55 protein-coding genes and 2 pseudogenes (2 of these 57 only partly in view) are annotated in these 55,509 nt (G+C 64.1%); 30 read left to right on the top strand and 27 right to left on the bottom strand.

Annotation, left to right across the window (positions count from 1 at the left end):
* Positions 1–1,264: the 5' portion of an ABC transporter substrate-binding protein gene (locus AC1RR3_RS02435; protein ID WP_492818974.1), read on the bottom strand. It extends 80 nt beyond the left edge of the window; 1,264 of the gene's 1,344 nt are visible here — the first part of the coding sequence; it begins with the start codon at positions 1,262–1,264; its stop codon lies beyond the left edge, outside the window.
* A 99-nt stretch (positions 1,265–1,363) separates the two neighbouring features.
* A complete protein-coding gene (locus tag AC1RR3_RS02430) occupies positions 1,364–2,407 on the bottom strand; it encodes a C-terminal binding protein (protein ID WP_492818972.1) in 1,044 nt (347 codons plus the stop codon).
* A 255-nt stretch (positions 2,408–2,662) separates the two neighbouring features.
* On the opposite strand from AC1RR3_RS02430, the gene AC1RR3_RS02425 reads away from it, so the two are divergent.
* Positions 2,663–4,348 carry a methyl-accepting chemotaxis protein gene (locus AC1RR3_RS02425; RefSeq protein WP_492818970.1) on the top strand — a complete coding sequence of 562 codons (1,686 nt, stop codon included), beginning with the start codon at positions 2,663–2,665 and terminating at the stop codon, positions 4,346–4,348.
* A gap of 163 nt (positions 4,349–4,511) precedes the next feature.
* On the opposite strand, the gene AC1RR3_RS02420 is transcribed toward AC1RR3_RS02425, so the two are convergent.
* Positions 4,512–5,489 (bottom strand): Bug family tripartite tricarboxylate transporter substrate binding protein, encoded by a 978-nt coding sequence (locus AC1RR3_RS02420; RefSeq protein WP_492818968.1) that lies wholly within the window; start codon positions 5,487–5,489, stop codon positions 4,512–4,514.
* Between the two features lie 169 nt (positions 5,490–5,658).
* A complete protein-coding gene (locus AC1RR3_RS02415) occupies positions 5,659–6,594 on the bottom strand; it encodes a DMT family transporter (protein ID WP_492818966.1) in 936 nt (311 codons plus the stop codon).
* Between the two features lie 105 nt (positions 6,595–6,699).
* On the opposite strand from AC1RR3_RS02415, the gene AC1RR3_RS02410 reads away from it, so the two are divergent.
* Positions 6,700–7,089: a DUF1330 domain-containing protein gene (locus AC1RR3_RS02410; protein ID WP_492819780.1), complete on the top strand. Its 390-nt coding sequence runs from the start codon at positions 6,700–6,702 to the stop codon at positions 7,087–7,089.
* A 181-nt stretch (positions 7,090–7,270) separates the two neighbouring features.
* Here the strand turns inward: AC1RR3_RS02410 and AC1RR3_RS02405 are convergent, their stop codons facing one another.
* Together AC1RR3_RS02405 and mgtA are read right to left on the bottom strand one after the other, a co-directional pair.
* Positions 7,271–8,203 (bottom strand): DMT family transporter, encoded by a 933-nt coding sequence (locus tag AC1RR3_RS02405; RefSeq protein WP_492818964.1) that lies wholly within the window; start codon positions 8,201–8,203, stop codon positions 7,271–7,273.
* A gap of 156 nt (positions 8,204–8,359) precedes the next feature.
* The gene (gene mgtA / locus AC1RR3_RS02400) at positions 8,360–10,876 is read right to left on the bottom strand and encodes a magnesium-translocating P-type ATPase (RefSeq protein WP_492818962.1); all 2,517 of its coding nucleotides are present in this window, start codon (positions 10,874–10,876) and stop codon (positions 8,360–8,362) included.
* Between the two features lie 124 nt (positions 10,877–11,000).
* Here mgtA and AC1RR3_RS02395 point away from each other — a divergent pair, with 124 nt between their 5' ends.
* The 5 genes from AC1RR3_RS02395 to AC1RR3_RS02375 all read left to right on the top strand — a co-directional run bounded on the left by AC1RR3_RS02395 (position 11,001) and on the right by AC1RR3_RS02375 (position 17,312).
* Entirely contained in the window at positions 11,001–12,254 is a 1,254-nt protein-coding gene (locus AC1RR3_RS02395; protein WP_492818960.1) for an efflux RND transporter periplasmic adaptor subunit, read from the top strand.
* Positions 12,251–13,477 (top strand): ABC transporter permease, encoded by a 1,227-nt coding sequence (locus tag AC1RR3_RS02390; protein ID WP_492818958.1) that lies wholly within the window; start codon positions 12,251–12,253, stop codon positions 13,475–13,477. The genes AC1RR3_RS02395 and AC1RR3_RS02390 overlap by 4 nt, the downstream gene beginning before the upstream one ends.
* The gene (locus AC1RR3_RS02385) at positions 13,470–14,153 is read left to right on the top strand and encodes an ABC transporter ATP-binding protein (RefSeq protein WP_492818956.1); all 684 of its coding nucleotides are present in this window, start codon (positions 13,470–13,472) and stop codon (positions 14,151–14,153) included. The genes AC1RR3_RS02390 and AC1RR3_RS02385 overlap by 8 nt, the downstream gene beginning before the upstream one ends.
* Positions 14,154–14,350: 197 nt before the next feature.
* Positions 14,351–15,643, top strand: coding sequence for an adenylosuccinate synthase (locus AC1RR3_RS02380; RefSeq protein WP_492818954.1), 1,293 nt, complete (start codon positions 14,351–14,353; stop codon positions 15,641–15,643).
* 37 nt (positions 15,644–15,680) lie between these two features.
* A complete protein-coding gene (locus AC1RR3_RS02375; protein ID WP_492818952.1) occupies positions 15,681–17,312 on the top strand; it encodes a hypothetical protein in 1,632 nt (543 codons plus the stop codon).
* Positions 17,313–17,469: 157 nt separating this feature from the next.
* On the opposite strand, the gene AC1RR3_RS02370 is transcribed toward AC1RR3_RS02375, so the two are convergent.
* The gene (locus AC1RR3_RS02370; RefSeq protein WP_492818950.1) at positions 17,470–17,859 is read right to left on the bottom strand and encodes a hypothetical protein; all 390 of its coding nucleotides are present in this window, start codon (positions 17,857–17,859) and stop codon (positions 17,470–17,472) included.
* A 175-nt stretch (positions 17,860–18,034) separates the two neighbouring features.
* The gene (locus AC1RR3_RS02365; RefSeq protein WP_492818948.1) at positions 18,035–18,274 is read right to left on the bottom strand and encodes a hypothetical protein; all 240 of its coding nucleotides are present in this window, start codon (positions 18,272–18,274) and stop codon (positions 18,035–18,037) included.
* Positions 18,275–18,432: 158 nt separating this feature from the next.
* Here AC1RR3_RS02365 and AC1RR3_RS02360 point away from each other — a divergent pair, with 158 nt between their 5' ends.
* Both AC1RR3_RS02360 and AC1RR3_RS02355 read left to right on the top strand, forming a co-directional pair.
* Positions 18,433–18,858 (top strand): DUF5413 family protein, encoded by a 426-nt coding sequence (locus AC1RR3_RS02360; RefSeq protein ID WP_008131217.1) that lies wholly within the window; start codon positions 18,433–18,435, stop codon positions 18,856–18,858.
* Between the two features lie 61 nt (positions 18,859–18,919).
* A complete protein-coding gene (locus tag AC1RR3_RS02355) occupies positions 18,920–19,477 on the top strand; it encodes a DUF4112 domain-containing protein (RefSeq protein ID WP_492818945.1) in 558 nt (185 codons plus the stop codon).
* 248 nt (positions 19,478–19,725) lie between these two features.
* On the opposite strand, the gene AC1RR3_RS02350 is transcribed toward AC1RR3_RS02355, so the two are convergent.
* From AC1RR3_RS02350 to msrA, 4 genes are all read right to left on the bottom strand, one after another.
* Complete coding sequence (locus tag AC1RR3_RS02350) at positions 19,726–20,022, bottom strand: hypothetical protein (RefSeq protein WP_426423458.1); 297 nt, start codon at positions 20,020–20,022, stop codon at positions 19,726–19,728.
* 214 nt (positions 20,023–20,236) lie between these two features.
* On the bottom strand, positions 20,237–20,401 hold the full coding sequence (locus AC1RR3_RS02345; RefSeq protein ID WP_492818943.1) for a DUF3309 family protein: 165 nt from the start codon (positions 20,399–20,401) through the stop codon (positions 20,237–20,239).
* A gap of 121 nt (positions 20,402–20,522) precedes the next feature.
* Entirely contained in the window at positions 20,523–20,942 is a 420-nt protein-coding gene (msrB, locus tag AC1RR3_RS02340; RefSeq protein WP_492818941.1) for a peptide-methionine (R)-S-oxide reductase MsrB, read from the bottom strand.
* A 30-nt stretch (positions 20,943–20,972) separates the two neighbouring features.
* Positions 20,973–21,680 carry a peptide-methionine (S)-S-oxide reductase MsrA gene (gene msrA, locus AC1RR3_RS02335; protein ID WP_492818939.1) on the bottom strand — a complete coding sequence of 236 codons (708 nt, stop codon included), beginning with the start codon at positions 21,678–21,680 and terminating at the stop codon, positions 20,973–20,975.
* Positions 21,681–21,986: 306 nt separating this feature from the next.
* Between msrA and AC1RR3_RS02330 the strand changes: the two are divergent.
* Positions 21,987–23,662, top strand: a pseudogene (locus tag AC1RR3_RS02330) (tetratricopeptide repeat protein).
* Positions 23,663–23,948: 286 nt separating this feature from the next.
* Entirely contained in the window at positions 23,949–24,608 is a 660-nt protein-coding gene (locus AC1RR3_RS02325) for a hypothetical protein (protein WP_492818937.1), read from the top strand.
* 2 nt (positions 24,609–24,610) lie between these two features.
* On the opposite strand, the gene AC1RR3_RS02320 is transcribed toward AC1RR3_RS02325, so the two are convergent.
* Positions 24,611–25,441, bottom strand: a complete 831-nt coding sequence (locus AC1RR3_RS02320; RefSeq protein ID WP_492818935.1) for a hypothetical protein — start codon at positions 25,439–25,441, stop codon at positions 24,611–24,613.
* A 346-nt stretch (positions 25,442–25,787) separates the two neighbouring features.
* On the opposite strand from AC1RR3_RS02320, the gene AC1RR3_RS02315 reads away from it, so the two are divergent.
* Together AC1RR3_RS02315 and AC1RR3_RS02310 are read left to right on the top strand one after the other, a co-directional pair.
* Entirely contained in the window at positions 25,788–25,955 is a 168-nt protein-coding gene (locus tag AC1RR3_RS02315; RefSeq protein WP_492818933.1) for a hypothetical protein, read from the top strand.
* A gap of 108 nt (positions 25,956–26,063) precedes the next feature.
* Positions 26,064–26,684, top strand: a complete 621-nt coding sequence (locus tag AC1RR3_RS02310; RefSeq protein WP_492818931.1) for a hypothetical protein — start codon at positions 26,064–26,066, stop codon at positions 26,682–26,684.
* 21 nt (positions 26,685–26,705) lie between these two features.
* Here AC1RR3_RS02310 and AC1RR3_RS02305 read toward each other — a convergent pair whose 3' ends face one another.
* From AC1RR3_RS02305 to napE, 6 genes are all read right to left on the bottom strand, one after another.
* A complete protein-coding gene (locus AC1RR3_RS02305; protein ID WP_492818929.1) occupies positions 26,706–27,821 on the bottom strand; it encodes an ATP-dependent DNA helicase in 1,116 nt (371 codons plus the stop codon).
* 229 nt (positions 27,822–28,050) lie between these two features.
* Positions 28,051–28,689, bottom strand: coding sequence for a NapC/NirT family cytochrome c (locus AC1RR3_RS02300; protein ID WP_492818927.1), 639 nt, complete (start codon positions 28,687–28,689; stop codon positions 28,051–28,053).
* The gene (locus tag AC1RR3_RS02295; protein WP_492818925.1) at positions 28,686–29,156 is read right to left on the bottom strand and encodes a nitrate reductase cytochrome c-type subunit; all 471 of its coding nucleotides are present in this window, start codon (positions 29,154–29,156) and stop codon (positions 28,686–28,688) included. Before AC1RR3_RS02295 ends, AC1RR3_RS02300 begins: the two co-directional genes overlap by 4 nt.
* Positions 29,153–31,666: a nitrate reductase catalytic subunit NapA gene (napA, locus tag AC1RR3_RS02290; protein WP_492818923.1), complete on the bottom strand. Its 2,514-nt coding sequence runs from the start codon at positions 31,664–31,666 to the stop codon at positions 29,153–29,155. The genes AC1RR3_RS02295 and napA overlap by 4 nt, the downstream gene beginning before the upstream one ends.
* Before the next feature lie 16 nt (positions 31,667–31,682).
* Positions 31,683–31,997: a chaperone NapD gene (locus AC1RR3_RS02285; protein WP_492818921.1), complete on the bottom strand. Its 315-nt coding sequence runs from the start codon at positions 31,995–31,997 to the stop codon at positions 31,683–31,685.
* Between the two features lie 27 nt (positions 31,998–32,024).
* Entirely contained in the window at positions 32,025–32,210 is a 186-nt protein-coding gene (gene napE, locus AC1RR3_RS02280) for a periplasmic nitrate reductase, NapE protein (protein ID WP_492818919.1), read from the bottom strand.
* Positions 32,211–32,426: 216 nt separating this feature from the next.
* Here napE and AC1RR3_RS02275 point away from each other — a divergent pair, with 216 nt between their 5' ends.
* From AC1RR3_RS02275 to AC1RR3_RS02250, 6 genes and pseudogenes are all read left to right on the top strand, one after another.
* Positions 32,427–33,557 (top strand): AraC family transcriptional regulator, encoded by a 1,131-nt coding sequence (locus AC1RR3_RS02275; protein WP_492819778.1) that lies wholly within the window; start codon positions 32,427–32,429, stop codon positions 33,555–33,557.
* Positions 33,558–33,643: 86 nt separating this feature from the next.
* Complete coding sequence (locus tag AC1RR3_RS02270) at positions 33,644–34,891, top strand: acyltransferase family protein (RefSeq protein WP_492818917.1); 1,248 nt, start codon at positions 33,644–33,646, stop codon at positions 34,889–34,891.
* A gap of 113 nt (positions 34,892–35,004) precedes the next feature.
* Complete coding sequence (locus AC1RR3_RS02265; RefSeq protein ID WP_492818915.1) at positions 35,005–36,210, top strand: LLM class flavin-dependent oxidoreductase; 1,206 nt, start codon at positions 35,005–35,007, stop codon at positions 36,208–36,210.
* 231 nt (positions 36,211–36,441) lie between these two features.
* The gene (locus AC1RR3_RS02260) at positions 36,442–37,224 is read left to right on the top strand and encodes a helix-turn-helix transcriptional regulator (RefSeq protein WP_492818913.1); all 783 of its coding nucleotides are present in this window, start codon (positions 36,442–36,444) and stop codon (positions 37,222–37,224) included.
* Positions 37,225–37,420: 196 nt separating this feature from the next.
* On the top strand, positions 37,421–38,275 hold the full coding sequence (locus AC1RR3_RS02255; protein ID WP_492818911.1) for an outer membrane protein: 855 nt from the start codon (positions 37,421–37,423) through the stop codon (positions 38,273–38,275).
* Between the two features lie 58 nt (positions 38,276–38,333).
* Positions 38,334–38,651: pseudogene (locus tag AC1RR3_RS02250) on the top strand (helix-turn-helix domain-containing protein); the annotation flags it as partial.
* 306 nt (positions 38,652–38,957) lie between these two features.
* On the opposite strand, the gene AC1RR3_RS02245 reads toward AC1RR3_RS02250, so the two are convergent.
* Positions 38,958–39,098, bottom strand: coding sequence for a hypothetical protein (locus AC1RR3_RS02245; RefSeq protein ID WP_492818909.1), 141 nt, complete (start codon positions 39,096–39,098; stop codon positions 38,958–38,960).
* 1,176 nt (positions 39,099–40,274) lie between these two features.
* Here AC1RR3_RS02245 and AC1RR3_RS02240 point away from each other — a divergent pair.
* Positions 40,275–41,261, top strand: a complete 987-nt coding sequence (locus tag AC1RR3_RS02240) for an AraC family transcriptional regulator (protein WP_492818907.1) — start codon at positions 40,275–40,277, stop codon at positions 41,259–41,261.
* A gap of 134 nt (positions 41,262–41,395) precedes the next feature.
* On the opposite strand, the gene AC1RR3_RS02235 is transcribed toward AC1RR3_RS02240, so the two are convergent.
* Positions 41,396–41,902, bottom strand: coding sequence for a DUF1993 domain-containing protein (locus tag AC1RR3_RS02235; RefSeq protein WP_492818905.1), 507 nt, complete (start codon positions 41,900–41,902; stop codon positions 41,396–41,398).
* 132 nt (positions 41,903–42,034) lie between these two features.
* On the opposite strand from AC1RR3_RS02235, the gene AC1RR3_RS02230 reads away from it, so the two are divergent.
* Together AC1RR3_RS02230 and AC1RR3_RS02225 are read left to right on the top strand one after the other, a co-directional pair.
* On the top strand, positions 42,035–42,604 hold the full coding sequence (locus AC1RR3_RS02230) for a TetR/AcrR family transcriptional regulator (RefSeq protein ID WP_492819776.1): 570 nt from the start codon (positions 42,035–42,037) through the stop codon (positions 42,602–42,604).
* 173 nt (positions 42,605–42,777) lie between these two features.
* Positions 42,778–43,653 carry a L,D-transpeptidase gene (locus tag AC1RR3_RS02225; RefSeq protein WP_492818903.1) on the top strand — a complete coding sequence of 292 codons (876 nt, stop codon included), beginning with the start codon at positions 42,778–42,780 and terminating at the stop codon, positions 43,651–43,653.
* 10 nt (positions 43,654–43,663) lie between these two features.
* Here AC1RR3_RS02225 and AC1RR3_RS02220 read toward each other — a convergent pair whose 3' ends face one another.
* Positions 43,664–43,924, bottom strand: a complete 261-nt coding sequence (locus tag AC1RR3_RS02220; RefSeq protein WP_492818901.1) for a hypothetical protein — start codon at positions 43,922–43,924, stop codon at positions 43,664–43,666.
* Positions 43,925–44,205: 281 nt separating this feature from the next.
* On the opposite strand from AC1RR3_RS02220, the gene AC1RR3_RS02215 reads away from it, so the two are divergent.
* The 8 genes from AC1RR3_RS02215 to AC1RR3_RS02180 all read left to right on the top strand — a co-directional run bounded on the left by AC1RR3_RS02215 (position 44,206) and on the right by AC1RR3_RS02180 (position 51,035).
* Positions 44,206–45,375: a cytochrome P450 gene (locus tag AC1RR3_RS02215; protein ID WP_492818899.1), complete on the top strand. Its 1,170-nt coding sequence runs from the start codon at positions 44,206–44,208 to the stop codon at positions 45,373–45,375.
* Positions 45,376–45,437: 62 nt separating this feature from the next.
* Entirely contained in the window at positions 45,438–45,878 is a 441-nt protein-coding gene (locus tag AC1RR3_RS02210; protein WP_492818897.1) for a hypothetical protein, read from the top strand.
* 374 nt (positions 45,879–46,252) lie between these two features.
* Entirely contained in the window at positions 46,253–47,203 is a 951-nt protein-coding gene (locus AC1RR3_RS02205; RefSeq protein ID WP_492818895.1) for a sulfonate ABC transporter substrate-binding protein, read from the top strand.
* Between the two features lie 141 nt (positions 47,204–47,344).
* On the top strand, positions 47,345–48,502 hold the full coding sequence (gene ssuD / locus AC1RR3_RS02200) for an FMNH2-dependent alkanesulfonate monooxygenase (RefSeq protein WP_492818893.1): 1,158 nt from the start codon (positions 47,345–47,347) through the stop codon (positions 48,500–48,502).
* Positions 48,499–49,305, top strand: coding sequence for an aliphatic sulfonate ABC transporter permease SsuC (gene ssuC, locus AC1RR3_RS02195; protein ID WP_492818891.1), 807 nt, complete (start codon positions 48,499–48,501; stop codon positions 49,303–49,305). The genes ssuD and ssuC overlap by 4 nt, the downstream gene beginning before the upstream one ends.
* A 20-nt stretch (positions 49,306–49,325) precedes the next feature.
* Positions 49,326–50,165 (top strand): ATP-binding cassette domain-containing protein, encoded by an 840-nt coding sequence (locus AC1RR3_RS02190; protein WP_492818889.1) that lies wholly within the window; start codon positions 49,326–49,328, stop codon positions 50,163–50,165.
* Between the two features lie 31 nt (positions 50,166–50,196).
* Entirely contained in the window at positions 50,197–50,778 is a 582-nt protein-coding gene (locus AC1RR3_RS02185; RefSeq protein WP_492818887.1) for a flavin reductase family protein, read from the top strand.
* A 98-nt stretch (positions 50,779–50,876) separates the two neighbouring features.
* The gene (locus AC1RR3_RS02180) at positions 50,877–51,035 is read left to right on the top strand and encodes a hypothetical protein (RefSeq protein WP_492818885.1); all 159 of its coding nucleotides are present in this window, start codon (positions 50,877–50,879) and stop codon (positions 51,033–51,035) included.
* Positions 51,036–51,151: 116 nt separating this feature from the next.
* On the opposite strand, the gene AC1RR3_RS02175 is transcribed toward AC1RR3_RS02180, so the two are convergent.
* The 5 genes from AC1RR3_RS02175 to fliG all read right to left on the bottom strand — a co-directional run.
* A complete protein-coding gene (locus AC1RR3_RS02175; protein ID WP_492818883.1) occupies positions 51,152–52,300 on the bottom strand; it encodes a M20 family metallopeptidase in 1,149 nt (382 codons plus the stop codon).
* A 256-nt stretch (positions 52,301–52,556) separates the two neighbouring features.
* Positions 52,557–53,942, bottom strand: a complete 1,386-nt coding sequence (flbD, locus tag AC1RR3_RS02170; RefSeq protein ID WP_492818881.1) for a sigma-54-dependent transcriptional regulator FlbD — start codon at positions 53,940–53,942, stop codon at positions 52,557–52,559.
* 59 nt (positions 53,943–54,001) lie between these two features.
* Complete coding sequence (fliN, locus tag AC1RR3_RS02165) at positions 54,002–54,352, bottom strand: flagellar motor switch protein FliN (RefSeq protein ID WP_492818879.1); 351 nt, start codon at positions 54,350–54,352, stop codon at positions 54,002–54,004.
* Between the two features lie 3 nt (positions 54,353–54,355).
* Complete coding sequence (locus AC1RR3_RS02160) at positions 54,356–54,979, bottom strand: FliH/SctL family protein (RefSeq protein WP_492818877.1); 624 nt, start codon at positions 54,977–54,979, stop codon at positions 54,356–54,358.
* Positions 54,979–55,509: the end of a flagellar motor switch protein FliG gene (gene fliG, locus AC1RR3_RS02155; protein ID WP_492818875.1), read on the bottom strand. It continues 567 nt past the right edge of the window; only the last 531 of its 1,098 coding nucleotides appear in the window; its start codon lies off the right edge, out of view — the gene reads right to left on this strand; the stop codon is at positions 54,979–54,981. Before fliG ends, AC1RR3_RS02160 begins: the two co-directional genes overlap by 1 nt.

Genomic DNA, 55,509 nt, shown 5'->3' with positions numbered 1-55,509 from the left:
CGACGGATGCGAACATCTGGATCAGCACGTAGTCGGCGCTGACCGCGCCGGTCGCCGTCGAGATCGGGCCGGCATAGCCGTCATAATAGGTGCTGTTCATGGTGTTCTTGAACAGCTGCACCTTGGGATCCTGCGACCACACGGCGGCCTCGGCATAGGCGGCCAGCGGCTGGGCCCAATAGCCGGAATTGGCGTTGAGCCACGGCTCGTACTGGTCCTTTTCCAGCATGTATTGCAGGAAGGCCTTGGCGGCGTTGGGGTACTGGCTGTGCTTGAACAGCATGGCGTTCAGCGTCAGGCCCGCCATCGGAGAGGCCTTGGCGACGCCCTTCGGCAGCAATTGATGCTCGCTGTCGTCGGCGATCGCCTTGGTCGCGGGATCGTTCTTCAGCGAGAAATACAGCGAGACGCCGTTGGCGGTCAGCGCGATCTCCTGCGCGGCGTAGGCGCGGTTGTTGCTGACGTCGTTCCACGACGTCGTGCCGGCGATGAAGGTCGGGTAGAGCTGCTTGACCCAGTTCAGCGCGGCAATCGTCTCCTTGCTGTTGATGACGACGTCGCCCTCTTCGTTGAGGAGGGCCGCGTTGTGCGACCACAGCGCCCAGCTCGCAAAACCGTTGCCGTCGCCCTTGGCGTTGCCGAGCGCGAAGCCGGCCGGCTTGCCGGCCTTCTGCAGCTTCTGGCAGAGGTCGAGGATACCGGCATGGTCTTCCGGCACCTTGTCGAAGCCGACCGATTGCAGGATCGACTTGCGGTAGATCAGGGGACCCGCGGTAGCGCCGAACGGCAGTCCGATCCAGGCGTCGCTCTTGTTCTTCTTGCCGTAGCGCTGCGCCAGCGGCAGCCAGCCGCCGTAGCGCTTGCCGACATAATCGGCGACGTCGGTCAGCTCGACCAGCTTGTCGATATAGATGTGCGGCGCATCGGAGAAGCCGATGATGATGTCGGGACCGGCGCCGGAATTGGCTGTGACCGCGGTCTGCTGGTTGATGTCCTCCCAGCCGACGAAGTCGACCTTGACCTCGACCCCGGTGTCCTTGGTGAATTTGGCCGCGTTGGCGCGGAACACGTCCTCGTCGGCCTGGACGAAGCGCACCGGCCGCAGCATGCGCAAGGACGCGCCCTTCTCGATCGGCAGTTTCGGAGCGGGGACGTCGGCGGCCTTGATCGCGGATTGAGCGTGCGCTGCAACACCGGTGGCCGCGAGCGCCGTAGCGGACAGGCCCAGCACCAAGGCATCACGACGTGTAAGGTCGTTCCTCATCAGTTCCTCCCTATGATGTCTCCCTTCCCGGCGTTGATCGCCGGTGAAGGGCCGTTCCGGTCGTTTGCCGGTCTTTCGGTGCGCTTTGCGCCGGCCGCCTTAGCTGTTCGGTCCGCGATCCATGCTGACGGGCTGCCAGCGGCGGAGCGCAGTATTTTGCAGCACCGACGGATTGACGCAGCTTACCGGCCACATGCCCTGAAGCACCAGTGACAATTCGTAGCCCACGCGGCGCTTGCGCGCTTCGTCGAACCGTGCCGAGGCCGAGGCGACATGGGCGGTCAGGGTGACGTTCTCCATGCTGAGGATAGGGTTGTTGTGCGAGGGCGGCTCCTTCTCCAGCACGTCGAGCGCGGCGTGCGCGATCCAGCCCTCTTGCAGCGCCTTGACCAGGCTCTCCTCGTCCACGGTGGCGCCGCGGCCGGTGTTGATGAAGACCGATCCTTTCTTCATCTGCCGGAAGTGCTTCTCGGTCAGCATGTGATGCACCTCGGGCCGCGCCGGCGCGTGCATCGAGACGAAGTCGGATTGCGACAGCACCTCGTTCAGCGTCGCCGGAATGACGCCGTGGTCGTACATCAGCGTTTCCTGGATGAAGGGATCGTAGGCCATCATGCGCAGGCCGAAGGGTGCTGCGCGCTTCGCAACGGCACGCGCGACGCGGCCGAACGAGATGAAGCCGAGTGTCTGGCCCATCAGCCGGGGGATCTTGAGCAGCGCGGGCCGCCCCTCAGCCCAACGGCCGTCGCGCACCATCCTGTCCTGCTCGACCAGCCGGCGGAAGCCCGCGAGCAGCAGCATCATGGCGTGGTCGGCGACCTCCTCGATGAAGGTGTCGGGGATGTTGGTGACGGGAATGCCGCGGGCGGTCGCGGCCTTCACGTCGACGCTGTCGACGCCGACCGAGCCGAGCGTGATGACCTTGCAGCTCTCGAGTGCGTCGATGATGGTTTTGGTGATCGGGATGCCCTTGGCGTAGATGGCATCGGCGTTTTTCGCGGCGGCGATGAACTCGGCCTCGTTGGCGGGGGCCTCGACGATCTCGGCGTCGATCGGATCGAGCGCCTCGCGCTCGTAGGAATAATCGCTGCCCGCGACCGTGAAGCTCGCGCCCTTTGGCGTCACCACCCTGTATTTCGGCATTTCCTGCTCCCGATTTGGTTTGTCGGTTCTTGTTGCGGCCCGGCCTTTGTGGTGGGCCTTTGCGTCTTTTACGCGAAATCGGGGTGGTTGCGTACAATTGCCGGTTGTCCAACCCAATGATTATTTGCAGGTTTTCCCTGCATCGTCCGGGCTTCTACGGGGGCGCGTAAGTAACTTGCTAAGGGGTCACACACTAAAACTTGATTCAAATCAAAAGAGCCTGCGCCGAAGTCCGCGCCACCCGAGGAGCCCATCGTGACGTTGAGCAATCTGAAGATCGCCCCCAAGCTTGGCATCCTTGTCGGTGTTACCCTGTTCGGCCTGTGCATCTCCGGAGTTCTCGCCGGCTACCTGATGAAGCAGGAGATGGTGAATGCACGCATCGACCAGACCAAGTCGATCGTCGACCTCGGCCGCAACTATGCGGCGGCGCTGAAGAAGCGCGTCGATGCCGGCGAGATGACGAAGGACGCGGCGATGGCCGATCTTCGTCGCTACGGCAATGCGATGACCTATGACAACGGCTCGGGCTATCTGTTCGGCACGTCCTATGACGGCATCACCCAGCTCGCGCCAGATCCGAAGCAGATCGGCGCAAACCGCATGGATGTCGTGACCAACGGCCGCAAGCTGTCGGTCGAGCTGATGGACGGCGTCAAGGCCAACGGCTCGATCCTGCTCTATTATGATTATGTGAAGCCTGGTCAGGAGACCCCGATCAGCAAGATCGGCTACGCGGTCGCGGTGCCTGGTTTCGACATGTATCTCGGCACCGGCGCCTATCTCAGCGACATCGACGCCAAGATGGGTCCGGTCTACTGGCTGCTTGGCCTTGCCATGCTCGGCATCGTCATCGTCGCCGGCAGCGTCGCCTGGATGATCGGCCGCAGCATCAGCCGTCCGCTGGCGCTGCTCGGCGCTCGCATGAAGGATCTCGCCGACGGCAAGCTCGAGGGTGACATTCCCGGCGTCGGCCGCGGTGACGAGGTCGGCGCGATGGCTTCGACCGTCCAGATCTTCAAGGACAACGCGGTCCGCATCCGCGACCTCGAGAAAACCGAGACCGACGCCAAGGCACGCGCCGCGGCGGATCGTCGCAGCGCGATGGAAGAGATCGCGAACGACTTCGAACGCAGCGTCAACGGCATCGTCCGCTCGGTCTCCTCGGCCGCGGCCGGCATGCAGAGCACGGCGCAGTCGATGACCGCGACCGCCAGCGACGCCTCCTCGCGTGCCGCGACCGTCGGCGCGGCCTCGCAGAAGGCCTCCGGCAATGTCGGCACGGTTGCCGCCGCGGCCGAAGAGCTGTCGAGCTCGGTTGCGGAAATCTCACGCCAGGTGACGCGCTCGACCGAAGTCGCCAGCCGCGCCGTCAGCGATGCCGAGCGCACCAACGCCACGGTGCAGGAGCTCTCCACCGGCGCCGAGAAGATCGGCGAGGTGGTCAAGCTCATTCATTCGATCGCGGCGCAGACCAATTTGCTGGCGCTCAACGCCACCATCGAGGCGGCGCGCGCCGGCGAGTCCGGCCGTGGCTTCGCCGTCGTCGCCTCCGAAGTCAAGGCGCTCGCCAACCAGACCGCCAAGGCGACCGAGGAAATCTCCGCCCAGGTTGCGGCGATGCAGACCTCAACCAGCGATGCGGTCGCAGCGATCGGCGGCATCACCCAGACCATCGCCGAGATGAGCGAGATCACCGCGGGCATTTCCTCGTCGATCGAGCAGCAGGGCGAGGCGACCCGCGAGATCGCCCGCAACATCCAGTCGGTTGCGGCCGGATCGAACGAGATCAACGCCAATATCGGCAGCGTCACTTCGGCCGCGGAAGCGACCGGCACCGCGGCCGGCGATGTGCTCACCAACGCCCGCGAGCTGGACAGCCAGTCCGGCGCGCTGCGCAGCGCGGTCGACGGCTTCCTCGCCAAGGTGCGCGCGGCGTAAGACATGTCTCGTGCCCCGGACGCAGCGCAGCGCTTCCCTGGCGATGCGGAGCATCGTCCAGTAGCGGTGCGCTGCAGAGCCGGGGCCCACGCTTGCGGCAGTCTGGGTCCCGGCTCAGCGCAGCAGCGTTTCACGCTGCAGCGCGTCCGGGACACGAGATCGTTTACTGCTTTTCGATCCCTGCGTCCTTGATCAGACGCTCCCACAGCACCAGCTGTTCGTTCACGAACGTGCCGAGCTGCTCCGGCGTGCCGGAAAACGCATCCATTCCGAGGGTGGCAAGCTGCGCCTTGATCTCCGGCTTCTCGACGATCTTCCTGATCTCGGCATTCAGCCGCGTGACGATCTCCTTCGGCATGCCGGCCGGGCCGAAATAGCCTTGCCATGACGAGATGTCGAAGTCAGGCACGCCGGCCTCCTGCATCGAGGGCAGGTTCGGCACCAGCGGGGAACGGTCCTTGGTGGTGACGGCGAGCGCGCGCAGCGCGTTGCCCTGGACATGCGGCAGGCCGGTCAGGATGTCCACGAACATCATCGAGACGCGGCCGCCCATGACGTCGTTGAGCGCCGGCGGCGAGCTCTTGTAGGGCACGTGCAGCAGATCGAGCCCGGCATTGTGCGCGAAGGTCGCGCCCGACACGATCGCCGAGGACGAGCCCGAGGCGTAGCTGAGCTTGCTCGGATTGGCCTTGCCGTAGGCGACGAGCTCGCTGACGGTCTTGGCCGGCACGTCGGGGTGAATCACCAGCATGAAGGGCAGATCGCCGGTGCGTGCGATCGGGGTGAAATCCTTGACCGGATCGTAGGTCAGGCTCTTGAGCAGATAGGGATTGGCCGAATGTGTGGTGTTGGTCGTCACCAGCAGCGTGTAGCCGTCGGGTGCCGAGCGCGCGACATAGGTCGCGGCGATCATGCCGTTGGCGCCGGCCTTGTTCTCGATCACGATGCCGACGCCGAGCGCCTGCGCAAGATGCTGCGAGATCAGCCGCGTCGTGGTGTCGGTGCCGCTGCCGGCCGCAAACGGCAGCACAAGCGTGATGTTGCGGCTCGGCCAGGTGTCGGCCTGCGCGGCGGAGGCGGCGGCAAGGCAGAGCGCGGCCGCGCCGGCGGTGCGCAGGGCCCGGATCAGTGATGACAGCATGCGTGGACGTTCCCTCTTTTTCGTTGGCGGGGAACCTAGCTTCTCTGCGCTGGAATCGGAAGGTGTGAGTTTGTCTCGTGCCCCGGGCGCAGCGCAGCGCTTCTTCAGCAGCGCATCACTGCGTGCTGCGCTGTGCCCGGGACACGAGACCTGCGCCCGCCGCGCGGAATTACGTCGCCGCCGAGCCCTGGCGTGAGGCGATCACGACGCCGGCGAGCACCAGCGCGTAGCCGATCAGGTGAAACGGCTGCAGCTTTTCGCCGAGCAGCAGGATCGCCATCGCCGAGCCGAACACCGGCACCAGATGGAAGAACGGTGCGGCCCGGTTCGGCCCGATCAGCGCCACGCCGCGGTTGAAGAAGAGATAGGCGAGCGTCGAGGGGAAGATCAGGATGTAGCCGAGCGTTGCCAGCGTCACCGTATCGAATTGCAGGACTTTGCCGTTCCAGGCTTCCCAGAAGGCCGTGGGCAGCAGCATGATCGCGCCACAGCAGGTGGTGAAGGAGAGAAACGAGAGCTGATGAACCTTTGGCCGGCGCGGGATGAAGGCCGAGTAGATCCCGAACGCCACCAGCGAGGAGGCGAACATGAGGTCGCCCCTGTTGAAGCTGATGCTCGCCAGCGCCGCGAGATCGCCGCGCAGGATGATGATCAGTACGCCGAGCAGCGAGATCGCGATGCCGGCGAGCTGTCCGCGCGTCAGCCGCACGCCGAACAGCACCAGCGACCACAGCGCCACGAACAGCGGGCCGGCCGACTGGATCAGCAGCGCGTTCAGCGCCTCGGTGTATTGCAGCGCCCAGTAGGAGATCGCGTTGTTGAAGGCAAAGCCGACCAGCGACAGGAACAGCATCAAGGGCAGGCTCTGGCGCAGAGCCGGCCAGTCGCGCTTCAAATGTGGCCACGAGAACGGCAGCAGGATCAGGAACACGCCGAACCAGCGGATCGTGGTCACCGTCAGCGGCGGCACATGCGCGCCGACATGGCGCGCAAGCACGATATTGGCCGCCCAGAACAGCGAGCTCAGGCTGAGCAGCAGATAAGGCTGGTTGTTGAGCCAACTGGCCGGATTCGAGGGCCGTGGCGCGGGCGAAGCGATCGTCATTGGCGTCGGATACAACCTTGCGCCCGATTGCCGTCGGCACACAAGTCACGCGACCGCAATGCTACAATGCAGGCATGGGCAGAGGAGGCGCCATTGGCGGTCAATATGTTGAACATCGAGGGCCTGGAAGGGCTCGACCGGAATGCGCCCGTGGTGATGCTGAATCTGATGCGTTTCCACGCGCGCTCGCGCGACGGCGACGGGTCCGGCTGGGATGCTTATTTGCGTTACAGCGCCATCACGGTGCCGATGATCAAGGCGCGCGGCGGCACGCTGCTCTGGACCGGCGACGCCAAGGCGATCGCCCTCGGCCCGCACGCAGGCAATGACTGGGATTTTGTCGCGCTGGTCTATTATCCCACGGTGGCGGCTTTTCTCGACATGATGACGTCAGAGTCCTACGAGCGCGAAGCCGACCCGCACCGCGTCAATGGCTGTGCCGAGCATGTGATCATCGCGACCAGCGAGGCCTACAGCAAGTTCAAGACGGGCTGACGTTCAATCCGCCATCGCGTGAGCTCTTCCCCTCTCCCCTTGTGGGAGAGGGTGGCTCGCCGCGATAGCGGCGAGACGGGTGAGGGGTTCTCTCCGCGAGCACATCTCTCGCATTGCTATTCGTGGAGACAACCCCTCATCCGGCGCTTCGCGCCACCTTCTCCCACAAGGGGAGAAGGAATCATCCCGCCTGCTTCCGCGACGCTGCGAACACGCCCGCCAGCACCAGCGCAAAGCCGATGAAGTGGAAGGCTTGCGGGCGTTCACCCAGGAACACCAGCGCCATGATCGAGCCGAACACCGGCACCACGTGGAAGAACGGCGCGGTGCGGTTGGCGCCGATCAGGCGGACGCCGCGATTGAAGCAGAGATAGGCAAGCGTCGAGGGGAACACCGCGACATAGAACAGGGTGAGCAGGTTCGGCCCGTCGAGCTTCATCACCGGCCGCGCGTACAGTTCCCAGATCTCCAGCGGAATGAGACAGGCAGCGCCGGCGCCGAAGGTGAAGGCGAGGAACGACAGGCCGTGCATCGCCGGCCGCTTCAGGCTCAGCACCGAATAGAGCGCGAAGATCAGCAGCGCGACGATGAAGATGAGGTCGCCCTTGTTGAACTCGATGTTCGACAGCGTGGTGAAGTCGCCATGCAGCAGGATGGTCAGCACGCCGCACATCGACAGCAGCACGCCGAAGGCCTGCGCCGCGGTGAGCCTGATGCCGAGGATGACCAGCGACCACAGCGCCACCAGCAGCGGCGCGGCCGACTGGAGCAGCAGCGTGTTGAGCGCCTGGGTATGCTCCAGCGCCCAGTATTGCAGCGTGTTGAAGGCGCCGATGCCGGTGATCGAGAGCGTGATCATCAGGCCGAGCTTGCTGCGGATCGCGGGCCAGTCCTGCGCAAGATGTTTCCAGGCGAACGGCAGCACCAGCAGGAAGGCGAAGAACCAGCGCAGGAACGACAGCGTCACCGGCGGAATGTGGCCGGCGGCGAGCCGCCCGACGATGGCGTTGCCGGCCCAGCACAGCGCAGTGATGCTGAGCAGGAGATAAGGCTGATTGGCGATCCAGCTGTGGCCGGATGTCTCGGTGCTCGTGGTCTGGCCGGTGGCGGACATTGTGATTGTTATGGCCCCGCGTCATGCGCCGAGGCCCCGGCCCTGCGATATCAGGGCCGGCTGATAGCCCGGCGCAGCCCAGAGACACGGAAATGTGCCCGATATCAATGGGGCGAGGCGCATCGCCTCCATGCGCGGGCGATACGGCAGGAACCTTTAGTCCTTGCGTCCGCTGCGGATCGCAAGCGGCTTCAGCAGTTCGGCGCAGGCGAGATAGACGACGACGAGCAGCGCGATGCCGGCCATCATGATCGGTGGCGGTGTGACGAAGCCGAACCAGCCACCGACGGGCGTGAACGGCACCACCATCGCGACCAGCAAGGCGACCAGCGAGGAGGCGGACAGCAACGGATCCGGCCAGTTGCGCCACGGCCGCCCATTGGTTCGGATGATGAAGATGACCAGGATCTGGGTCGCCATGGATTCGATGAACCAGGCGGTCCGGAATTCCTCCGGTGAGGCCTTGAACAGATACAGCAGGGCGCCAAAGGTCAGGAAGTCGAACACCGACGACAGCGGCCCCATGATCGCAGCGAAGCGCGCCAGCCGCCTCATGCTCCACACCTGTGGCCGTGCGGTCGCGGCAGGCGAAACCTGGTCGAAAGGGATGCCCAGCTCGGAAAGGTCGTAGAGCAGATTGTTGAGCAGGATCTGCGTCGGCAGCATCGGCAGGAACGGCAGTGCGATGGAGGCGATCGCCATCGACAGCATGTTGCCGAAATTCGAGCTCGCGCCCATGCGGACATATTTGAGGATGTTCGCGAAGGTGCGCCGTCCTTCCTCGACGCCGTCGGCGACGACTTCGAGGTCGGAGGCGAGCAGGATGATGTCGGCGGCGGCCTGCGCCACGCCGCTCGCGCCTTCGACCGACAATCCGACATCGGCAACTTTCAAGGCCGGTGCGTCGTTGATGCCGTCGCCGAGGAAGCCGACCACCTCGCCGCCGGCCTGGAGCGCCTTCACGATGCGCGACTTCTGGTCCGGCGCGAGGCGGCCGAACGCATCAATGGAGCGCACCTGCACGGCGAGCGCCTCGTCGCTGAGCGCGGCAATGTCGGCGCCCGACAGCACGCGGTCGGCATTCAGTCCGACCAGGCCCGCGAGCCGCTTCACCACCACGGGATCGTCGCCTGACAGGATTTTCAGCGTGATGCCGCTCGAAGCGAGCCGGGCGATGGCGGCCGCGGCTGTCGGCTTCGGCGGGTCGGCGAAGGCGCAAAGACCCTCGAAGACGAGGTCGATCTCGTCCTCGGTTTCGACCTCGCGCGTTGCGCCGGTCCAGGGGCGTGAAGCGATGGCGATGCAGCGCAGCCCCTCTGCTGCGAGCTGATGCACGCGCGCCATTGCGGCGGCTCGGGCATCGTCGTCCATCGCGCCGCTGCGCTGCGTCGTGCACAATTCGAGCACCGTCTCCGGCGCGCCCTTGACGATCAGCAGTGCGCCTTCGGGACCGGTTGCGAGCACCGATCCCAGCCGGCGCGAAAAATCGAACGCCTGCCGGCCGGCAAGCGACCAGCCTTGTGCGGCGTCGGACTGGCCGGCAACCAGCGCGGCATCGAGCGAGCCGCGATCCCCGCCGAGTTCTGCGGCGATGGCACCGAGCCGCGCGGCGCGGGCGTCGTCCTTGCCCTCGGCGTCGAGACATCTGGCGAGCGTGATCTCGGCCGAGGTCAGCGTGCCCGTCTTGTCCGTGCACAGGATGGTCATGGCGCCGAGATCGTGGATCGCCGCGAGGCGCTTCACGATCACCTTGCGGCCGGCCATGCGCAGCGCGCCGCGCGACAGCGTCACGGTGGTGATCATCGGCAGCAGCTCCGGCGTCAGCCCGACCGCGAGCGCGACGGCAAACAACAGCGAGTCCATCACGGGACGGCCGAACACCACGCGGACGGTGAGCACGACCAGCACCAGCGCGAGCGTGGCGCGCGCGATCACGAGGCCGAATTCGCGCAGATCGCGCTCGAACGGCGAGGGCGTCTGGGCCTCGGCCAATGCGGACGCGGCCGCCCCGAACACCGTGTCGCGCCCGGTGTGCACGACGAGCGCGATCGCCTCCCCGGTCTGCGCCACCGCGCCGCGAAACAGCGCATTCGACGTGTCGTCGGGTTCGGCGCATGGTCCGGCGCGCTTCTGCACCGGATAGGGCTCGCCGGTGAGCGCTGCCTCGCCGGCGGTGAAGGCGGTGCACTGAAGGATCAGCGCATCCGCCGGGATGATGTCGCCGGCGCGGACGCGCAGGATATCGCCGGGGACGACCTGCTCGACGTCGATCTGGCCGAATGCTCCGTCGCGCTTGACCTCGGCCTTCAGCGCCACCGAGCGGCGGAGGATCTCCGCGGCGCGGATCGCGTGGCCCTCCTGAATCGTGTCGAGCCCGATCGAGAGCGTCAGGATCAGGACGATGATGAGACCGCCGATCTCGTCGCCGGTGAGCATCGAGACGATGCCGGCAACCAGCAGGATCAGCGACAGGGGTTCCAGCAGCCGGCGCAGGATCGCCCGCATCGCGCCCTCGACGCGGGGCGGCGCGTCGCTGTTCGGCCCGAAGTGGTCGAGGCGTGCGGCAGCCTCGGTCGCGGCCAGGCCCGTCGGCCCGCAGCCCAATTGCTTGCAAAGCAAGTCGGATGAAAGACGCCAGAACTGGTTGTCGGCGTGCGCTGGACTGTCCGGCAAGCGAGGCTCCCGTTTCAAGGCATCTTGCCGGGCCAAGTGCCTCTAAATTCGGCGTACCGTGTTGACCTGCCGCAATCCGGACTGCTGAGAGCGCGCTAGCTTCACCGGTATGGTCGAGCAAGCAATGGTCCTGCCACAGCACAAGAGCCGGTTCTCGTTGGCCGCGCTGTGGTCGGGATTTCTCAGTCACAAATGGTTCATTCTCACCGTCGTCGCTCTGCTCGGCCTTGGCGCCTGGCAAGGGGTGCGCACGATCCTCGGGCCCGCCGTCGTGGTCGATCAGGCCAAGAGCGGTCGCCTGATCGAGACGGTGGTGGCAAGCGGCCATGTCGAGACGCCGTTCCGGGTCGAGATCGGCAGCCAGCTCACCGGCACGGTGCAGGAGGTGCTGGTGCAGCAGGGCGAGAAGGTCACCAAGGGACAGCCTCTGATCTCGCTGGAGGCGCGCGAGCTGAAAGCGAGCGTGGTGCAGGCGCAAGGTGCGGTGGCCCAGGCCGAGGCACGCATCAGGCAGCTCCAGGAATTGACGCTGCCTTCGGCCAACGAGGCGTTGACCCAGGCCAAGGCGACCCAGCTCAACGCCCAGCAGACCTATGACCGCACGGCGCAGCTCGAGCACAACGGCTATGCGACGCGCGCCGCCCTCGATGATGCGCAGAAAACGCTCGACGTCGCCCGCGCCCAGATGCGCTCGGCGGAATTCCAGGTCTATACCGCAAGTCCCGGCGGCAGCGACTATGTGATGGCGCAGACCCTGCTCAACCAGGCGCGCGCCAATCTCGACACCGCCGAATCCCGCCTCGGCTACGCGACGATCGCGGCGCCCCGCGACGGCGTCCTGATCACGCGCAGCGTCGAGCGCGGCACCGTGGTGCAGCCGGGCAAGACGCTGCTGGTGCTGGCGCCGGCCGGCGACGTGCAACTCGTGCTGCAGATCGACGAGCGCAATCTCGGCAAGATCGCGCTCGGGCAGAAGGCGCTCGCCTCGGCGGACGCCTATCCGGACCGGCGCTTTGCCGCCGTGATCACCTACATCAACCCCGGCGTCGACATTTCCCGTGCCTCGGTCGAGGTCAAGCTGACGGTCGCCGATGCCCCGGACTATCTGCGCCAGGACATGACGGTCTCGGTGGATATCGAAGTCGCCGCAAAGAACGATGCACTGGTCCTGCCGCTGCGCTCGGTGCATGACGCCCTGTCGGGCGCTCCCTGGGTGCTCGGCATCAAGGACGGCCGCGCCAGCCAGCGGCCGGTGCGGATCGGCCTGCACGGCAACAGCCATGTCGAGGTCACCGACGGCCTGGTCGTCGGCGATGTCGCGATCCCGCAGAGTTCCGGCGTTCTGACCGGCCAGCGCGTGCGGCCCGTGCTGCAATGAACCACTGGCTGCCCTTTGAATGGACCATGGCCGTGCGCTTCCTGCGCGAAGGCCGGCTCCAGACCGCCTTCATCATCGGCGGCATTTCGATCGGCGTCGGCGTCATCGTCTTCATGTCGGCGATGCTGGCGGGGCTGCAGGCCAATTTCATCAAGCGCGTGTTGACCTCGCAGCCGCAGATCCAACTGCTCGCGCCCGATCAGGTCGCGCGCCCGCTGCGCAACGGCGCGGGCGAGATCGAGGACGCGGTGGTGCAGCGTCCGAGCCAGCGGGTGATCTCGATTGATCAATGGCCGAAGATCAGGAGCCAGATGCAGGCGATGTCCGAGGTCGTCGCGGTATCGCCGACGATTCTCGGCTCGGTGCTGGCGGTGCGCGGCGATGCCAGCCGCTCGGTGAATCTGTCGGGCGTCGAGCCGGACTCCTACTTCAAGATCGTCAAGGTGCCCGACTATATCGTCGCCGGCGAGCCTCGCCTGACCAGCGAGGACATCATCATCGGCATCGAGCTCGCGAAGGATCTGGGAGCCACCGTCGGCGACAAGCTCAACCTTCGCGCAGCGTCCGGCGCAACGCGCGTGCTCACGGTTGCCGGCCTCGTCGACCTCGGTAACAAGAGCGCCAACCAGCGCATCTGTTATGCCGCGCTGCGCACCGCTCAATCGCTGCTCGGCATGATCGGCGGCATCACCACCATCGACATGACCGTCTCCGACATCTATGCGGCCGAGGAGATCGCCCAGCGCATCCAGGCCGCCAACGTGGTCGAGGCCGACAGCTGGATCAAGACCAACGCGCAATTCTTCACTGCGGTGCAGGCCCAGCAGAACACCAACACCCTGATCCGGCTTTTCGTCGGTCTCTCCGTTGCGTTCGGCATCGCGGCCGTGCTGGTGGTCTCGGTGATCCAGCGCTCCAAGGACATCGGCATCCTGCGCGCGATGGGGACGTCACGCGGCCAGGTCCTGCGCGTGTTCCTGGTGCAGGGCGGGCTGCTCGGCTTCGTCGGCTCGCTGTTCGGCGCGGCCTTGGGCGCGTTCGCGCTGGTCTATTGGCACTCGCTCGCGCGCCAGGCCGACGGCACCGAATTGTTTCCGCTGATTCTGGAGCGAAGCCTGTTCATCTACACGGCGTTGCTCGCCACCGCCACCGGCCTGCTCGCCGCAATGGCGCCGGCGGTGCGGGCCGCCAAACTCGATCCGGTGGTGGCGATCCGTGGCTAGCGAAATCCTCCGCCTCGAAAACGTGTGCAAAGCCTATAATGTCGGCCTGCCGACTGAAACCGAGGTGCTGCACGGTATCGACCTCAAGCTCGACCGTGGCGAGTTCCTGGCACTGATCGGCCCGTCCGGTTCGGGCAAAAGCACGCTGCTCAACATCGTCGGCTTGCTCGACCGGCCAACCTCCGGCGGCCTGCTGATCAAGGGACAGGACACGGCTGCACTCGGCGACGCCGAGATCACCCATCTGCGCGGCCACACCATCGGCTTCGTGTTCCAGTACCATCTCCTGATCTCGGCCTTCACCGCGCGGGAGAACGTCATGATGCCGATGCTGGCCGATCGCGGCTTTCCATCCGCGGAGATCGAGGCGCGGGCGAACCGGCTGCTGGCGCAGGTCGGGCTGGAGAAATTCGCCGGCAACCTCGCCAACAACATGTCGGGCGGCCAGCAGCAGCGCGTGGCGGTGGCGCGCGCGCTCGCCATGAATCCCGACCTCGTGCTGGCGGACGAGCCGACCGGCAATCTCGACACCAAATCGGCCGACGCCGTGTTCGAGCTGATGCGGCAGGTCAACCGCGACAGCGGCACGAGCTTTTTGCTGGTGACCCATAATATGGATCTGGCGCGGCGCTGCGACCGCACCATCGAAGTCATTGACGGCCGCATCCGGTCCTGAGCCCGCAAAGCCTGTCCAACGGACGGATTTTTAGGGGATATCAAGGGCTTGGATAGCGCGTTGCCCCCGAAAAAAGCCCGGTTCTTGCTTGCCTAGAGGGACCGCTTCCGTTATCCGGTTGGCTGCCCCACGTGCGAGCGGTCCCGGCCGCGGATTGGGCGGGGCGCATCTAAAATCTTCGAAGGGAATCCCCGCGAATGGCCAATGTTGTCGTCGTCGGCGCCCAGTGGGGCGACGAAGGGAAGGGCAAGATCGTCGACTGGTTGTCGGAGCAGGCGGACATCGTCGCGCGCTTCCAAGGCGGCCACAACGCCGGCCATACGCTGGTCATCAATGGCGAGACCTACAAGCTGGCGCTGCTGCCCTCAGGCGTGCTGCGCCCGTCGAAACTGGCGGTGATCGGCAACGGCGTCGTGTTCGATCCGCAGGCCTTCCTCGACGAGGTCGCCAGGCTGCGCGGACAGGGCGTGGCGGTCAGCCCGGAGAACCTGCGCGTCGCGGAGAACGTCACGCTGATCCTGCCGCTGCATCGCGAGCTCGACGCGCTGCGCGAGTCCTCCAACTCGGCGACCGCGATCGGCACCACCCGTCGCGGCATCGGGCCGGCCTACGAGGACAAGGTCGGCCGCCGTGCCATCCGCCTGATGGACCTCGCCGACCTCGACACGCTGCCGCACAAGATCGACCGGCTGCTGGCTCACCACAACGCATTGCGCCGCGGCCTCAACCTGCCCGAGTTCGACGGCAAGGATATCCTGAAGGAACTGAGCGCGCTGGCGCCACAGCTGCTGCCCTATGCCGAGACGGTGTGGCGTTTGCTCGATAACGAGCGTCGTGCGGGCAAGCGGATCCTGTTCGAAGGCGCCCAGGGCGCGCTGCTCGACGTCGACCACGGCACATATCCCTACGTCACCTCGTCGAACACGGTGGCGGCGCAGGCCGCGACCGGAACGGGCATCGGTCCGGGCGGGGTCGGCTACGTGCTCGGTATCTGCAAGGCCTATACGACCCGGGTCGGCCAGGGGCCGTTTCCGACCGAGCTTCTGAACGAGATCGGCGAAGAGATCGGGCGTCGCGGTCGCGAGTTCGGGGTCAATACCGGACGCAAGCGCCGCTGCGGCTGGTTCGACGCCGTGCTGGTCCGTCAAACCGTGCGGACCTGTGGCATCAATGGCCTCGCGCTGACCAAGCTCGACATCCTCGACGGCTTCGATTCGATCGAGGTCTGCGTCGGCTACAAGCTCGACGGCAAGGAGATCGATTATTTCCCGGCCGGCGAGGGTGCCCAGGCCCGGGTCGAGCCGATCTGGGAGACCATCGAGGGCTGGAAGGAGCCGACCGCAAACGCGCGATCCTGGGCGCAGCTGCCGGCCCAGGCCATCAAATATGTCCGCCGGATCGAGGAATTGGTGGGGTGCCCGGTCGCGCTGCTTTCCACCAGCCCCGAACGCGAGGATACTATTCTGGTGCAAAATCCGTTTGAGGCTTAACGATATCTTACCGGGACGCGCGTATAATTGAGTAGAAATGGCTGATTACTATCCGCTGATCGCCCGCGCTATTGCCGCCCTGGACCCCAACGCTCCCGGCGAAAGCCGTCGCGCGCTCTATGAGCGGGCGCGCACGGCGCTGATCGCGCAGCTCCGCAGCGTGCAGCCGCCGCTCTCCGAATCCGAGATCACCCGCGAACGGCTGTCGCTGGAAGAGGCCGTCCGCAAGGTCGAATCGGAGGCCGCCCAGCGCGCCCGCGACGCCTCGCGCCCGGGTGGCGCTCCCCGCAGCAGTGGCAGCGGCGATGCGTTCCGCCGGGCCAGCACCCGCGCCGCCGAAGGCAACCCGGCTGCGGCCCCTCCGGCTGGTCCGCCCCGTACCCGTCCGGCGCCGACACCGCCGCGCGCCGACCGCCCGTCCTTCAACGTCGATGACCAGGGCGATGCCCAGCGTCCGCCGCGGGCGCTGCGTTTCGACGCGCCGCGCCAGCCCGGTCCGTCCGCGCCGCCGATGCCGGAGCCGCCGGCTCCTCCACCGGCCGGACGCGATCGCCAAGGTGATCGTCAAGGCGGGCGCCGTCCGCCCGACATCGGACCGCCGCCGGCGCTGCCGCCGGCCCCGGGTGTGCGCGGCTTCCGCGACATCACGGCCGATGCCAATGATCTCGGCGGCGCCGCCGCGCAAGCCAACCGTGCCGCGCGCCGCACCTATGCCAACGTGCCCTCGCCCTCGCCGGAATTCGACCGGCTCGAGCCGAGCCTGGAAAACCGTGTCGGCGAGGGCGATGCGCCCTATTCCTATGACGAGTCGATCGAGGAGGCCGAGCGCTACACGCCGCAGGCGCCATCGCCGCGTCCGCGCATCGCGCCCGAGCGCGAGGCCAAGAAGCGCGCCCGCACCGGCTCCATCTTCCCGTTCAAGAGCGCGATCGCCATCGGCATCGTGCTGATCCTGGTCGGTGCCGGCATCCTCTGGGGCAAGCAGCTGGTCCAGACCGCGAGCAGCCTGTTCAAGTCGTCGCCGACCCAGGTGGCGGAGGCGCCGAAGGATCCGTCGCAGCCGCAGAGCAAGCCGAAGATTCCCGATCGCGTCGGCCAGCCCTCGGCGAGCGACCAGCCGGTCGCGCCGGTGGCGCAGAAGGTCGTGCTCTATGACGAGGATCCGTCCGATCCGAAGGGCAAGCAATATGTCGGCTCGGTGGTGTGGCGGCTCGAGCCGATCAAGGCGTCGGGCAACCAGAAGGCCGACGTTGCCGTGCGCGCCGACATCGAGATCCCCGATCGCAAGTTCAAGATGACGATGTCGTTCCGCCGCAATACGGACTCCTCGCTGCCGGCGAGCCACACGGCCGAATTGACCTTCGTCCTGCCGCCGGATTTTTCGGGCGGCGGCGTCTCCAACGTGCCCGGCATCCTGATGAAGTCGAACGAGCAGGCGCGCGGCACGCCGCTCGCGGGGCTCGCGGTCAAGGTCACCGACGGCTTCTTCCTGGTCGGCCTCTCCAATGTCGATGCTGACCGTGCCCGCAACGTCCAGCTCCTGAAGGAGCGCTCGTGGTTCGACGTGCCCCTGGTCTACGCCAACCAGCGCCGCGCCATCATCGCCATCGAGAAGGGCGCCCCCGGCGAGCGCGCCTTCAACGACGCGTTCGCGCAGTGGGGCGATTAGGCTTCGCTCCGAGAGATTTCGGCCTCAGGCGCTGCCACACACTCCGTCATTGCGAGCGTAGCGAAGCAATCCAGAAACTTTCTGAGGAGGCAGTCTGGATTGCTTCGTCGCAAGCGCTCCTCGCAATGACGGCGGAGAGAGGCGCCGCGACTTTCTCCTACTGCGCCGCGGCTTCCCGCTTGCGCGATGCGCCCGTGGCGGCTGCGTGCTCGCGGTCCATCACGGCGCGGCAGCCAGGGCTGACCTCTGCTTTCTTCCGCACCATGCAGGCGGTGATCCGGGGGATGTCGGGGATTTCACTGGAGCACAGCCGCATCGCGTCGCCCGAGCACATCTGCTGCGCTTCGGACGAGAAGGCGAGGCCCGGCGATGTCTGGACGGCGATGGCGGTGGTCGCGAGGGCCAACAGCGAAACGGTGGTTTTGAAGAGAGTTGCGGTCGTCCGGTAGATTGACATGCGAAATGCGTCCCCGAGTTGGGTGGGCTTGAGCCACTTGATTTTGGGGCGCCGCACACGGCTTGATCTGCCGCACGTCGCAGCCTTCATGCCAGACCTCGATCCCGCATGTGGTCGCTCGATTTCTTGATGTTCGAATCGGAAAGTGCTGCGCCGCCCGAGTGAAGTATGCGCCATTGTCAAAGAGCTGCAATGGGCGGCGCGAATGAATTCGCGATTGTTGCGCGGACGTCACGCAAAATCCGGAGGCACTTGCATTTCAATCTTACATTCCGTGGCTCTCGAACACCTTGCTGCAAGACTTGGAAAGCTTGGACCGGTTGGCTTGCAGGCAGCCCTGCACGGCGCCGTCATTGCCGAGGTCCTTGCGGCAGAAGCGCGACGCATCCCGCGAGCAGGCGTTCTGTTCCTGTGGCGTGCCCATGTGGCCTTGTGCGAAAGCGGAGACGCTCGAGGTGACGGCGGTCAACGCGACCGCTGCGAGAAGCAGGGTTGTATTACGCATCATTGGGTCCAATCGTGCTGATACAGGCAAGAATTTGCAGTCCCCTGAGAACTCGCCGATTTGCCAGACGTTCCCGAAACGGCAGGTCCGACCTCGGAACCCGCTATCCAAGCTTCCCGCCGCGCTGCTATAAATCAGCCGATATGTGAGGGTGTTTGATGAAACGCTATCTGGTGTTCGCGCTGGTCGGCCCGTTCGTGGGCGGGTTCCTGCTGCTGCTGACGACGACCTATCAGTCCGGCTACTGGGCCCAGACCAATCTCGGCGAGGTCGGCAAGCTGTTCTCGGTGTTCTTCAAGTCGCTGCAATACAGCTATCTGTTCGGCTTCCTGCCCTCGCTGATGATCGGCGCGGTCGACGACATCCTGATCCACGTCCGCCGGATCGGTCCGGTGCTGCGGATGCTGCTGGTCGGTCTGTTCGCCTTCGTCCTGGCCTCGCTGACCTACAGCTCGCGCGGGCCGGATTCGGGCGCGATTCAATTCATCCTCTACGGCCTCGTCGGCTTCGTGCCGTCGGTGATTTCCTCCTGGCTCGTGCATAGATATGTCGAGGAGCCGCAACCAGCGGCGGCCCCGACCTGACCGCGCGACGTTCGGGCGCAGCACAGCAACCTCCGCAGCGTTGGTGAGTTTCTTTCAGGCCATGACCATGTCCGACGACGATATCATTGTTCCACGCAAATCCGGGTCCGGGAGCCGTTCGCGCGCGACCTTTTCAGGCCCCGAGGCGCGCGGGCCGATCATCGACCAGGACGGCCAGGAGATCCGGCCCGAGACGCTGGAGCAGGGTTTTCGCGAGTTTCGTTTCGAGTTCGGCAAGGACGGTCAGTTCGCTGGCAATCCGTTCGGCAATCTGACGCGCGAGCAGCGGATCGCGCGGATCGAGGCGATCGCAAAACTGCTCGACGTCGCCTTCGTCCTGCCCGGCACCAACATCCGCTACGGCATCGACGGGCTGATCGGGCTGATCCCCGTGGTCGGCGACATCATCACCACCGCGATCTCGCTGTGGCTGGTGCGCGAGGCGCGGGCGCTGGGGGCGCCCTGGTACATCACCGCGCGCATGCTCGGCAATGTCGCGGTCGACGGCGTGGTCGGCATCGTGCCGTTCGCGGGCGACGCCTTCGACGTCATGTTCCGCGCCAACATGCGCAACGTGCGCCTGTTGCGCCGCTGGCTCGACAAGCAGCCGCGGATGTAGCGCGGCGGCTCTTCCTTCGCCTCTCCCCGCCTGCGGGGAGAGGCCGGAATGCGCGCGAAGCGCGGATTCCGGGTGAGGGGGAGTCTCCGCGAATCCAATTGCTGCCGTCCCTGCGGAGACTCCCCCTCACCCCGACCCTCTCCCCGCAAGCGGGGAGAGGGGGAGGAAAGAGCACCGCCCAAAACGCAAAAAGCGCGACAGCCTTTCGGCCATCGCGCTTTGTGCGCACATCGGAGTTTTGCGAAAGCTTACGCCGCGTCGGCGTCGGTCTCCGCGGCCGCAGGCTCGGGCTTGCGGTGGCGGGGCAGCGGGAAGGCTTCGCTCTCGTAGAGCGAGCGGATGCCGTTCTGGTCGAAGCGCGCTTCCTCGACCTGGAGATAGGCGCCGTTCAGCGAATCCGTCGGCAACTGCTCCATCGCGAACTGTACGGCTTCGGCCGCGGTGCCGAACCGGCGATAGGTGAAGCCTGCACGCTTCTTCTTGCGGATCGCAGCGGGGAAGAGTTCGGCGGAAGTGTTGAAGTTGAACGGACGCAGTGGACGCATGGTCAAAGACCTCGTGATCTTCTCTGGGGCTTTAAGCGCGTGGGGTTTGGGGCGGTGGAGGCCACGATCGTGTGGGCCCGCCGCACATGTCATTTTCGCTCTCTAATATAGGCCGTTTTGACAAAATTGCGACCCCTGCGATGGGAGATGATGAATCCGCGCATGGCAGCCCCGCAGGCGCCATAAGATAAGCAATTTCAATGCGTTATATGGTTTATAGTTTGCCGAGAAGCAGCAGGACGATCAGCACCACCAGCACAAGGCCGCCGATCCCCATGCCGGAATGGCCCATGCCGTAGCCATAGCCGCCGATCCGGCCGGACATGCCGCCCAGCAGGTAGATGATCACCAGGATGATCAGGATGGTCCCGAGTGACATTGGCGTCCTCCCTGGCGGCCGCCGGACTACGCTCATCGGCCACACCGCTACGAGAGAAAAGCACATCGGGCCGCCCGGTTCCATGTCGGAACCGGGCGGCCCGCCAAGTCTACTCGAATATTTATTTCGGCTCGAGCTTCAGCGCCGCCGAGTTGATGCAGTAGCGCAGGCCCGTCGGCCCGGGGCCGTCGGGGAAGACATGACCGAGATGGCCGCTGCACTTGGAGCAGAGCACCTCGGTGCGGATCATGCCGTGGCTGACATCCCGCTCCTCGTCGACATGGCTGTCGATCGCCGGCGCGGTGAAGCTCGGCCAGCCGCAGCCGGAATCGAACTTGGCGTCGGATTCGAACAGCACATTGCCGCAGCCGGCGCAGACATAGGTGCCGGCGCGGTGATCGTGTTCATACTCGCCGGAGAAGGGACGCTCGGTCGCCTTCTCGCGCAGCACCGCGTACTGCATCGGCGACAGCTCGCTGCGCCACTGCTCTTCGCTCTTGATGACCTTGTCGTCGGTGGTTTTCGTCTTGGTATCGGGCATGGATCTCCCGTTTCTTCTGTGATCTCGCGATCAGTTGGTGGCCTTGCTGGCATTCACCAGCGTCGGCTTTTCAATGTAGTTATCCGCGAACAGTTTTTTCAGGTTCTCGACCTTGGGCAGGTCGTTATAGGCGATGTAGGGCTGGTTCGGGTGCAGGGTCAGATAGTCCTGGTGATAGCCCTCCGCCGGATAGAACGCCTCCAGCGCGCCGACCTTGGTCACGATCGGCTTGCCGAACACCTTGGCGCCGTTGAGCTGGGCGATATAGGCCTCCGCCACCTGCTTCTGCTCGTCGGAGGTGGTGAAGATCGCCGAGCGATATTGCGTGCCGACATCGGGACCCTGGCGATTGAGCTGGGTCGGGTCGTGCGCCACCGAGAAGTAGATCTGGAGGATCTTTCCATAGGAGATCTTCTTCGGGTCGTACTTGATCTCGACCGATTCCGCATGGCCGGTCCGGCCACCCGAGACGGTCTGGTAGTCGGCGGTCGCCTTGGTGCCGCCGGCGTAGCCGGACACCGCATTGACAACACCAGCGGTGTGCTGAAACACGCCCTGCACGCCCCAGAAGCAGCCGCCGGCGATCACGGCAGTCTGGATGCCGCTCGCCGGCGCCGCGTCCATGGTCGGGGCGGGGATCACGACCGCCTCCTCGGCGGCCCGGGACGGCACGGCAAAGGCCAGGGTCAGGGCCGTGGTGGTGGCGGCGAGCAGAGTCAGAAGGGCGGGACGGCGCATGGCGGAGCCTCTTTCCGGAAGGTTTGACACTCTAGGTCGGTTGGCGCCGGGCGAACAGCCTGCCCGGCCGCATTTTCGGTCACCTGAGATACGGGTCGAGCCACCGTTTGTTACGCTCGGACGGACACGAGTCTGTGAAAAGCGTGGCTTGAGACGGCCCGGCTTGGCGGGGTGAGGAACTCCGCGCTAAGAGCATGAACCGCAAAAGTGTAAAGCGGTTTTGCGCAAACATCATGCTCAGGCAATAGATGAACCCGCGCGATCGCCGATCGACTTAAAAAGTGGTGGCTGGAGCTGACCTGACACATGCTGCGCGTCGTTTCCCTGACCCTCGTCATCCTGGTCTCCGCCGCCGCGACCGCAGCGGCCGAGCCCCAACCCGGTGACGATCTCGCCATTTGCCGCGACCGCCAGGCCGAGCTACAGGCCCGCGCCACGGCCTGCGACAATCTGCTCAACGCCGACCGTGTCACCGGCAAGGACAAGGCGATCGCGCTCACCGTGCGCGGCAACACCCTGATCAACAAGCGCGACTACGCCCACGCGATCGAAACCCTGTCCACGGCCGTCGACCTCGATCCCGACAACGTCGTGACGCTCAATCTCCGCGGCCTCGCCTATGAGCGCAAGGGTCAGGACGACCTCGCGATGGCCGACTACAACCTCGCGCTCCAGAAGCGTCCGACCTACGGCGTCCCCTACAACAATCGCGGTGTCATCCAGCTGCGCCGGGGCGCGCTGCAAAGCGCGCTCGACGACTTCAACCTGTCGATCAAGTACACGCCCAAATTCCTGCTCGGCTGGACCAACCGTGCCCGCGTGCGCACGCTGATGAAGAACTATGACGGCGCGATCGCCGATTTCGCCGAGGCCGAGAAGATCGATCCGGCCGCGCAGCAGATCGCCGGCAACCGCTGCATCACCTGGGGCCTGATGGGCAAGTTCGACCAGGCCTTTGCCGACTGCAACGGGCTGATCGAGAAGCAGCCGAAAAACGTCTACGCGATCAACAATCGCGCCGATGTCAGCATGATGAAGGGCGACCGCGATGCCGCGCTGAAGGACTACAACACGGCCATCCAGATCAACCCGAACAATGTCCGGGCCCATTCTGGCCGCGGCCAGATCTACGAGCGGAAGAAAGATCTCGCCCAGGCGCGTGCTGACTACCGCGCCGCGGCCTATTCGCTGACGAAGTTCGACGAGCTCGACGTCGCGCGCGCCCGCGCCATCGCGCAGGAGCGGCTCGCCGCGCTGACGCCGCAGGCACCGGCTGGCGCCACCGGCCGCCGCGTCGCGCTGGTGGTCGGCAACGGCGCCTACAAGAACGTGCACGCTCTGCCCAATCCGCCGCGCGACGCGAAACTGGTCGCAAACGTGCTGAAGGATATCGGTTTCCAGACCGTGATCTCCGTCAGTGACCTCACCCGCGACAAGTTCTTCGAAGCGCTGAAGGCCTTCGCCGACGAAGCCGAGAAGGCCGATTGGGCGGTGGTCTATTACGCCGGCCACGGTTTCGAGATCGGCGGCGTGAATTATCTCGTTCCAGTCGATGCCAAGCTTGCCGCCGACCGGGATGCCGAGGCCCAGGCCGTCGCCCTGGAGCAGGTGATCGCAGCGGTCGGCGCTGCGAGAAAAGTGCGTCTGGTGATGCTGGATGCGTGCCGCGACAATCCGTTTGCGCCGACGATGCAGCACACGCTGTCGCTCAAGCTGGTCGACAAGGGCTTTTCCAACATCGAGCCCGGCGCAGGCTTCATGGTGGTCTACGCCGCCAAGCATGGCGAGACGGCGACGGCGGCGCCGACAGCCCGTTCGCCACCGCGCTCGCCCGCGAGATCAAGGAGCCGAAGGTCGAGATCAGGAAACTGTTCGACATCATCCGCGACGACGTCTGGTCCGCCACCAAGCACGAGCAGCAGCCGTTCACCTACGGCTCGCCGCCGGGCCGCGAGGATTTTTATTTCGTGGCGGGGAAGTGAGGCTTGGTCGGTGCGTAGTGCGTCGGGCGGGCCTAGCTAAGCTTAACCTGCGACTGCTAGGGACCATAAGACGAAGTGGGTTACGCTTCGGCTAACTAATAGGGGCCTTTGTGCGACTGCTTCCATTCAATCGCCGATCGCACGATGGTGGGGATTGTCGAGGAGGAACAAGCTGTATTCAGGATCATAGTGACAAGCCCTTTATCGACGACAGATTAATCCGAATCGCGTAAGCGTGGTTCAGAAGCTTCCTGTTACGTCCCTCAATATACAGGTGGACATCAGGGTGACACGTTCTCGCTCTACAGTTCGGTCGATTGCTAATCACTCCCCTCCTCAGTTGGCGTTGCCTTTCGACCTTGTGAGCCTTGATCGGCGGCACTGCAATATCATTGCTGGCCAAATCGCCGCGTACTTTGGGACAGTTGACAGTTCAGGCAAGTGGGCCGACCTTGGGCTGGTAGAGATCAAGTCCCTGTTCAACCGGCTTTCAGTTTTGCGTACCTTAGAAAAAGCGGCTCCACATTCATCGGACATCATCCGCCTCGTTCCTCGGCGGCGCTATCTATTGCTTAGCGGGTATCTGTCGAATTTCATTTCGCGCCGAGCGCTACGCGGTCGTTTGGCGCATGATCTGATGTTCTTGAGCTATCGGTTGGCAAGGTGTGGCCACGGCTTCGTAGGTGATGTCGTACAACTGACGGAAGCGCAGGTACTCGTTTATGCCGCGAGCATTGCGGTATTGCGAAATCCTGAATCCACGGTCGGACAACTCAAGATACTGCTTTCGCAACGAGACCTTGGTTTCGGCATGCGTGCGCCGGGGTGGAATCGTCCTACCGATCCTAGCCTCGAAGATCTCATTGCGCTGCGCGACAGCCGGAGCGAACGTGACGCGCAAGTTGCGCGCGCATCAAAGCCAACGCATTTGCATCTAATCCCCTGACGTCAGGGGGCAATTTCCTCAAGGGCCACGGCGCGCTTCGAGCCAAGCTTATCTTGGCCCTCGCGGCACCTGATTTGTCCAACCGGCACCTTCTGATCGCAGAAGGTTTTGATTTTGCGCGCCAAACCAAACGTCACCGTGTGGCCTTTTGCTAGTTCGCGGAAGACGTCGTGGTCGGTTTGGCCGGTCGCTTCACCAAGCTGATCGAGGAAGGTCGAATCCGCGCCAATCCGATCCCGAAGATACTGCTCATCGAAGTCGCCAATATTCCAACAGGCGGGGATGACCGCCATATAGCGGTAGATGTCTGCGCCGGATGTGAGTTCATCAAGGGATGTTGGTCGGATGTCGCCGGCGCTAGATGCGGCGTTCGCGGCCGGAGCGCCCTTAGCCTTTTCCTCTTCGAGAAGCTGGTCAAGCGCAAGTTCGCAGGAAAGAAGAATCTGTGCGGCCTTTACGAGGAGAAGCGGCTTTCCCGCAATGGCTTCGAAGTATTGTGGCCGCGCCGTCGTGTCCCAGTTCGCTTCTTGTTTGCGGGCAACCAACCGGGAAACTCCTTCCATCTCGTGCCAGCGGCTGAGCTTGGCTTCCCGGATTGCATCCTTCCGCACGTCGTAGAGTTTCTCACCGGTAAGGCCCGTGATGTCGCGGAACCATGCCATGCCGCCAATGCGGAAACGAGGCTTGCCGACATGCTCGGCTGACCAAGCGGAATCCATTTGGACATTTTCAGCATAGGGATTCATAGCGATGCGATGGAGCAGCAAGCCCGTCAGCGTCGCAGGTCTCTTGGCCGGTCGATTTTGCCCGGCAATTTCTTGCTGGAAGGACATTTCCACCCTGAATGAGGGCAGTCCTGTCGACTATCCCTCCCCTAAGCCTTTAAGTATCGACGCAGCTTAGCGTTGTAGAAGCGCAATTCAAGAAACTTCAGCCCATTTCACCCCATTTCACCCTACAGCAGTAATGACAGGGGGGGGTCGATCGCTATACTGCGTCCAGCGCACAACAGTGGCGACTCTCTGCGTGTAATGGCTAAATGAAACTGTGTTTAATCGTGGTTCATCCAGTTGAGTACGCACGCGAATTTCGTATTCGCCTAGTATTGTTGTGCAAGGTGTTCGCGAATTATCTTCTGGCCACTGAAGAGCGAAAGCTTTACGGCCTATGGAGATAACGATGCAATCCTTCATGCCAATCGCAACGATCATCTGCACGATCGCTGCAGTTATCGGCACGACCGCTGGGGTCATTTCGACCTACGTTTCGGTTCGGACGTTCATGGCGAACCGGAAGCGCCGCGACCCGCCTAACCCGGCTATTGAAAATTCCACGCCGTCCTCTTGAGATCGGGGTCCACAGCACGATCCGTCGCTGCTTTTGGTGTTGATCAAGCGACAGGTTTTGCAGGAACGTGGACGCTCAAACGCGCCGCAATGGAGGATCTCTTTGCCCGTGAAGTTCGATAAGTTGCCCTTCAACGCCCGGCCCGATCTCACGCCGTACATACTTCACTTGACGAAGAACACCTCAAAGCTTGACAGACATTCGGCCTACGACAATCTCGTCAATATCCTGAAGACCGGAGAGGTATGGGGCAGCGAGAAGAAGACGGGCATGATAAAGGGCCCGCATCCCGCGGCATGCTTCATGGATGTACCCTTCGCTTCGCTCAAGTATGTTCTGACGCCGGAAAACACCGATCGGCAGAAGCCGCGATACGAACCCTACGGCATTGCCGTTACGAAGCGATACGCGCACAGGAAAGGTTGCCGGCCAGTTCTCTATTTATCAAATGCGGAGCTAAAACAACTTGGGATTCCGCTAGATGAGCAGTGGCGTGTCGTGCGCTTCGAGCAAAACACGGATGGCTGGATTAGCTGGCTCCACGAGCGCGAATGGCGATGTAGGGGTGACTTCGAGTTGCCCAGTCTGCTTCAGGTTGCCTTCGTCCGCACAACCCATGAGGCAGAAAAGCTCACGAAACTTCTCGCCAAACATCCTGATCGTTTCGCAGCCAGACCACGTTCGGTCATACCCATGACGGTATTATGCCTGGGGCTACTAAAAGGCTAATCTAACCAACCAGCGGCAGCGTCACACGACGATACTCAACCTTTTCGCCGCGCGCGTGATCCCCGTGTAGAGCCATCTTGCGCGGCTCTCCCCAAACGCAAAGCTCTCGTCGAACAGCACGACGTCGTCCCATTGCGAGCCCTGCGATTTGTGCACGGTCAGCACGTAGCCGTAGTCGAACTCGTCATAGGGCTTGCGCTGCTCCCAGGCGATCGCCTCGACGCCGCCCTCGAAGCAGTCGGCGCGCACCGAGACCTTGGTCACCTTGTGGCCGAAATCCTCGTCCGGCGACAGCCGCATCGAGAGGATGCGCGATTTCGAGCGCGAGGTGTTGCGCGACTTCACGCGCCACAGGCCGCCGTTGAACAGGCCCTTCTTGCGGTTGTTGCGCAGGCACACCAGCTTGTCGCCGGCGACCGGGAAGACGTCCTCGATGTTCTGGCGCTGGCGCACCCGTATATTGTAGGCGCGCCTTGTGTTGTTGCGGCCGACCAGCACCTGGTCGGCGCTCATGACGCGGTCGGGGTCGAGCTCTTTCCGCGACACCACCTCGCTCTCGCCGTAGCGGCCGATGTCGAGCTCGCGTCCCTCGCGCACGTCCATCGACATCCGCACGATCGGATCGTCCTGGGCCTGGCGGTGCACCTCGGTCAGCATCGCATCGGGCTCGGTGTTGGTGAAGAAGCCACCGCCCTGGATCGGCGGCAGCTGGGCGGGATCGCCCAGCACCAGCAGCGGGCAGTCGAACGACATCAAATCGCGCCCCAATTCGGCATCGACCATCGAGCATTCGTCGATCACGATCAGTTTTGCTTTTGACGCCGGCGCGTCGTCCCAGAGTTCAAAACTCGGCTGCTCCTCGCCGGATTCGCGGGCGCGGTAGATCAGCGAATGGATGGTGGAGGCCTCGTCGCAACCCTTGTTGCGCATCACCAGCGCCGCCTTGCCGGTGAAGGCGGCAAATTTCACCTCGCCGTCGACGCCGTCAGCGATATGCCGCGCCAGCGTGGTCTTGCCGGTGCCGGCAAAGCCGAACAGCCGGAACACCGGCGGCGTGCCGTTACGGCCCGGCTTGGCTTTGAGCCAGTCGCCAACGGCCTTGAGCGCGGCATCCTGATGCGGGGTGAATGTGGCCATGTCTGTCTTGAGGAGGGGCGAAACGGAGCGATTCGCCACCCCCCAAAACTAACCATTCGCCCCGCCGGTTCAAGCGGGGGCGCGCCGCCATTGCCGCCAGGGACCCGCACCTAAGCCTCGCAGAAGGTCGTCATGCCCGGGCTTGTCCCGGGCATCCACGTTCTTCGTGCCGCGTGGTTGGGCGTGGATGGCCGGGACAAGCCCGGCCATGACGCCGTGGGAGCTTGGCCTATTGCCAGCCGGGGACGCCGCGCATGTCGGGCAGATGGTGGGCGATGCCCTTGTGGCAGTCGATGCAGGTCTTCTCGCCTGTGAACAGGAAGCGCTGATGCGCGACCGAGGCCCGTGGCGACTGCTTTGTGATGTCCATGGAATCGGCGCTGTGGCAGTTGCGGCATTCCAGGGAATCGTTGGCCTTGAAGCGCGCCCATTCATGCGCGGCGAGCTCGAGGCGATGGTCCTGGAATTTCTCGCGGGTGTCGATCGTGCCGAACAGCTTGCCCCAGACCTCCTTGGAGGCCTGCATCTTGCGCGCGATCTTGTCGGTCCAGTTGTGCGGGACGTGGCAGTCCGGGCAGGTCGCGCGCACGCCGGAGCGGTTGCTGAAATGGATGGTCGATTTCAGCTCGGCGAAGACGTTTTCGCGCATCTCGTGGCAGCCGGTGCAGAATTTTTCGGTGTTGGTCAATTCCAGCGCGGTGTTGAAGCCGCCCCAGAAGATCACGCCGGCCGCAAAGCCCGCGAGCACCAGCACGCCGAGCCCGAACACCGAGCTCGGCCGGATCAGCACCTGCCAGAGCTCGCGCGCGAAATCCCAGCAACGCAGGATGAAGCCGCGTTTCGCCTTTGGCTCCTCGACAGCCGTCATCGCCGGCCACCGGGGCTTGCACGCGACAGCAGCGTGTCGATATCCGTAAAATCGTTGCTCACCGGCGGCGTCGCCGTGTTCTGCGGCACGTGGCATTCCGTGCAGAAGAAGCGCCGCGGCGAGATCGAGGCCAGGAACTGGCCGTCGCGGTCCATGAAATGCGTGATCGAGACCATCGGCGCCTGCGATTCCGCGGTGCGCGCCCGCGCATGGCAGGACAGGCATTTGTTGCCGTTGAGGTCGATCTGGTAGCCGTCGATCGTGTGCGGGATGACCGGCGGCTGCTCCGGATAGTTGCGTACCTCCCGCTCGGACGTATTGCGGTTCGGCAGCATCGGCGGCGCCGGGCCCTCGTCATTGAGCGGGGTCGGGCCGCGCAGGCCTGAATTGACGGTCTGCGCGGTCAGTGAGCTCGCGCCCGCGGCGATCGCGACCGCGAGCAGGGCGATGCCAAATCGTTTCATCATGACAGGTTCACCCGCTCGATGCGCACGGCGCATTTCTTGTAGTCGGTTTGCAGCGAGATCGGATCGGTGGCGTCCAGCGTCACCTTGTTGATCAGCTTGGATTCGTCGAACCACGGCACGAACACGAGGCCGCGCGGCGGCCGGTCGCGGCCGCGTGTTTCGACGCGGGCGCGGATGAAGCCGCGGCGCGACACCACCTTCACCTCGTCGCCACGCCGGAGCTTGGCTTCCGCCGCGTCGTCGGGATGCATGAAGCAGACGGCTTCGGGGAACGCCTTGTAGAGTTCGGGCACGCGGCGCGTCATGGTGCCGGAATGCCAATGCTCCAGCACGCGGCCGGTGGAGAGCCAGAACGGATAGTCACCGTCGGGCGATTCCGCCGGCGGCTCGTAAGGCAGTGCGAAGATGCGCGCCTTGCCGTCGGGATAGCCGTAGAACTGCACCTCGGCGCCCTGCTTGACGTAGGGATCGCTGCCCTCGCGGAAACGCCATTTCGTCTCCTGGCCGTTGACGACAGGCCAGCGCAGGCCGCGCTCCCGGTGATAGGTGTCGAACGGCGCGAGGTCGTGGCCGTGGCCGCGGCCGAACGAGGCGTATTCCTCGAACAGGCCCTTGTGAACGTAGAAGCCGAACGCCTTGGACTCGTCGTTGAGATAGCCCGGCTCGATGTCGGTAACAGGGAATTTGTCGACCTGGCCGTTCCTGTAGAGCACGTCGAACAGCGTCTTGCCGCGAACCTCGGGCTTCTTGGCGATCAGCTCCTCCGGCCAGACCTCCTCGATCTTGAAGCGTTTCGAGAACTCCATGAGCTGCCAGAGATCGGACCTGGCCTCGCCGGGTGCCGCGACGAGCTGGTGCCAGAACTGCGTGCGTCGCTCGGCATTGCCATAGGCGCCTTCCTTCTCCACCCACATCGCGGTCGGCAGGATCAAATCGGCGGCCAGCGCCGTCACCGACGGATAGGCGTCGGAGACCACGATGAAATTGTCGGGATTGCGGAAGCCCGGATAGGTCTCCTCGTTGGCGTTGGGGCCGGCCTGGAGGTTGTTGTTGACCTGCACCCAATAGGCGTTGATCAGGCCGTCCTTCAGCATCCGGCTTTGCAGCACGGCATGTGCGCCGGGCTTGTCGGGAATGGTGCCCTCGGGCAGCAGCCAGAGATGCTCGGCCTTGGTGCGGTGTTCCTTGTTGGTCACGACCATGTCGGCCGGCAGGCGGTGCGAGAAGGTGCCGACCTCGCGCGCGGTGCCGCAGGCCGAGGGTTGGCCGGTCAGCGAGAACGGGCTGTTGCCGGGCGAGGAGATCTTTCCGGTCAGAAGATGGATGTTGTAGATCAGGTTGTTGCACCAGACGCCGCGGGTGTGCTGGTTGAAGCCCATGGTCCAGAACGAGACCACTTTTGTCTTCGGGTCAGCATAGATCTCGGCGAGCGCCTCGAGGCGATTGAGCGGTACGCCCGACATCTCGGCGGCTTTCTCCAGCGTGTAGTCCGACACGAACTTGACGTACTCGTCGTAGCTCATCTCGGTGGAGTCGTTCGCCTTCGCCGCGCCCGTCGCCTTCTTCTGCAGCGGATGTTCGGGTCTCAGGCCGTAGCCGATGTCGGTCTGGCCGCGCCTGAAAATGGTATGCGCGGCAACGAAATCCTTGTTGACCCGGCCGGTCTTGATGATGTGGTTCGCGATGGCGTTCAGCAGATAGAGATCGGTCTGCGGCTTGAAGATCATGCCGATGTCGGCGAGGTCGAACGAGCGGTGCTCGAAGGTCGAGAGCACGGCGACGCGGACATGCGGCGCGGACAGCCGGCGGTCGGCGAGGCGCGTCCACAAAATGGGATGCATCTCCGCCATGTTGGAGCCCCACAGCACGAAGGCGTCGGTGGCCTCGATGTCGTCATAGCAGCCGGCCGGCTCGTCGATGCCGAAGGTGCGCATCATGCCGGCAACGGCCGAGGCCATGCAGTGGCGCGCATTGGGATCGATGTTGTTGGTGCGGAAGCCGGCCTTGAACAGCTTTGACGCCGCATAGCCTTCCCAGATCGTCCACTGGCCGGAGCCGAACATGGCGACGCCGTTCGGCCCGCGCTTCTTGATCGCCTCCTTCCACTTCACCTCCATGATGTCGAAGGCTTCGGTCCAGCTGATGGGCGTGAAGTCGCCGTTCTTGTCGTATTTGCCGCCTGTCTTGCGCAGCATCGGCTGCGTCAGGCGGTCGTGGCCGTACATGATCTTGGAGAGGAAGTAGCCCTTGACGCAGTTGAGGCCACGATTGACCTCGGCCTTGATGTCGCCGTGGGTGGCGACGACGCGATTGTCCTTGGTGGCGACCATCACCGAGCAGCCGGTGCCGCAGAAGCGGCAGGCGGCCTTGTCCCATTTCAGTTCTGCGACGTCGCGCTCTGCGACGAGGTTCGCGGCGAGCGCCGGCACCGGCATGCCCGCGGCGGCGGCCGCGATCGCGGCGGCCTCCAGTTTCAGCATCTGGCGGCGGTCGAGCTTTGGCGATGTCATGATGGCTCTTCCTTGCTCAGGCGGTTTCGATGGCGTGGAAAACCAGCGCCGCGGAGTAGACGTCGGGCAGCGACTGGATGGTGTTGAGCAGGGTGCCGAGGCCGCCTGCGTCAGGCGCCTCGGTCACGACGACGAGCTTTCCGCGCGGATCGCGGCCGTGAATCTCGCAGCCGGCGAGGGCGGTGATCGCGGCTTCCAGTTCGGCGAGCCGCTCGGGGCGTGCCTGCACGATGATGCTGGCGATCTCGCAGCCCGGCGGTGAGATGACGCGCTCAGCGCTGAGCACCCGGCCGGTGAGCAATGCGCGGCGGTTGAGTTTGGCTTGGGCCATGATGCCTGTCTTTCGCTGTTCGAATGATCAATGCGGGGAGGGCGGGGGGCCGGGTGGGCCGGCGAACATCTGGTAGATCCAGACGCCGAGCCCGTATGAGCCGACCGTTCCCACCGCGAGGACGGGCATCACGACCGCGGTCAGGAACAGGAAAGCGAAAATCTCCATGCGCTTACGGCGCACGCGTGAAGTCGCGTCGACTGGGGCCGACATATTCGGTCTCTTTGAATGTATGGGAATCGGGACGGCATCCGGGCCGTTGCCTTGCTGGACTATTGATGCATTCGGGCCGCGGCGGCGTTGATCTGGATCAATCCGTCGATTTGCGAGGATGGTTGCGGCCGTGACCGCAACCGCAAGTTTGGGTTGTGTCGGCGCGGGGGCGGTGCGACAGTTTGACCTCGAACGGGGATACGAGTTGTGAACGCGATGGGGCTCACGGCCGTCGATCTTGGGCTGCGCGGCGCGACGAGCGGCGTGTTCCTGCTGATCATTCTCGTCGCATGGCTGCGTCGTGCGACCGGCCAACAGGCTTCGCTGGGCATCGCGATGTGCGCAGGCGGCATGTTCTATGCGATCGTGACCGCGCCCAACTTCCCCAAAGCGGCTTGGTGGTGGACGTTGCCGATCCTGTGGGCGCAGCCTGCAATATTCTGGCTGTGGGCGCGCGCGGCGTTCGACGACGATTTCGTGCTGAAGCGGTGGCACGGCGCCATTTGGCTGAGCATCGTGGCCTATGGGTTCGCGATCACGCTGGGCTGGGCGCATTGGCCCGCTTTGGCTGGCGCAGCCGGGCGAGTCCTGGCATTGGCCAGCCTGGTGCTGGCCCTCGCTGCCGCAGTTCAGACGGTCAAGACCTGGCGCGCCGATCTGGTCGCGCGGCGCCGCCGGCTGCGGCTGGCGATGCTCGCGATCAATGTCGTGCTCATCGCGGCCGTCGCCGTCGCCGGCTTCGCTGCAATTCCTGTCGCGGTTCCCGGCGCGCCCGGCAGTCTGCCGACCGCACTCGGCCTGTTCGTCGTGGCCATGCTCGCCGGCATCGGCCTGTTCAGCGCACCGGCAGCGGTGGCCGTCGACGACGCCACGGCCGCGATTGCATCCGGCGAGGCGGGGAGACAAGCCGGGGTCGCCGGTCGCGCCGCCGCGGGGCGGGTCATCGTCGACCCGATCCTGCTCCGGCGCCTTGACCACCTGATGACCGTAGAACGGACCTACCGGCAGGAAGGTCTTGCGATCGGGGCGCTCGCGGTTCGGCTCGACGTTCCCGAGTATCGGCTACGCCAGGCGATCAACGAAGGGCTGGGCTATCGCAACTTCAATGCGTTCCTGAATCACTATCGTATCGAGGATGCCAAGCTGGCGCTGTCCGACGCGGCGCAGCGGGAGGTTCCGGTGTTGACCATCGCCATGGACGCGGGCTTCCAGTCGATCGGGCCGTTCAATCGCGCCTTCAAGGCCGAGACCGGCATGACCCCGAGCGAATTCCGGCGCGAGGCCCTGAGCCGGCCGGAAACCGATCGCGATCTCAAAATCGGCCAGCCGCGCCGAGAAATCGGCTAGCCGATTTCCGGATCGGGCAAGAGCGCCCTGACCTGATCGGGCATTGTCGGAAAGAAGAAGGTGTTCTCCAGCAAGCCGAGCCCGCCATGTCCCGTTTGACCGCCGCCACCCCTGCCTCGGAACGCCTTCATGCCCTCGATGCGGTCAGGGGTTTTGCCCTGCTGCTCGGCATCGTCCTGCACGCGACATTGTCGTTTGTGCCGGCCTCGCCCCGGTTCTGGATCATCCAGGACACTCATCCCAGTCTCGCCCTGAGCCTGCTGTCCTTCGCCATCCATGTCTTCCGGATGACGACCTTCTTCCTGATGGCGGGTTTCTTCGCCCGCATGAGCTTTCACCGCCGGGGGGCCAGGGGGTTCGTCAAGGACCGGTTGCAGCGGATTGCCCTGCCGCTCGTGATCGCCTGGCCGATCGTGTTCATGCCGATGGCTGTGGTGATCATCTGGGCCTCGGGCTTTCCGAACGGCGGTCTGATTCACCGGACGTCCGGCTGGCTGCCGCCACTGCCGAATTTCCCGCTGACCCATCTCTGGTTTCTCTATATGCTGCTGGAGCTCTACGTCGCCATGCTGCTGCTGCGCGGCGCAATTGTCTGGCTTGATGCGTCGGGCACGCTGCGAACGATCATCGACGGCCTCTTCACAGGGATCATGCGAAACCCGCTTGCGCCGCTGGTTCTGGCGATCCCGATCGGCATCGCTTTCTGCCTCGACCCACGATGGATCAACGTGATGGGCGTGAGGACGCCGGATCAATCGCTCATCACCAATGCGCAGGCCTGGATCGGCTTCGGCACCGCATTCGGCGTCGGCTGGCTATTGCATCGGCAGATCGACCTGCTGCGGATCCTCGAGCGACGCTGGTTGGCGCATCTCCTGCTCGCGCTCGGCCTGATCCTGGTCAGCTTCGTGCTGTCAGCCGTGATGCTGTCGTCGCCGGGCGCCTCGAAACTGCCGGTCAGCTTCGCCACGCTCAGGCTGATCTCCGCCATCCTCTACGCACCGGCGATATGGATTTCGACCTTCGCGGTCCTCGGCCTCGCGCTCCGCTTCATGTCCGGCTTCAGCCCGACCTGGCGCTACCTCGCCGATGCCTCCTACTGGCTCTATCTGATCCACATGCCGATCGTGATGGCGCTGCAGGTCGCGGTGTCGCAGCTCGACTGGCCCGGGCCGGTCAAGTTCGCAATCATTCTCGCCGTCGCGTTTCCGCCGATGCTGGCGAGCTATCATCTGCTGGTGCGCTTCACCTTCATCGGCGTGGTGCTGAATGGCCGCCGCGCACCGCGCGAAGCAGCCCCTGTCGTGGCGGTGGAAGGTTCCGCCGCGCCATAGCGCCGGATGCGGTGAAGGGATCGTTCTCCCGCACGGCGGAATTGCTGCTCCGTAGACAGTGCCGCCCCGCTCATTAAGATGAGCGCAACAAAGAATAATGCGGGAGAGGCGTCATGAAGTTCGGCATCTTCTATGAGCTGCAACTGCCACGGCCCTGGGTGGCTGGCGACGAGCTGAAGCTCTACCAGAACGCGCTCTCGCAGATGGAACTTGCCGACACGCTCGGCTACGACCACGCCTGGGTGGTCGAGCATCACTTCCTCGAGGAATATTCGCACTCGCCCTCGCCGGAATCGTTCCTCGCCGCCGCCAGCCAGCGCACGAAGAACATCCGGCTCGGCCACGGCATCCTCCAGCTCACCACCAATCATCCGGCGCGCGTCGCCGAGCGCGTCGCGGTGCTCGACCTGCTCTCCAACGGCCGCTGCGAATTCGGCATGGGCGAGAGTGCGTCCATCACCGAGCTCACGCCGTTCGGCCGCGACATGGAGACCAAGAAGGAGGTCTTTGAGGAAGCGGTGCAGGCGATCTTCCCGATGTTCAAGGACGCAGGCGCCGAGCACCACGGCAAGTACTTTGACATCCCCTTGCGCAACGTCGTGCCGAAGCCGGTGCAGAAGCCGCATCCGCCGCTATGGATGGCCTGCTCGCAGCTGCCGACCATCGAACGCGCCGGCCGCCACGGTTTTGGTGCGCTCGGCTTCCAGTTCGTCAGCGCCGATGCCGCGCATGCCTGGGTGCACGCCTATTACAACGCGATGACCAAGCGTCTCGCCAAGCTCGCCGACTACGAGATCAATCCGAACATGGCGCTGGTGTCGTTCTTCATGTGCGCGAAGACCGACGAAGAGGCGCGTGCGCGCGCCGACGGCGCCACCTTCTTCCAGTTCGCGCTGCGCTTCTACGGCGCCTCGCAGAACCGCCAGCGGCCCGCGCCCTACACGGTCAACATGTGGGACGAGTACAACAAGTGGAAGCGCGACAATCCAGAGGCACAGGAGGCGGCCCTGCGCGGCGGCCTGATCGGGTCGCCCGAGACCATCCGCAGGAAGCTCAAGCGATTCCAGAGCTCGCACATCGACCAGGTCATCCTCCTGAATCAAGCCGGCAAGAACAGCCACGAGCACATCTGTGAATCGCTTGAGCTGTTCGGCCGCGAGGTGATGCTGGAGTTCCAGAACGATCCGGCCCAGGCGGCCTGGAAGAGGAGCGTCATGAGCGGCGAGATCAAGCTGGAGGAGATCGACACCGAGGCGTTCACGGACCGCTACGGCAAGCTCGCCATCAACGTGGCGCCGGCGAAGGCCGCGGCGGGGTAGGGCGTCTGATCTGGCGCTGGCATGGGCCCCGGCTCAGCAGCGCATCACTGCGTGCTGCGCTGCGTCCGGGGCAAGAGACTGATTGTGAGGCACGTGTCCCGGACGCGATGCAGCACGCAGTGCTGCTTCGCAGAGCCGGGACCCAGAGGCGGCACAAGCCGGCGCCGCCGACTTCCGGCCAACTCCCCTTGCTGATATCCTCCGGCAAAAGAACCTTTGCGGAGGAAACCCATGCGCCCTCACGCGACGCCCGCAAATCCACTGGCCGGCGACGTCACACCCGCGGTGCTCGCGATCGGCCGCCCCGACTTCCCGAACACCCTCATCGACACGCTGCGCCGGCAGGCCGGCGTCGGCCATTGCATGGTGTTTGCGCTGACGCGCGCAGGTCGCGCGCGGTGCCTGCTCGATGCCGGCAACATCCCGACCGGCAGCGATCTCGGCGCGGCCTATGCGGGCCAGTTCCACGAATCCGATCCCAACCGCGATGCGCTGTTCGAGGCCGAGGGCAGCGCGCCGATCATGCTGCCGTCGTTCGCGCCGCGCATGTATGGCGCGCGCTATCGCAAGATCTTCTTCAACGACTCCGACATCGTCGACAAATGCGCCACCGCGATCTGGACTGACGACACCTGCTTCTATGTCAATTTCTACCGCATCACGTCCCAGGGCCAATTCAGCGATGCCGAGCGTGCGCGATTGCAGACCATTGCACCCGCAATCAGCGCCAGTGTCGCGCGTCATTTCCAGCAGACTGCGACGCCAGACCAGAACCTCGCCGCGTTGTTCGCCTCGCGTGCGCCGCTCTCGGCGCTGACGCCGCGTGAGCAGGACGTCTGCCGCCGCATCCTGCTCGGCCTCAGCTCCGAGGCGATCTCGCTGGCGCTCGGCATCAGCCTGCATTCCACCCTGACCTACCGCAAGCGCGCCTATGAGCGGCTCGGGATTTCCTCGCAGAACGAATTGTTTTCGATCGTGCTGGGCTTGCTCGCGGGACCGCACGGCCTGAACTGAGGGGAACTCCAAGGGGAATCCAGGTCCGCGGGTCGCTGGCCGGCATGTGGTCGAAATGACACATGGAAAGCAGATTCGTCATGGGAACCCGCGCGGCGGATTGCCGCTGCCGCAACCTTGGTAGCAGATAGAAACAGATGGTCACCTGATCCGGCTTCCCAGGTTTTGGTCCGGACAGGGACAAAGGGAGCGATCGATGAAGCAATTTGCTTTCGGAATGCTTGCCCTCGCCTTCGGTACCGTAACTGCTTCAGCTGCAGACCTCCCCCTCAAGGCGCCGCCGCCACCTGCTCCGGTCTTTAACTGGACTGGCTTCTATGTCGGTGCAAATGGCGGCGGTATCTGGAGCAACAACGATGTTTCCAACAACTTCTTTGATGGCGCCGGGATAGCATCGGCGCAGACATTGGCGGCGCTTGCGGGTGCCGGCGGAGCGAATGGAAGCGGCGGATTCGGCGGCATTCAGATCGGCTATAATTGGCAGCGGGCGACATCGTGGGTATGGGGCGTTGAAGCGGACATTCAGGGGATGTCCCTCAATGCGAACCGTACGAGCGCGGTCTTTACGATCGGCCCCAACAATGCGCAGGACTTCGATCAGATCCACCACAATTGGTTCGCGACCTTCCGCGGGCGCGTCGGGTACACCACAAATCGTGCCCTGTTCTACGTAACGGGCGGCCTCGCCGTCGGTGACACGCGTTTCTCCCGTACGCAGACTTGGACCTTCGCGGGTGATCTCTGTGCTGCGGATCCTCGCAATGGTTTGGGCGACTGCCACGTCGGTTCGGCAACGACGACCTCGGTCGGCGGCACGATCGGTGCCGGCGTGGAATATGCTTTTTCCGGCAATTGGAGTGTAAAGGCCGAATACCTCCATATCTGGCTGCAGGATCACAACGGTTTCCTGACGCAGAACAGCGGGGCCTCCTTTGCCGGTCCTCCTCTCCTTGTCCAGCGCTTCAATCAATCGATGAATGACTCGAACCTGGACCTGGTTCGCATCGGCATCAACTATCGTTGGGGCAGCCCGATCGTCGCCAAGTACTGAGAATCTCGGCATCGATTGTTGGCGAAAACATCGCTCTTGAGCCGGTCGCTGTTTTGCGGCGCGCCTTCAGACCATTGCGTCTGCGATCGGCACCAGCTTCGCGCGTCATGTCCAGCAGGCAGCGACGCCCGGCCAAATCTCGCCGCGCTGTTCGCAACGCGCGCCGCTCACGCACCTCACACCGCGCGAGCAGGAGGTCTGCCGCCAGATCCTGCTCGGTCTCAGTTCCGAGGCGATCTCGCAGGAACTCGGCATCAGCCTGCATTCGACCCTGACCTACCGCAAGCGCGCCTATGAGCGGCTCGGCATCTCCGCGCAGAACGAATTGTTCGCGATCGTGCTGGGCCTGCTGGCGGGGGCAAGCGGCCTGAATTAGGGCGTGTACTCAACGGCTTGTGACCCGAAGCAGACGATACCGGCGGCGGCAGGCCACGCCAAAAACAATGCGGGCAACACCGCATTAAGAGACAGTCTGTAAATTGCTGGCCGATCGTCTGGCTGCTGTTGTACCTGTTATTGCCGAGCCTGGCGCTGTTGGCACTAGCCGGCTGGCATGTCGGGGATCGCCTGGCGCTGCTATGGATGGGCTGGGTGACCAAGGACGATGTCGCTCAGGAACAGCTGTCGGCCCGAAGCGGACGTGCCGCCCCAAAATGGCTCAGGTCGTCAGCTTGGGGCAGCCTTAGTTCAGTTTCCGGCGCAGCTTTTCGACAAGCGAACGCTGCGCATCGATGTAGTCGCGGACAACTCGCTTAAGCTCTTCCGACGCCCGCTCCTCGTTGGCGTTGGGCGCCTTTGGCGCTCCGGATCCCTCTTTGCTCATGGTTGCCATATCCCGATCAGTGGCTACGGTGCTAGTGGTCGGCCTTGGGTTGTTGAAATTTCAAGATCAACTTTTCCGCCGCTCGACGAGCATGAGACATAGCCACCTCCTTGTAGCGATGAAATCCGCTCTCCTCGTGCTGCTGAAAATGAACGGTCCATTGCCAGCCGCGTGGAGCGATGGTCCAGAGAACCTTTATCTGCGCGCCTCGATACTCCATTGTGAACAGTTACTGGGAGCAGTCCTTAAACTCTGAAATCTTCCGACCTTGCTGCCATAGTTCTACGTCGTAGCCGTCTACGTATCTTGCGGCGTGCTGCTTGGCTTCTTCATCGTTTTTCGACCAGAACTCGATGCGGTTCATGATGTGGCCGTCCGAGCCGATCAAGTATACGCGGTAGCCTTGCATCCTGCGTCACCTCGGCGGAGTTTCTATTTGGATGGCTGCAATCCTGGCGATGTAAGCCACTCGTTCATGTGAGAAGCGGCTTCGGCCTGTTCCGCTTTACGTAACAATTCATCGCGCTTCGACCCGCGAGGGAGCGATTCGGCCTGCGCTCTAAGGCGCTGCGCTTCCCGCGCCAGTCGTTGTTCCAATGAAGTGCTTTGTTTAACCCGCCGCCGCTTCATGTCGATCCTTCCCTCCCTTGCAGCCTCAGCTCAGCCAAATCGTCAATTTCCTGGCTGTGCGGTGCCGGACGTAGTCAGTGATTTTGATCCAGTTTGCCGGACGGTTCGTGCCTCTCGATGGGGTCGTCTCAAGGGGTAAGCGGGCCACTCATTTTTCTTCAGTCTCGAGCCGCCGGCAGTGCTCACCACGCCCAGGGTCGCAGAACTGCCCCTCGGCGAAGTGTCAAGGGGCGTACGCACGCCCGCTCCTCGTTTGGTTTTACCTCGGGGAACCATGGATATGTGTTCGGCGTCGGCGATTGACGTGCGCGCGATCAGCAACAGTTTGCCGCGGTCGGAAACGTTGACGTATTATATTTTCTCTGACCGGAATCTGCATTCTTGGCTCAATTCGAACCGTCACAAACTGGACAGTGCTGGCAGGATTTGAGCGTTGGGCCTCGGCATTTGATTTGGATCAATCCCGAGGGTTGTCTTCGTGCGATCCTGGTTTGAGCCTGTGAAACAGGTCCCCCGTGCCGGAATAGGGCCATTTTTCGCCTTCCCATGTTGGATGACGCTGAACGCCTCTTGAGTCGATTTCCCATCATCCGGACGGTCGATCCGGAGGCGATGCGGCACACTCTGTTCACGGTCTACGGCGCGACCGGATTCGAGGTGCCTGACCCGGATGGCTTCGAAGGCGAAGCCAATCACCTTCGGATCACGAATGTCGGTCTTAGCTTCTGCGGGTATGGCGCGAAGACAATCGTCGATTTCCCGGAGTGCGATTTTGCGCGACTGCAGATCGCTATCAAGGGCAAGGCCACGACCATTCTTAACGGCCGCGCAATTACGGTCAGCGTGCAGCGGCCTTGCGTCGTGCCTGCGCGGCAGCCGATCCGCGTGGTGTTCGAAGCGGGGTACGAGCAACTTCTTCTTCGAATAGAAAGTGCAGCGCTGGACAAGGCGTTGCTGTCCATCTTGGGTGCAAAACCACGGGGCCCGCTCATATTCGATCCGTTTGCACCAACGAAAGAGACTAACTCTCAGATACTGCGAGACTTGACCATTTTCTTGGCGAGACAGATTAATTCGGTATCCGCTCCGCTACCGAACGTGCTTCTTACGGAGCTTGAGCAGGCGATTACCATTGCCCTCCTTTCAGCTTATCGGCACAACTTCAGCGATTTCCTTGAAGGCCCCTCCAGAGAGGCCGCCCCCCGCCTCGTTCGCGTGGCCGAGGAGTACATCGAGGCGTCCTGGAATCGGGCTATCACCATCGAGGAGCTTGCGTCACACACTGACTCGAGCATCCGTAGTCTATACGCGGCTTTCAAAAGTAGTCGCGGATACACGCCAATGGCATTTGCGAAGACATTGCGATTGCAGCGTGCGAGACAGATGCTCCTGGAGGCAAATCAGCGAAACTCCGTCTCCGAAATCGCTTTCAAGTGCGGCTTCGGAAATCTTGGACACTTCGCGAGGGACTTCCGCAAAATGTTTGGTGAGCTCCCTTCCGAAATTCTGGCCCGAACGCGCCGGGGCCCCTAGCGGTCCGCTTAGGGTCCACGAGCCGCCGAACACGCTCAAGGTCGTAGACTTCCGCTCTGCGTTGCCAAGCTGAAGTTCGTGAGTACACGCCATGGGCAGATGGCGCCGTCGCGGCGCGCTCGGCAAGCTTCGCCTCAGAGCCCGCGGATAAAGTCTGCCTTGCCGATCTCCACCCCGTTGTGGCGCAGGATCGCGTAGGCGCAGGTGACGTGGAAGTAGAAGTTCGGGATCACAAAGCCAAACAGATACTGCTCGGCGGGGAAGGTCATGTCGTTGCCGGCGAGCTTCTGGGTGACGGTGCGATCTTCGGCGCCTGCGAACTTCTCCGTCGGCACGCTCTCCAGGAAGGCGATGGCCTTGGCGAGGCGGCCCTTCAGGTCCGCCACGGTCTTGTCCTCGTCGGGGTAGCCAGGGATGTCCATTTGGGCCAGGCGCGCCGCGCCGCCTCTCGCTGTTTCCGTGGCGCGATGGATCTGGGTCGAGAAGGGCAGCATGTCGATGGCCAGCCGGCTGCCCACCAGGACGGCCGGGTCCACCTTCTTGCCCTCGGCGTAGGCCGCTGCCTTGTCGAGGATGGCGTCGAGATTCTTCAGCGAGCGCACCATGCCGGGAACGGCGGCGTCGTACATGGAGAGGGACAAGGCAAATCTCCTGACAGAGTGACCCCCATTGGCGCTCGTTCGAGCGGCATTGCGGGATTCACGTACTATGGTGATCGCCATAGTATGGCGATCACCATAGCTCTGTCAAGCGAGGCGGGGTATGTTTGCGCCATGCCACGTAAAACCGACGCCCGCGCCCGCGCGATCGCCACCGCCGAACGACTGTTTCGCATCCAGGGTTATGCTGCGACCGGGTTGAACCAGATCATTGAAGAGAGCGGTTCGCCGAAGGGATCGTTCTACTTTCACTTTCCGCGCGGCAAGACCCAGCTGGCGGAGGAAACCATCGATCCTTATGTCGCGAAGCGAGCGGCTGTGTTCCGGCAGATCTCGGCGAATACGACAGGCAACGCTCCGGATTTCTTCAAACAGGTTTTTGGGGCCATCGCGGCCGAAATGATTGCCGACGACTTCCAGTATGGATGTCTCATGCAAAACCTGGCGAATGAGCTGTCCCCGCTGGACGCCGAACTGACCAAACGTGTCGCACGCGGATTTGTCGATCTGACCGACATCATTGCCGAGCATCTCCGGGGTTGCGGCTTCGCTCCCGCGCGCGCATCGGCTAGCGCAGCTGCGTTGATCGCTGCCATCGAAGGCGCACGAACCATTGCCCGCGTGGAACGCAAGCCGGCGATATTCAAGGCGCTGGCGGATATCTTTTGCCGAAGCTGCTCGTAATCTTCTCCCCAAGCGCCGCGAGCTCAACATCAGGCGTTATTCCCGCTTGTCCTGTTGCTGGACAAGAATCCGGCGTTAACCATCGCCAACTGTTCCGGCCCGAGCCGCATTGCTTCGAGCTTTCTTAAATTTTGCTGGGTACCTCTTTCGGCAGAGTGACCTGGGGAACGAGTATGGCGAAGCGGGCCAAGGCCAAACGTGGAAAGGCGGAAACGCTCGCGATACCGATGGCCGCGCGCGTTGCACTGGGCGCCGCGGCCGTCGCCGTGGCGGGCTACGGGTTGCTGTCCGGCCGGGCCAGCGAGCAACCGGCACGGACACCGCCCGCGCGCGAAGCCCGGGCATCGTCAACTCCGGTCTACGTGGCAACGCCGGTTCACGCGGCAGCACCCGTTCCCGCTCCGATTCCGGCTCCCGCCCCGGCGCCTCTGGCCGAACCACCAAAAGCCGACGCTGGCGTTCCCGGCGCACTTGTCCGGCAGGTGGTTGACTACGCCAGCCGTCAGGCACCGGGCACCGTGATCATCGATACCGGAAACACATTCCTCTATTTCGTTCTGAACGACAGGCAGGCGATGCGCTACGGCATCGGTGTCGGCCGCGAAGGTTTCACGTGGTCCGGTGAACAGACCGTGGCCCGCAAGGCAGAATGGCCGGATTGGCATCCGCCTGCAGAGATGGTTGGGCGTCAGCCTTATCTGCCGCGGTTCATGGCCGGCGGTCCCGGCAATCCGCTCGGCGCGCGGGCGATGTATCTCGGCGAGACCGAATATCGCATTCACGGCACCAACAACCCCGATACGATCGGGAAGAAGGTGTCGTCCGGCTGCATCCGGCTGACCAATGATGACGTGACGGATCTCTACGAGCGGGTGAAGGTCGGGGCCAAAGTGATCGTGCTGCCGGCAACCGCTGCAAGTCGACCATTCCAGGGCGCGCCGGCTGACGCCGCGTTCCGATTGCCGAACCCGGCACCGCCGTCGAAGCGGCCCTTGGCGGCGAACGCGCAGATGCTTCCATCAGGAGCGAAGGTTGCCGAGGCCCGGTAGGTCACGCGCCCTATTGGATTTTCAATTTGAGGAAAAGAGCGCCTGCAAATCCGACCAAAAGGCAAATCCCAAGCGTAAAGCCAGCCGGATTGAGTATACCCAGATGATCGGCAAGCAAAATGAGTGCGACAGATACAATCACTTGCACGATCCAGACGCGCCAGGCCGCTTCTATCGCTTGACCGAAGGTCATCCGATTGAACAAGAGAATACCCCAAGACGGCGCCAATAGAACGACAAGCAAAACGATAGTCACGGCCGCCGCAAACATTGACGCTTTCTCCGCGCGTTGGGCCCGCCCCAGAGCTGCCCGGCAGGCGCAGGCTCTCTCATACCACGGCTACCTCTATTCGTAGTCATCAACGGACGTTCGCTCATGCGTTTGTCGATGCTCACTGTCGTGGGCCATGCCGACCCCGCGGTTCGCCCGCATGCATCCAGCCTATAAAAACGGCCCTGCACCGGCCTGTCCCTATCGCTAGGGACAGACGCCGGCCCTGGATTTCGCTAGTCTGCCCTGAAGCACACAACAATCCCCGGGGGGAGACCGCCTTGAGCACCGCGCCGCGCGTCGACATCGACCCTGCCGCGTTCTGGGCCGATCCCTATCCGATGCTTGCGAAGCTGCGCAAGGAAGCGCCGATCGCCTTCGTGCCGCAGCTCGGCTCGACATTGCTGACGAGCCGCGACGACATCTCGATCTCGGAGAAGCAGATCGACGTGTTCTCCTCGCACCAGCCGGCCGGTCTGATGAACCGTTTGATGGGCCACAACATGATGCGCAAGGACGGCGAGGCGCATCAGGTGGAACGCCGCGCGATGTTTCCGACGGTGTCGCCGAAGACGGTGAAGGCGCACTGGACCTCGTTGTTCCAGGCCCATGCCGATCGTATCATCGACGCGATCGAGCCCGGTAGCCGCATCGACTTCATGCGCGACTTCGCGCTGCCGTTCTCCGGCGAATGCCTGAAGTCGATCACGGGCCTCACCAATATCGGCTTTGCCGACATGGATTCGTGGTCGCAGGGCATGATCGAGGGCATCGCCAATTACGCCGGCGATCCCGCGGTCGAGGCGCGCTGCCATGCCGCGACGTCGGGCATCGACGCTGCGATCGACGACATCCTGCCCGTGATGCGCAAGAACCCTGACCAGAGCATTCTTGGCGTACTCCTCACTGCTGATATGCCGATGGAGAGCGTGCGCGCCAACGTCAAACTTGCGATCTCGGGCGGCCAGAACGAGCCGCGCAAGGCGATCGCCGGCACGGTGTGGGCGCTATTGTCCCATCCCGAGCAGCTCGATCTCGTGCGCAAGGGCGAGGTGACCTGGCTCGAAGCCTTCGAGGAATATGCCCGCTGGATCTCGCCGATCGGCATGTCGCCGCGGCGGATCGCAAAGCCGTGGTCCATTCGCGATGTGTCCTTCGAGCTTGATGAGCGCGTGTTCCTGATGTTCGGCTCCGCCAATCGCGACGAGAAACATTTCGAGCGCGCCGACGAGTTTGATGTGAGACGGGACACCACGAAGAGCGTCGCCTTCGGTGCCGGCCCGCATTTCTGCGCCGGCGCCTGGGCCTCGCGCGCCATGATCGCCGACGTCGCGCTGCCGACGGTGTTTGCGCGCGCCGCAAAACTCGAGATCGCCGATGACGAGCCGGTCCGGATCGGCGGCTGGGCGTTCCGGGGCTTGCAGAATTTGCCGGTGCGGTGGCGGCACTGATCCGGCGCTCGATGGTCCCGTCGGATTGAACCACGCGGGTCTCCTGCGACACAGATGACGTCGTGTCCGCTCAATCTCAGTTCAAACGGCGACACCCATCGCTGTACCTCGCCGCCGGGTTGACGGCGTTGTCGGTCGCCGGGCCCGCGCGCGGCGCCGGTTTGCCGCCCATGTCCGGCTGCTGGACCCAGACCTCGCCGGTGCCTTTCGCGCAGACACCGCCGGGCAAGGAATGGGGATCGCGAACCTGGTGCTTCAAGCCGCATGGCGTGATGGCGAGTTTCCACATGGCCTGCGCTCGCGGTGGCTGCGACGGTTGGGACAACATTTGGCGCTATCGCTGGCGGCGGCCGGTCCTGTCGATCTCCGATGTCGAACTGTCCGACGACGGCAAGCGCCAGACGACGGTGTGGCGCCGTTGCCCCGTCAGGTTCCTTGCCTGGAATCGCATGGTGCTCGAGAACTGCTATTTCTCGTCCGATCCCTGGACGCGCAAGCATTGAGCGCGCCTTGTGGGGGCCGCCACCCGCACGCCGCCATGATGTCATTATGCCCCTGTTTTGCCCGACGGGTCAAACCATATTTCGGATAAAGCGTAAGTCCTTGTTTTCGCACGCCCTGCCTACTGTGCATGGGGTTGTTTTCGCAGTTTTGGTTCCGGCAGCGAGTCCGAGGCCGAATGCGCACGGCCTTCACATCCGCGTGCAGAAAAATTCCATCTTCATTCGCTCCGCCGCTTGAAAGATTAATCATGCGCTCCGCCACACGCGCAGTGCGCGCATCGCTATTTTCCCCGGTGTCTCGACACTCTTCCCGCTCCGCACCATCATTCACCGAACGTGAATGAATGACGGCCGTGCGCGGCCGGGAGTCTGGAATGCAGCGTCGTGACTTCTTGAAACTGTCCGTTGGAACCGCAGCCGCGGCCGCATTCGCCTCGCGCGCCAACGCGCAAGGCGCGCTGAAGGAAATTCGTATCGGCTACCAGAAGACCGGCGTGCTGGTCATCACGCGCCAGCAGGCGACTTTGGAAAAACATTTCACGCCGCAAGGCATCGACGTGAAATGGGTCGAGTTCTCCTCGGGGCCGCCGATGATGGAGGCGATGAACGTCGGCAGCGTCGATTACGGCGCGGTCGGCGATTCTCCGCCGGTGTTCGCGCAGGCCGCGGGTGCCGCAATCGTCTATGCCGCCGGCCAGCCCATCACCAACGGCCAGGGCATTCTGGTGCCCAGGGATTCGCCGATCCGCTCCATTGCCGATCTGAAGGGCAAGCGTATCGGCTTCACCAAGGGGTCCAGCGCCCACAATGTCGTGGTGCAGACGCTGGAGAAGGCCGGCCTCACCTATGCCGACATCACCCCGGTCTATCTGACGCCGCCGGATGCGGGCCCTGCTTTTGCCAATGGCAGCATCGAGGCCTGGGCGATCTGGGATCCGTATTTCGCGATCGGCGAGACCAGGCAGAACGGCCGCATCCTGATCAATGCGCGCGAGGTCACCAAGACCAATTCCTTCTACATCGCCAACCGCGACTTCGCCGGGAAACACGGCGCCATCCTGCAACAGATCGTCGATGTGACGACCGCGACCGGTAAATGGGCCGAGCAGCACCGCGACGAGGTGGCCAGATCGCTCGCTGCAATCACCGGCGTTCCGCTTGACATCCAGACCGTCGCCGCCAACCGCTCGAACTTCGTGATCGGCCCCGTCACCGACGACATCGTCGCGACCCAGCAGGGCGTCGCCGACCGCTTCACCAAGCTCGGTCTGATCCCGAAGCCCGTCGTGATCCGCGACATCGTCTGGCGCAGCGCGGCGACCTGATCGTGCCGACCAATCTCCCCACATCAAGAGGTCTAGACATGAGGCGCATCGTTCAACGCGTGATCGCGGCCATCGTCATGTCGGTCGGCATCGTCGCTGCCGCAGTCGGCACGACCTACGGCTAGTCATCGGAGCATAGCCATGAGCAAGAGCAACATCCTCTGGTTCCTGCCGACCCACGGCGACGGCCGCTATCTCGGCACCGGCATCGGCGGGCGCGAGGTCAATTTCAACTATCTGCGCCAGGTCGCACAGGCGGCGGATCAACTCGGCTATTTCGGCGTGCTGCTGCCGACGGGACGCTCCTGCGAGGATTCCTGGATCGTCGCCTCATCGGTCGCGCCGTTCACGGAGCGGCTGCGCTATCTCGTGGCCGTCAGGCCCGGCCTGCAATCGCCGACCGTTGCCGCGCGCATGACCGCAACGCTCGACCGCATCACCAACGGCCGCTTGCTCGTCAACGTCGTCACCGGCGGCGATCCCGTCGAGAACAAGGGCGACGGCATCTTCCTTGGGCACGACGAGCGCTACGAGGTCACCCGCGAGTTCTTGAGCGTCTATAGCGACCTGCTGGCGGGCAGGACCGTCAATGTCGAGGGCAAGCACATCCACATCGAGGACGGCAAGCTGCTGTTCCCTCCTGTGCAGTCGCCGCGTCCGCCGCTTTATTTCGGCGGCTCGTCGGATGCCGGCATCGATGTCGCCGTCGACGCCGTCGACAAATATCTCACCTGGGGCGAGCCGCCGGCCTTGGTTGCCGAGAAGGTTGCGAAGGTGAGGGCGATCGCAGAGGCGCGCGGCCGAAAGCTCTCCTTCGGCATCCGGCTCCATGTGATCGTCCGCGAGACCAATGAAGAAGCCTGGCGCGCCGCGGGCGAGCTGATCAAGCATGTCAGCGACGAGACGATCGCGACCGCGCAGAAGAATTTTGCCCGCATGGATTCGGTCGGCCAGCAGCGCATGGCGCAGCTGCACGGCGGCAAGCGCGACAAGCTCGAGATCGCGCCGAACCTGTGGGCCGGTGTCGGCCTCGTGCGCGGCGGCGCCGGCACGGCGCTGGTCGGCGACGCCAAGACTGTCGCGGCCCGCATCAAGGAGTATCAGGACATCGGCATCGATACCTTCATCATGTCGGGCTACCCGCATCTGGAGGAAGCCTATCGCTTCGCCGAGCTGGTGTTCCCGCTGCTCTCGCTGGAGCAGCCGAGCAACGTGACCAAGCTTCATTTCAACGGCGGCCCGTTCGGCGAGACTGTCGGCAGCGATTACCGTCCGCAGCAGCGAGTGTCAGAGTCATGAGCCTGATCGACAGCGTTTCATTTCCGCGTAGCTTCCGCCTGCCGCGCGTCGACGGCCTGATCCAGTGGATCGTGCCGGTTGCGATCATCGCGATCTGGCAGGTCGCCAGCGTCACCGGCTTCGTGCCGGTGCGCGTGCTGCCGGCGCCGAGCGACGTTGCGCTCGCCGGCTGGAAGTTGCTGCTCTCAGGCGAGCTCCTTCGCAACATCTGGGTCTCGTTCTGGCGTGCCTCGATCGGTTTCCTGATCGGCGGCAGCATCGGCTTTGCCTTCGGTCTAGCCAACGGCCTGTCGCAGCTGTCGGCCAAGCTCACCGACACCACGCTCCAGATGGTGCGCAACGTGCCGCATCTGGCGCTGATCCCGCTGGTCATCCTGTGGTTCGGCATCGACGAGAGCGCCAAGCTGTTCCTGGTGGCGCTGGGCGTGTTCTTCCCGATCTACCTCAACACGCTGCACGGCATCCGCACCGTCGATCCCCAGCTGATCGAGATGGGCCGCATCTACGGCATGAGCGACGGCGAGCTGTTCCGCCGCGTGATTTTTCCGGGCGCGCTGCCCTCGATCTTCGTCGGCATCCGCTTCGCACTCGGCATCATGTGGCTGACCCTGATCGTCGCAGAGACCATCGCGGCGTCCTCGGGCCTCGGCTACATGGCGATGCAGGCGCGCGAGTTCATGCTGATCGACGTGGTCGTGCTCTCGATCCTGATCTATGCCCTGCTCGGCAAGCTCGCCGACAGCGCCTCCCGCGTGCTGGAGCGGGCGACGCTCTCCTGGCACCCCGCCTTCCAGAAAAATTGAGCAGAAATACTGGGAATCACATGCAGACAGCGCTTCGTACGTCTCTTCCTGAAACCGAGCTCGCCAGCCGCGCCAATTTCGCGCCTCACGCCCGTGTGGTGCGCGAGGAACGGCCGGCGCAGACCTCTGGGCTGCCGCTGAGCATCCGTGGCTTGCGAAAATCCTTCGGCGACAACGAGGTGTTGCGCGGCATCGATTTGCACATCCCCGCCGGCCAGTTCGTCGCGATCGTGGGAAAAAGCGGATGCGGCAAGAGCACGCTGCTGCGTCTCATCGCCGGCCTGGACAAGATCGACGCCGGCAGCGTCAGCTTCGGTGATGCGGCGGTCAAGCCGGAGGACATCCGCATGATGTTCCAGGAGCCGCGGCTGCTGCCCTGGGCGCGCGTGCTCTCCAATGTCGAAGTCGGTCTCGGCCGCGACCGCTCATCCGGCGACGCGCACGCCCGTGCCGAGAAGGCGCTGACCGAGGTCGGCCTCGCCGACAAGCGCGACCAGTGGCCCTCGGTGCTGTCAGGCGGCCAGAAACAGCGCGTCGCGCTTGCCCGCGCGCTGGTCTCCCACCCCCGCGTGCTCGCCTTCGACGAGCCGCTCGGCGCGCTGGACGCGCTGACCCGGATCTCGATGCAGCGGCTGCTGGAGCGCGTCTGGCGCGACCAGGGCTTTACCGCGATCCTGGTGACCCACGACGTCGCCGAGGCGGTCGCCTTGGCGGACCGCGTGCTGGTGATCGAGGACGGCCGGATCGCCCATGACGTCGTGGTTAACGCCGCCCGGCCCCGCGAGCGCGGCTCGGCCGAGCTGGCGGGCCTGGAAGGCTCGATCCTGAGCCACCTTTTGTCGGCGGAAGATCGTACCTAAATAGAGGGAACCCCGCTTCGGGGAGCATGCCATGAATGTAGTGCCCCGCGACCTCATGACCGAAATCCCCGTCTCGTCCGTCGATTTCCGTAACGCCATGCGCCATCTTACCGGCGGCGTCAGCATCATCACCGCCGGGCGGGGCAAGGACATCACCGGCATGACGGTGACCTCGGTCACCTCGCTGTCGGTCGAGCCGCCGACGCTGCTGGTCAGCATCAACCGCGATGCCTCGTCCTTTCCGCTGATCCGGCGCCATGGCGCCTTCGGCGTCAACATCCTGACTGCCGACCAGCTCGACGTCGCCGAACGCTTTGCCGGCAAGGGCGGGCTGAAGGGCGCCGATCGCTTTGCAGGCAGCCAGTGGGTGACGTCGATCTCGGGCGTTCCGCTTTTGGTCGGCGCGCTCTCGGCCTTCGACTGCGAGGTCGAGGAGATCGTCGAGCGTCACTCGCACGGCATCGTCATCGGCCGTGTCAGGGACATCAAGAACTCGACCCGCAACGCGGCGCTGGCCTATTGGCACGGCCAGTATGTGGCGGTCGACCAGGACGAAGACGCGGCAAGGCTCGCTGACGTCAGCGTTCCCGCACGCGTCAGGCGCGGCGTTTGACCGCCATCCGTTACGGTCGCACAGGCTGGCCTTTTCCCCGTCATCGCTCTAGAAGCGCTGCCTGAGCCGTCCCGCCGGGACGGCAACGGAGCGGAACGATGAAGCGCGTCGCGACCTGGGCCTTCTACGCCGTCGGCGCGCTGGCGATCGCCTATCTCGCGCTCTACGCCTATGCCATGTTCAGCGGTCAGCCCGTGATCATCCCCGGCGACCCCATCCACATTTTCCGCAAGCCCGACGCACCGAGTTATTCGTGACGACACTCTCTCCGCGTCATGGCCGGGCTTGACCCGGCCATCCACGTGCATCGGCGATTTCGTAGGGACGTGGATGCCCGGGACAAGCCCGGGCATGACGGCGGAGTGTGTGGCGACTACCCCCGCAAAATCGCCAGCGCCAGCGCCTGCGCGCGCGGGACGATGCTGTCGATCTCGAGATATTCCTCCGGCGTGTGCGCGAGCCCGCCGACCGGCCCGAGGCCGCAGATGGTCGGCGTGCCCACCGCGGCGGTGAAACCGGAATCGGCGCAGCCGCCGGAAAACTCGCCCTGGAGCGTGGTGAGGCCGACCTGCCTTGCGGCGGCCTGATAGCCTTCGAACAGCGCCTTCGAAGCTTCACTCTGCACCACCGGCACGAACTCGCCCTTGATCGTCAGCGTTGCGCTGGTGCCCGGCACGTAGGAGGTCGCGACGATCTTTTCGATCGCGGCCATGATCCTGGCGCGATCGGCCGGATCGACATAGCGCAGGTCGATCTGTCCTTCGGCATAAGGCGCGGTCGTGTTGACGGACTGCCCGCCAGACACGAGGCCGACATTTAGCGTGATGCCTTTGTCGAGATCGGTCAGCGCATGGATCTGGACGATCTTGTGTGCGAGCTCGCCGATCGCGCTGATGCCGGCGGCGAAATTGGCGCCGGAATGTGCAGCCTTGCCGGTGATCGCCATGTGCATGAAGATGCCGCCCTTGCGCCCCGTCACGACATTGCCCGTGGGGCGGCCCGGCTCGGAATTGAACACGGCGCGCGCGGCGCGCCCCTCGCGCTCGATCACCGGACGCGACGAGGGCGAGCCGATCTCCTCATCCGAGGTGATCAGCACCTTGATCGGATGCGGGCTGCCACCGAATTTATGGAAGGCGGTTGCCACGAACACGTTCATGACGAGGCCGGACTTCATGTCGGCGACGCCGGGGCCATAGGCGCGGTTGTCCTTGATCGTGAACGGGCGCCGACCGGCCTCGCCCTTGCCGAACACGGTGTCGCGGTGCCCCATCAACAGCACCGGCTTCTCGTTGCTGCCGGGCTTTGCGACGTCAGCATGGATCGCATCGCCGAAGGTGCCGTCGGCCTCGCGCCGGAACGGAATGCCGTGATCGGCAAAATGCCGCTCGAACCGCGCACCGACCGCATCGACGCCTTCCTTGTCATAGGATCCGGAATCGATGTTCACGACCTCGCGCAGCAGGTCGATCATCGCCTGCCGCTGCGACGCCAGCCAGTCCGTGATTTGAGCTTCAGACATGTTTACCCTCGTGTGGTTCTCTCGCGGGGTTATAGGGCCTGGCGTCGCCATGGCCTAGTCGGCTAACGCGGTCCCGTTATGCGAGGAGCGCTCTCAACGCCGTCATTGCGAGCGTAGCGAAGCAATCCAGTCTGTCACCGCGGAGAATTCTGGATTGCTTCGCTGCGCTCGCAATGACGAGGTTGGCAGCTGCATTCAAACAAAAATGCCCGGGACTGAGCCCGGGCATTCGCATCCTGAATGTTCGGCAGGAGCGCTACGCCCCCATCATCGGCATCCGCGGATATTCACCCGGCGTTCCCGCCGGTGTGATCGGAATCCCGCCGTCGGCGTATTCGTTGAGCTTGTTGCGCAGCGTGCGGATCGAGATGCCCAGAATGTTCGCGGCGTGGGTGCGGTTGCCGAGGCAGTGCTTGAGCGTCTCCAGGATCAGGTCGCGTTCGACGTCCGCCACCGTGCGGCCGACCAGCGCTCGCGTCACCTGCTCGGCGGCCATCGTCGCATGCGCCACGGCTGGTACCGTCTTGGCGAGGTCGAGGCGGTCGCCGTCCGGCGTGAGGATGGCCTCGGGGCCGATCTCGTCGCCCTGCGCCATCAGCACCGAGCGGTGCATGGTGTTTTCGAGCTCGCGGACGTTGCCCTGCCAGCGATTGGTCGAGAGCACGCGGCGCGCTTCCGCCGAGATCGGGCGGACCGGCACGCCGTTGGCCTCGGCATATTTCTTCACGAAATGCTGGGCGAGCTCGAGGATGTCGAGGGGACGCTCGCGCAGCGGCGGGATCTTCAGGTTCACGACGTTGAGGCGGAACAGCAGGTCTTCGCGGAACGTGCCTTCGCGCACCGCTTCGGCAAGGTTACGGTTCGAGGTCGCGATGATGCGGATGTCCACCGGCACCGGCTTGGTGCCGCCGACGCGGTCGATCACGCGCTCCTGGATGGCGCGCAGCAGTTTCGACTGCAGGCGGACGTCCATCTCCGAGATTTCGTCGAGCAGCAGCGTGCCGCCGGTGGCTTCCTCGAACTTGCCGATGCGGCGGGCGATCGCGCCGGTGAAGGCGCCCTTCTCGTGGCCGAACAGCTCGGATTCCAGCAGGTGCTCGGGGATCGCGGCGCAGTTGATCGAGATGAACGGGCGCTTGGCGCGGGCCGAGCGAGTGTGGACGTAGCGGGCCAGCACTTCCTTACCCGTTCCGGATTCGCCGGTGATCATCACCGAGGCGTCCGAGCCTGCGATCTGCTGCGCCAGCTTGACGACCTTGGCCATGGCTTCGTCGCGATAGATCAGCTCGCGGGAATCGTTGGCGACGGCGGCGAGCACTGCGGCGATCAGCTCCGGATCCGGCGGCAGCGGGATGTATTCCTTGGCACCGGCATGGATCGCGGCGACCGCGGCGCGGGCATCGTTGGTGATGCCGCAGGCGACGATCGGGGCGTGGATGTGCTCGGCTTCCAGCCGCATCACGAGATCGCGGATGTCGAGGGCGACGTCGACCAGCAGGAGGTCGGCACCCTTGCCGCCGCGCAGCACGCGCATCGCCTGGTCGTGATCCTCGGCATGGGTCACGGTGGCGCCGTTCTCCATCGCGATCTTGGTGGCGGTGGTGAGCTGGCCCTTCAATGTGCCAACGATGAGAAGCCGCATGTCAGTCTCCTGCCCGTCTGGTCGCGCTGCCGCGCGTCATTCCCTGCAATCGCAAATAATCAGGTGCGTTCGGTCTTGATGATTTCGGTCATGGTCACACCGAGCTTGTCCTCGACCAGGACGACTTCGCCGCGGGCAACCAGCTTGTTGTTGACGTAGATGTCGATGGCCTCGCCGACGCGCCGGTCGAGCTCGAGCACGGTGCCGGGCCCGAGCTTGAGCAGCTCGCTGACGTCCATCTTGGAGCGGCCGAGCACGGCCGAGACCTGCACCGGCACGTCGAACACGGCCTCGAGGTCGGCGGCGGCGCGTGCCGCGTATTCGTCCTCGTTGTAGCCGACATCGGTGCCGGTTGGCGGCAACGGGCCGTTGAGATCGGGCAGCGGGACCTGTCCGTCGGTGTCGCTCATGGCTTAGCTCCCCCTCCGGGACGCGATATAGCGCCCGACCATTTCGTCGATCTTGGCCGCGATGGCTCCGCGCTCCAGCACGACGCCGCCATCGGCCCATTCGATCCGGCAGTCGCCGGTGGCGATTTCCGGCTCGGCCAGGATCACCAGCCGGCCCTCGAAGCCGCTCTGCTTGGCGAGCCGCTCGATCTTCTCGCGCGCAGCGTCATAGAGCGCGTCGTTGATGCGGACGACGAGATGCGGGGTTGCGACCAGGTGCGAGAAGCAGTCCTTGACCAGCGCCATGATCTCGCCGAGCGGCTCGGCGGCGACCAAATCGGCACACAGCTTGCGCGCCACCGCGATTGCGACCTCGACCGCCTCGGTCTCCATCTTGGTTTCGATGTTGCCGATGCCGGCGGCAACGCCCCTGATCCCGATGTTGATCTCTTCCATGGCAAGCGCGACGCGGCGGTCGCTCTCGGCCTTGGCCTCGCGCTGGCCGGCGGCAAAGCCGTCCTGATAGGCGCGCGCCTCGGCTTCCGCGACCTTCTGGGCGATCTCGGCCGCGGTCGCGGCCTTCTCGCGCGGCGAGCGCTCGGGCGTCGCGAAGTCGGTGTCGAACAGGAATTTGGCCGGAGCGCCCATCAATACACCAGTTCGTCGTCAGCGCGGTTCTTGGTCAGCATGATCTCGCCCTTGGCGGCGAGATCCTTTGCGAGATTGACCAGCAGCGCCTGGGCCTCGTCGACGTCGCGCAGACGCACCGGGCCCATCGCCGCCATGTCGTCCTGGAGCATCTTGGCCGCGCGCGAGGACATGTTGCCGAAGAAGAAGTTGCGGACGTCCTCATTGGCGCTCTTGAGCGCGACGCCGAGCTTGTCCTTGTCGACGTTGCGCATCAGGGTCTGGGCCGAACCGGAATCCAGCTTCACGAGGTCGTCGAAGGTGAACATCAGCGCCTTGATGCGCTCGGCCGATTCGCGGTTGTCCTCTTCCAGCGAGGTGATGAAGCGGGTTTCGGTCTGGCGGTCGAAATTGTTGAAGATTTCCGCCATCACCTCGTGGGCGTCGCGGCGGCGGGTCTGCGACAGGTTGGACATGAATTCGGTGCGCAGCGTCTTCTCCACGCTCTCGATCACCTCCTTCTGGACCGCCTCCATCTTCAGCATGCGATT

The sequence above is a fragment of the Bradyrhizobium sp. GW821-FHT13H05 genome (assembly GCF_058804065.1).
This window is presented reverse-complemented; position numbering and strand designations above follow the sequence as displayed.

Excerpts from the sequence above, each read along its gene's own strand:
- AC1RR3_RS02315 (WP_492818933.1), top strand. The coding sequence starts at position 25,788 with ATGCAATCCTTCATGCCAATCGCAACGATCATCTGCACGATCGCTGCA.
- napA (WP_492818923.1), bottom strand. The coding sequence starts at position 31,666 with ATGACATCGCCAAAGCTCGACCGCCGCCAGATGCTGAAACTGGAGGCC.
- AC1RR3_RS02240 (WP_492818907.1), top strand. The coding sequence starts at position 40,275 with ATGTTGGATGACGCTGAACGCCTCTTGAGTCGATTTCCCATCATCCGG.
- AC1RR3_RS02225 (WP_492818903.1), top strand. The coding sequence starts at position 42,778 with ATGGCGAAGCGGGCCAAGGCCAAACGTGGAAAGGCGGAAACGCTCGCG.
- msrB (WP_492818941.1), bottom strand. The coding sequence starts at position 20,942 with ATGCCCGATACCAAGACGAAAACCACCGACGACAAGGTCATCAAGAGC.
- AC1RR3_RS02420 (WP_492818968.1), bottom strand. The coding sequence starts at position 5,489 with ATGCTGTCATCACTGATCCGGGCCCTGCGCACCGCCGGCGCGGCCGCG.
- AC1RR3_RS02360 (WP_008131217.1), top strand. The coding sequence starts at position 18,433 with ATGAAACGCTATCTGGTGTTCGCGCTGGTCGGCCCGTTCGTGGGCGGG.
- AC1RR3_RS02245 (WP_492818909.1), bottom strand. The coding sequence starts at position 39,098 with ATGAGCAAAGAGGGATCCGGAGCGCCAAAGGCGCCCAACGCCAACGAG.
- AC1RR3_RS02415 (WP_492818966.1), bottom strand. The coding sequence starts at position 6,594 with ATGACGATCGCTTCGCCCGCGCCACGGCCCTCGAATCCGGCCAGTTGG.
- AC1RR3_RS02180 (WP_492818885.1), top strand. The coding sequence starts at position 50,877 with ATGAAGCGCGTCGCGACCTGGGCCTTCTACGCCGTCGGCGCGCTGGCG.
- AC1RR3_RS02220 (WP_492818901.1), bottom strand. The coding sequence starts at position 43,924 with ATGTTTGCGGCGGCCGTGACTATCGTTTTGCTTGTCGTTCTATTGGCG.
- AC1RR3_RS02230 (WP_492819776.1), top strand. The coding sequence starts at position 42,035 with ATGCCACGTAAAACCGACGCCCGCGCCCGCGCGATCGCCACCGCCGAA.
- ssuC (WP_492818891.1), top strand. The coding sequence starts at position 48,499 with ATGAGCCTGATCGACAGCGTTTCATTTCCGCGTAGCTTCCGCCTGCCG.
- AC1RR3_RS02410 (WP_492819780.1), top strand. The coding sequence starts at position 6,700 with ATGTTGAACATCGAGGGCCTGGAAGGGCTCGACCGGAATGCGCCCGTG.
- flbD (WP_492818881.1), bottom strand. The coding sequence starts at position 53,942 with ATGCGGCTTCTCATCGTTGGCACATTGAAGGGCCAGCTCACCACCGCC.
- AC1RR3_RS02275 (WP_492819778.1), top strand. The coding sequence starts at position 32,427 with ATGGGGCTCACGGCCGTCGATCTTGGGCTGCGCGGCGCGACGAGCGGC.
- AC1RR3_RS02260 (WP_492818913.1), top strand. The coding sequence starts at position 36,442 with ATGCGCCCTCACGCGACGCCCGCAAATCCACTGGCCGGCGACGTCACA.
- AC1RR3_RS02405 (WP_492818964.1), bottom strand. The coding sequence starts at position 8,203 with ATGTCCGCCACCGGCCAGACCACGAGCACCGAGACATCCGGCCACAGC.
- AC1RR3_RS02270 (WP_492818917.1), top strand. The coding sequence starts at position 33,644 with ATGTCCCGTTTGACCGCCGCCACCCCTGCCTCGGAACGCCTTCATGCC.
- AC1RR3_RS02205 (WP_492818895.1), top strand. The coding sequence starts at position 46,253 with ATGCAGCGTCGTGACTTCTTGAAACTGTCCGTTGGAACCGCAGCCGCG.
- AC1RR3_RS02190 (WP_492818889.1), top strand. The coding sequence starts at position 49,326 with ATGCAGACAGCGCTTCGTACGTCTCTTCCTGAAACCGAGCTCGCCAGC.
- AC1RR3_RS02265 (WP_492818915.1), top strand. The coding sequence starts at position 35,005 with ATGAAGTTCGGCATCTTCTATGAGCTGCAACTGCCACGGCCCTGGGTG.
- AC1RR3_RS02345 (WP_492818943.1), bottom strand. The coding sequence starts at position 20,401 with ATGTCACTCGGGACCATCCTGATCATCCTGGTGATCATCTACCTGCTG.
- AC1RR3_RS02255 (WP_492818911.1), top strand. The coding sequence starts at position 37,421 with ATGAAGCAATTTGCTTTCGGAATGCTTGCCCTCGCCTTCGGTACCGTA.
- napE (WP_492818919.1), bottom strand. The coding sequence starts at position 32,210 with ATGTCGGCCCCAGTCGACGCGACTTCACGCGTGCGCCGTAAGCGCATG.
- AC1RR3_RS02300 (WP_492818927.1), bottom strand. The coding sequence starts at position 28,689 with ATGACGGCTGTCGAGGAGCCAAAGGCGAAACGCGGCTTCATCCTGCGT.
- AC1RR3_RS02390 (WP_492818958.1), top strand. The coding sequence starts at position 12,251 with ATGAACCACTGGCTGCCCTTTGAATGGACCATGGCCGTGCGCTTCCTG.
- AC1RR3_RS02395 (WP_492818960.1), top strand. The coding sequence starts at position 11,001 with ATGGTCCTGCCACAGCACAAGAGCCGGTTCTCGTTGGCCGCGCTGTGG.
- AC1RR3_RS02320 (WP_492818935.1), bottom strand. The coding sequence starts at position 25,441 with ATGTCCTTCCAGCAAGAAATTGCCGGGCAAAATCGACCGGCCAAGAGA.
- AC1RR3_RS02285 (WP_492818921.1), bottom strand. The coding sequence starts at position 31,997 with ATGGCCCAAGCCAAACTCAACCGCCGCGCATTGCTCACCGGCCGGGTG.
- AC1RR3_RS02355 (WP_492818945.1), top strand. The coding sequence starts at position 18,920 with ATGACCATGTCCGACGACGATATCATTGTTCCACGCAAATCCGGGTCC.
- AC1RR3_RS02350 (WP_426423458.1), bottom strand. The coding sequence starts at position 20,022 with ATGCGTCCACTGCGTCCGTTCAACTTCAACACTTCCGCCGAACTCTTC.
- AC1RR3_RS02175 (WP_492818883.1), bottom strand. The coding sequence starts at position 52,300 with ATGTCTGAAGCTCAAATCACGGACTGGCTGGCGTCGCAGCGGCAGGCG.
- AC1RR3_RS02185 (WP_492818887.1), top strand. The coding sequence starts at position 50,197 with ATGAATGTAGTGCCCCGCGACCTCATGACCGAAATCCCCGTCTCGTCC.
- ssuD (WP_492818893.1), top strand. The coding sequence starts at position 47,345 with ATGAGCAAGAGCAACATCCTCTGGTTCCTGCCGACCCACGGCGACGGC.
- AC1RR3_RS02305 (WP_492818929.1), bottom strand. The coding sequence starts at position 27,821 with ATGGCCACATTCACCCCGCATCAGGATGCCGCGCTCAAGGCCGTTGGC.
- AC1RR3_RS02370 (WP_492818950.1), bottom strand. The coding sequence starts at position 17,859 with ATGAAGGCTGCGACGTGCGGCAGATCAAGCCGTGTGCGGCGCCCCAAA.
- fliN (WP_492818879.1), bottom strand. The coding sequence starts at position 54,352 with ATGAGCGACACCGACGGACAGGTCCCGCTGCCCGATCTCAACGGCCCG.
- AC1RR3_RS02295 (WP_492818925.1), bottom strand. The coding sequence starts at position 29,156 with ATGATGAAACGATTTGGCATCGCCCTGCTCGCGGTCGCGATCGCCGCG.
- AC1RR3_RS02430 (WP_492818972.1), bottom strand. The coding sequence starts at position 2,407 with ATGCCGAAATACAGGGTGGTGACGCCAAAGGGCGCGAGCTTCACGGTC.
- AC1RR3_RS02375 (WP_492818952.1), top strand. The coding sequence starts at position 15,681 with ATGGCTGATTACTATCCGCTGATCGCCCGCGCTATTGCCGCCCTGGAC.
- AC1RR3_RS02365 (WP_492818948.1), bottom strand. The coding sequence starts at position 18,274 with ATGCGTAATACAACCCTGCTTCTCGCAGCGGTCGCGTTGACCGCCGTC.
- msrA (WP_492818939.1), bottom strand. The coding sequence starts at position 21,680 with ATGCGCCGTCCCGCCCTTCTGACTCTGCTCGCCGCCACCACCACGGCC.
- AC1RR3_RS02380 (WP_492818954.1), top strand. The coding sequence starts at position 14,351 with ATGGCCAATGTTGTCGTCGTCGGCGCCCAGTGGGGCGACGAAGGGAAG.
- AC1RR3_RS02160 (WP_492818877.1), bottom strand. The coding sequence starts at position 54,979 with ATGGGCGCTCCGGCCAAATTCCTGTTCGACACCGACTTCGCGACGCCC.